Raw genomic sequence first — 55,976 nt, 5'->3', positions numbered from 1 at the left:
CAGGTGCGCGGCCAGGCTGGGCCGCTGGTATTCCCCGTGGTGCGTCACTAAGGCGCGGGTAGCATTTTGATTTGAACACCAGGCAGAGCCGTCAGCACCGATGCTGGCGGCTCTGTTGGCGTGTAGTCACCTCATTATGGGAGGATCATGAGGGGCGCAGCCGGGAGTTTAGTCGGGCCCCGGCGCTTTTTGTAGGCCGGGAAAGCGGGCCGACCGGCCGAAAACTTCCGCTTGCTGCCTGGCGTACTCTGCGTACCCACCATTCTTTTCCTGCTATGTGCGGCCGCTACACCTTCACTACTCCGGTTCCCGTCATTGAGGAGCGCTTCGACGCCCGGTTCTCCGACGCCCTGCCGCCCACTTACAATGCCGCTCCGTCCCAACAGCTGCCCATTATTACCAACACCGAGCCGGGTCAGATTCAGCTGTTTCGGTGGGGGCTGGTGCCGGGCTGGGTCAAGGATGTGAAAGCCGCGCCCAAGCCCATCAATGCCCGCGCCGAAACCCTGCCCGAGAAGCCGTCTTTCCGGCAGCTGCTGCAGCGGCGGCGCTGCCTGGTGCTAGCCGACAGCTTCTACGAGTGGCAGCAAACCGCTCCGGCTGGCAAAGGTCCTAAAACGCCCCACCGGATTCTGCTGCGCAACGAGCAGCCCTTCGCCTTTGCGGGCCTCTGGGACGAGTGGGTCGACCGGACTTCCGGCGAGGTAGTGCCCACGTTCACCATCATTACCACCGAGCCCAATGAGTTGATGAGCCAGCTGCACAACCGCATGCCCGTCATTCTGCCGGACCGGCAGGCCGAGCTAACCTGGCTCGACGACGCGCAATCGACGGCCGCGCACCAAGCGTTGCTGCGGCCTTACGCGTCTAATCTGATGCAGGAGTACGTGGTAAGCACGCTAGTCAACTCGCCGGCCAACAATGACCCGGCGGTGCTGGCGCCGGCGGCTTAGGCCTTCACCGCCCGGCTTTGCCCCGGGCTACCCAGCCGCCGGTAAGCCGGCCGCGACTTTTTGCGCTTCCGGCGCTTGGTAACTTCTTGGCCCAAAGCGTGGGAAGTAGCAGCCGCTACAGTAGCGGGAGCCGCCGTAGCCGTGTGGCGCGGTGCCGCGTCAGCGGCGTCAACTCCCAGAAAAGAAACCAGCAGCAGTAAGCTCAGCGTTTTCATAGGCGTAAGGCAGTAGCATAGGATGAATAAAAGGTAGGATGTAAGGCAATTCTACTGCTTTTTTATCTATTATTAAAATAAAAGTCATAATTATTAAAAAAATAATCCTGCTTTACGTGATTTGTCGGAAAGCAGGATTGAGGTAGGCTTCAACAGTTTTTCAGCGGCTTAGCGGCCAAACGTGCGGTGCTGACGCCGGTTCTGCATTCCCTTCCGCCGCTTCTTGTACTTGTACTTCTTGCGCTTAAATAGGCCCCAGTCCGCGCTGGCATCAGTGGTGGCAGAAACGGCCCCGGATGATGCCGTGAGCAGAGTCGCCGATGAAACATGGGCTTCGGCTTGCAGGCTGGTGAGGATGGCGGCCAGAACGAGGAGGAAAACGGCTTTCATAGCTTTGGTATTTTGGTTAGATGTTTTGTGATTTTGATGTTGCAATATTAGACAATGATATTTGCTTAATGCAATAAAATTTAACCACATAATGATGTGAATGCACAAAGCCCCGCCGGATCTGGATTACTCCAACCCGGCGGGGCTTGTCTTACTGGCTTGATTACGAGCCTGTTTTCCGGCTTACTCGCCGTTGCTCTTATTCTTTTTATCCTTCACGGGCTCGGCCGAAGTGCCGGCGTCCTCAGCCTCACTGTCGTCAGCGTGGTCCATGGAGCGGTTTACGACTACTACGGCCACGGCGGCAAGTGCCGCGATACCCAGGATAAGCTGCGTAGGAGTGAAGCGCTGAGCGGCCTTTTTGAGCAGAGTACCACCGTGTTTCAGCAGGTCGTCGATGTGGTCATGGTCGCCCTTCACCAGCACGTGGTAGGCACTTTCGAACGTGCGCGCCAGATCTTCGGGCATAATTTTCTCCAATTGCTCTTCAATTTGCGATTCCATAGCGGAAGGGTAGGTGTTGGTGGAAAGTCGGTACAGCAATGGTGGGCGGGCCACCGACAAGCCTGTACGCAAAAAGCCCCGGCTAGGCTACGCTTTTTTACGGCCCTTCGCACATTTATTCCTGAGTTGGGAAGACGCCCGCCGAGCTTTCGCCGCCGAAGATTGGGCCAAGACGCATAAGGTGGGATAAGTAGAAAGCTTCTCCGTGCAGCAGAGCCCACTGGGCATAAAAAAAGCCCCGCTGTAGCAGCGGGGCTTTTTTTATGCCCAGTGGGCTCTATTCGTACACTTTCACCACAAATACGTAGTCCTGTAGCTTGCGGATCTGCTGCCGCCGCGACGTGCCGGTCATCTGGCTGGTGCGGGGCACGTTGTAGGGTTGCGTGGTGCCGGCGGCCGAGAGCGAGTCAACCAAGCGCATCAGGTACGACGATTTGGTGGCAAAGGCGGCGCTCTGCATGTCCATCTGCCGGCCGCTGATAATGCCAATCAGGTTGCCGTGGTCGTCCAGCAGCGGTCCGCCGCTGTTGCCGGGGTTTACCGGAATAGAAATCTGGTAGAACGCCGTGTCGCCCTCGAAGCCCGAGCGGGCACTCAGCGAGCCTTCCCCAAACACCACATCCTCGCGCGGGTAGCCCAGCGTGAATACCTTTTCCCCCAGGTCGGCCGTGCCGCGCTTGAAGGAGTAGGGCAGGCGGCCAAAACCGTTGAACTTGCGGTCGGTGATGCGCAGGATAGCCAGGTCGTGGGCAATGTCGGTGAACACGGGCTGGGCGCGGAAGCGCTGCCGGTCCCGGCTCTCGATCAGCAGCGAGTCGGCGCCCTGAATCACGTGGTAGCTGGTTACCAGGTAGCCGTCGGCGGTGAGCGCAAAGCCCGTCCCGCTGAATTTGCCGGGATTCAGCTCGCCCTCGGGCTTGGTGCCGTCAATCTGGTTGATGGCCCGGTTCATGGCCTTCTGCGTTTGCTTGATGCGCTCTACCTCGCGCCGCAGCACGGTGTAGCCATACAGCGAAGGCCGCTGCTGGGCGGTGCGCCACCACTCCAGGCCGAGCAGCGTGGCAAACACGGCCAGCACGGCCACCGAAGCCGCTACCATAGCCGTGGCCCGGTGTGCGCCCCAGAACTCCCGCAGCTTGCGCTCGACGGGCGAAATATATACCTGCGGCATGAGTGGGTTGCCCGTCTCCAGCGTTTCTCCCTCCAGCCGCACGGCCTGCTCGGCATCCATGTCGGCCTGAATAGCGTGCAGCTTGCGGCGGGTCGCCAGCCGCTCGCCGTAGCCGTGCAGCGTATCCGCCAGGGTCGAGAAATCGGCGAAGCTCTGGGCAAAGTCCGGGTCGGCGGCCAGGCGGCGTTCCAGGTCGGCGCGCGCCGCCACCGCTAACTCCCCGTTGCGGTAGGCTTCGAATAAAGCGTAATAGTCGGCTTCCGTTTTCATAAGCTAAGGGCAGAGTGGGTGCTCTGCCGGGATAAGCACGTCTGCTAAAATGATTCTTCCTCCTTGTAATGGGCGAAAAACAACTTCTTCAGGCGCACCAGGCACTTGTATTTCTGATTCTTGGCGTTGTCGGCGTTGGTATAGCCAAACTCCGCCGTAAGCTGCTGCATAGACTTATCCAGCAGGTAAAAACCTTCTAAAAGCGAGCGGCAGGGCTCTCCCACGCGCTCCAGGGCCTCGCTCATCGTCGCGAAGCGCTTGTCGCGCTCCTCGGCCAGAGCCAGGTCGGCCTCGGCGCCGGTTTCGAGGTAGGGCTCGTGGTCGTCGAGGCGGCCGCCGAAGCGGGTTTTCTCGGCGAGCCGCTTAAGCCACAGCCGGCGGCACACGGCGTAGAGATAGGTCTTGATCTGGCAGCTCAGCTCCAGGGAGCCTTCCCGTACCTTTTCATAGAACACCATCACGCCCTCCTGATACACATCCTTGGCCTCGTCTTCCGTTCCACTATTCTGCAGAACATAGTGCGAGACCATGGGAAGGTGCAAGCGGTAGAGCTGCGCCAGCGCCCGGTCGTCGCCGCGGCGGATAGCCGCCACGAACTCCTCATCGGTGTAGGTAGGAATGCCCTTACCCATTCGCTTTGTTGGTTAATACCTTACCGGTGGTTTGGTAACCCATAAATATTTTTTTTCTGCTGCTGGGTTACCTTCTGGAAAAGCCAGTATGAAGGGCGTTTTTCAGACTAAAATTTTCCAAACGTAACACCAAAATGAAGAATCTCCTGAAGGTTTCTGCCCTGGCTCTCGTATTCGCTACCACGCTGGCTTCTTGCGAGTCGAAGACGACCGAAACCACCGAAACCACGACTGTAGAGGCTCCTGCTACGGACGCTGCTGCTACCACGACCACCATGGACTCGACTAGCACCACGACTGTATCGACCGACACGACGGCTGCTGCTCCTGCTGCTACCACCACCGAGGCTTCGACCACGACCACCACGACCGAGCAGAAGTAATTACGTGCCGGCCCTGGCCGGCGGGTATGCTTCGAACGGCCCGACTTTCCGCTTTGGAAGGTCGGGCCGTTCTATTTTACTGCTACTCAGAAAAATATAAATACCAGCGGCGTTAAATATTTAACAACTTTAATGCAATATTTGTAGCTGCATTTTCCCAAGTATTATTTGTTCGCCTTGTCTAGTTATACTACCCACTCTGAGAGCTTAAACGATTTTCCCGCTCTCCCGGAAAACGCCGCCGCCGCTAGTTCTGCCCCTGATCCGAAGACGGGTGCTCCGGACTCGCGGGCGGCAGAAACGTCGGCGGCCATGGTGTATGCCGTGGGCGAGTATGTGGTGGGCGACGCGGACGACACCCTGCTCAACGGCCACCCGGATATTCGCTACTAACCCGGGCTCAGAGCTTTTCCTCCAGCCATAAGAAACCGGCTGCCAGGAGGAAGAGCCCAAAAAAACACGCACTCGGATAGGGCTGGCGCGTGGATGCCGCCCGCTCATCGGTCTTGCTGGCCGGAGCTGCCAGCCAGGGTAGGGCTGCCTGCTGGCGGCTGGCCTGCTCCAGGCTGGCCCACTGCCGGGGCGCAAACACATAGAAAGCCTGAGCCGGTTGGTTGCCCTGGCTAATCAAGTGCCAGCCCGGTCCGCTTGGCCAGAAGCAAGCGGTTTTCCACTCGGGCAGCTGCGCATCCTGCTGCAAAGCCAGCCAGACGGCGGGTGTTGGGGAGGGCCCGGAAACGGTAGGCTGCTCACCAGGAAACGTGCTTGATTCGAGGCGCAGCTGTAGCGGCTCGTGCGGGCGGGGCCAGGCCGCTAAGGGTTGCCAGTGGGCCAGGACTGGAAGGGGCCGGGCAACCGCGCGCAGCACGTGGCTCCAGTAGGCGGCATAGGTATCATCGGCGGCCTGCAACGCCCACGGGAAGGTCTGGGAAAGAGTGACTACCGCGACTACGCCCAGGCCCAGGCGCTGAACTGCCCCGACGGGGCGGCCGGTGCCGATAAAGAACAGGGGCCGGGCCGTGGGCGCGAGCCGCAACGTAGCCGGCACCAACGCCAGAGCCGAATCGGGAGTGCCCAGCCACCGGATGCGCTGGGGACGGTCGGCGGAGGCGGCCAGGGAAGGCTGCACCGTGAAGCTGGCCCGGGCCGGGGCGGTGCGGGGCAGCGGAGCAGGGTCGGCCAGCAGCGTGAAGCCTAAGCCAGTGTTGCGAATGGCGGCGTTCAGGGTTCCGGCTTCCGAAGATGAGAGGGCCGCTGCCGTGCCCGCGTCGGCAATTACCGCATCGTAGCGGGCCAGCAGCGCGGGCGTCAGGCGGCTCAGGTCGTGGGGCGGCTGGTTGAGAAACTCGGTTTGGGTCAGGCCGCGGCTGAGGCCGGTGCGAAGCGCTACGAGGTGGCGCTGGCGGCCCAGGTAATTCTTCAGAAACCTAAACTCGAAGGAGGCCGTGCTGCTCAGCAGCAGGATGCGCAGGGGCTGCGGGGCCGTTACTTCCACCGGAACCGGCTCGGACACCATCAGCTTACCGGCCTGGCGCGCAACCAGTTGGTACAGGGCCCGCCCCGGAGCTTTGGGCAGAAAGCGCAGCCGAAACGAACCATTGCCCGCTGGCAGCCGAACGGAATCGGCGGTGCGGCCCGGGCCCCGCAGACTTACCCACACGGCCCCGGGGGCAGAGCTGGCGGCGGAAAACCGTCCTTCCACCAGCAAGGGCAAGCCCGCTGCCAGGTGGCGGCTCCACCCGATTTGCTGAAAGCCCGGGCGGGGTGCCGACTTGTGCAGCACGAGCCGCAGCGGCCCGAGGTTGGCTAATTCGGCCGGCGGTATTCCGTCGCCGAGTACGTGCAGCCGACGCAGGGCCGGGTACCGCTCGCGCAGCAACAGCAAACTCGGCAGGGTAGGAGTGTCGGAAGGCGCAGCAAAGCCCAGGCGCCACATCGGCGTAGCCGGGCCCAGCTGGCGCACCACCCGCTGCAGGCTGTCGGGGTGGTAGCCCGGGGTCAGAAGAATAGCTTCGATACGGGTGCCGCGGACGGAGTGCTGGGGCGGATAGGCGGTAAACCACAACGCCAGCACCGCCAGCCCGCCCGCCGTCAGCCGCCACCAGCGGCGCTGCTGGTTCGTCCGGCGCAGGGTGGCCAGGGTAAGGCCCAGGGCCAGAAGCAGGCACAGCAGCAACAGGCCGTAGGAAACGGGGGAGTGAGGCATACTACTCGAAAATATCATCGGCTGGCCTCCTGAAAATAGCGGCGCGACAGGCGGCCGGGCGCTACAGCGCGCGTGGGAACCGCCGCTGGAGTGGGCAGCAAATCGGTGAGGGCCGCTTCTACGGTGGCCAGGCAGGAAGCGCACGGGGGCCGGGTGGCGCGAAGCTCCCGGGCGAGCTGCCGGGCATCGCGCACCGCCGACAGGTAGCGGCCGGGGTTGCGCAACGCCGCCTGCGACAAGGCCCCGGCGGCGCGCTCCACGACAGCCGCATCCGCGGATCGGGCCGGGCGGCCTTGGCGCAGCTGCTGCAGCAGGCCCAGCGCCACCTGCACTGCCGACTGTGCCGGTGCCGGAGCCGACGGGGGCCGGAGCTGCGGCGCTGCCGCGCCCGTTAGCTCGCCGGTGAGGCGTGTGGTCGATTCGGGAATAATCGGAGGCTCAAAGCCGGACTTGCGCACGTAGAGGCGGGTTTGCTGCTGCACCTGCTTGAGCAGGCGCAGGGCGCGGTATTCGTAGGGCAACGCTTCGGCGGGCCGGGCGGTGCGCAGCCGCAGCTCAGCCTCCCACATCTGACTCAGCACGCCCCGCAGCTTGGCTTTGACGGCCGGCTCCAGAAAATCGGCGGTTTCGGAGTCGTCGTGGTGGTGCACGTAGGTGTCGAGCAGCTGCGCCGACTCGGCCGTGACGGATGCATCGGCCGGCGGTGGGGTGCCGTGGTCGTGGCCGGCTTCCTCGGCTTCGGAGTGGCTGGCTTCGTCGGCGTGGTCGGCGTCGGGCTCGGCTACCGGGGGGCGGGGGGCGCTTTGGCCGAAGCTTTCCTCGAACTCCTCGCCCAGAAATTTCCCGTAGCGCAGCCGGAGCACTTTCTGGTCGTGGCCCAGGTCGTTGGCGCGGGAGGCAAAGGTGGCGGGGTCGAGCCCACGCTTTTCGGCCAGCAACTTCTCTGTATCAATGATGACCTGGCGCTGGCTGCGGAAATAGGCCGGCACCACGTTTACGCCCATGGCCATATCCGAAGATGCCTCATTCACGGTCGTGTCTTCCCACTGCACCAAGTAAGTATCGGAGCGGGACGAGTGCCGGGCATTATCCCAGGCCTGCACGTAGAAATACACTTCGTCGCCGTAAGTGAGGCCCAGGGCCGGCAGGCGCAGCACGTGCGTGAGCTGGGCCTGCGTGGGCTGGCCGCGCAGGGCCGCGCTCAGGTCGGTGGCTACTTCCCGAAACTTCACGGCCTCGCCCTGGCCCTGGGCCACGGTGGCCACCAGGCGGGCCCGGGTCAGGCCGTAGTCGTCGCTCAGGGTCAGGCGCACGGCCACCTCCGGCCGTTGTCCGAACTCGACCAGCGTGTAGGGCTTGGGCGTTTTGATTTGCACCACCGGGCCCCGGTCGGGCTGCACCTCCACGGCGTAGTCGTCGGAAGCCTGGCCGGCAAACCGGATTCGGTAGAGCGTGGAGGCCGTAAACGTGTAGGCCACGGTGAACTGCCGGGGCGAGCCGGGCACCGGCCGGAACGGCAGGCGCTGCCGCCCGATTTCCAGCTGGGGCGGGCGGGCCGCTTGGGCAACCTGCACCGTCCACTGCACGCGGGAGCCTTGGGGGCACCGGAACGAGGCCTCCGCGGCCGTGAAGGCTGGCCGGCGCGTGTAGGCCGGCGGCGCAATCTGAATGGTCGTTTCGGTAATCCGGTTCGGCGCGGGAACAGGGGGCGAACCGGGCCGGGCCGGAAAGCGCAGGGCCACGTTGGGAGCTGGGCGGGTCAGTAAGGAAGCCGCACTCCGGGGCCATAGCCCGATGCCGACGGCCAGCAGCAAGGCCGCGCCGGCCAGCCAGAGCGCCGGCCCAAAGCGCACGGGCAGCAGCGGCCCGGCCTGGCCCTGGAGCTCCCGCAGGCGGATTGCTACCTGTTGCTGCTGGAGCTGCTCCAGTAGGTTCAGCTCGGTCGTAGGGCGCAGCAATAAGCCGGTGCTATCTTCCAGAGCCGGGTAACGGCGGTCCAGCCGCCGGGCAATGTGGGGTAACGGCTGGCGCCAGATCAGCCCGAGCTGCCAGGCCAGCAGTGCCGTAGCTACTAGCGCGGTGCTACTAGCGGCCAGCTGCCCCTGCGGCCAGCGCCAGGCCGCCACGGCCAACACGGCCGCCACAGCCAGGGCCGGTAGCAGCACCCGCGCCGTGCGCCGCCAGCGGTAAGCCCGCTGCACCTGCCGCAGTACCGGCAGCGCAGAAGACACGGATGAGGTCAGCACGTGCGCGCTCATACGGCCAGGGCTTTAGAGGAAGAAATACGGTTTGTCACCCATCGTTCCAGGCCCCAGAGCACGGCGGCGGCCAGCACAAACCACGTCCGCAGCTCTACGTCGGTGGGCGCGTTAGGAAGCGGTGTAGCAGCCTCCACCGTGCTTTGCCGGCTTACCAGTTGGGCCGCGTCAAGCTGGCGTGGGTCGGATGCGCTGGGTGGGGGGCTGGCAGCGGGCTCCAGCAGGCTGAGCCAGAGCAAAGGCAGGTCAGGACTATCGGCCAGGGCGCTCCAGGCGGGGTGCAGACGGCTGTGAAACCGGTAGATAATGCCCTGGCCGCTGGTTTGGCGCGACAATACGGGCTGCCCGGTGGCGGTCTGCCAGATGCTGGCTCCGGCGGCGGCGGCCGTGTCGAGGCGCGCGAGGGAGTAGCGCGCCGGTTGCGAAGCCACGCCGAAGCTGGTGGCAACGGCTACGCTGGGCCCGCGTCCATCCTGCCACAGCGTGAGGCCCTGCGGCACCCGCTGCTGCCAGGCCGTTGGCACCGAGCTATTCGCCAGCCAGCACAGCCAGTCGAGGCGCTGCCCAACGGGGGGCGGAGTGGCCGACGAGGTGAGTTCCAGCCGCCCGGCCAACCCCAGGGCCGCGGCCCGCAGCGCGGCCTGCAGGTAGCGCGCGTCCAGGGCGTGGTCGGCGTCGTGGTACAGCCACAGGCGCAGGGGCTGGGTGCGCACCGCAACCCGGGGCGAATCGGCCGCCAGCACCCGAATGCTGCTTGGGCCGTTGCTCCGCTCCTCGTAGCGCAGGGGCGGCAAACCGGCGACGCGGGGCAGCAGGCCATTGGCCGAGCGGGGTTTGGCTACGGTTCGGAAGCTGGTTGAGACGTGGTCCTCGGTGCCGTAGCGAAGTACCAGCCGCACACTGTCCGGCGTCGGCAGGCTGGCCGCCGTCAGCCAGGTAGTGGCAGTGGTAGGCAGCGGGACGGTTTGCCAGCTTACATTCGGAGGCAATGTCGGCCGAACGCCCTGAAAATGCCGCAGGGCCGCCGACGAATACACCCGCAACGGTTGGCCGGGAAACGAATCGGTGGCCTGGCGCACCCGGGACCAGAAGCTCTGGGTAGCCAGCGGCCGCAGCACCGAATCGGATAGGGGAGTAGCCTGGCGCCAGGTAGTATCCGAAATGCGGGGAAAGCCCGGGGCCAGCTGCCGCAGCACAAAGCCCCGGCCGCGCAACGAGTCGATGGCCGGGCGCACCGCCGCCACCGATTCGGAACCCAGCAGCTCCGGGCTGACGAACACCTGCCCCCGGCGGGGCGGGGCAGGCTGGCGCCACACCGGGCCAGCCTGCGCCAGTGCCAGCACGGCCAGCAGCAGCCCGCGCAGCAGCAGCAGGGCCAGCTGTTCCAGCTTGAGGTTGCGCAGCCGCCGGTTGGCCGCCGCCGCCAGCCACCGAATGCTGCCCACCGGTACCGTGCGGGCCGGCCGGCGGTTCCAGAGGTGAATAGCCAGGGGAACGGCTATTCCCAGCAGTGCCAGCAACCCGGAAGGAGCAAGAAAGGTGAGCAACGCGGCGAAAGGTTAGAAGAAAAACAAACGGAAACAGCCCCGTGGCCCGGGCGTTGGCGCAAAGACACCGGCCATCAGAGGGAAGTGGCTTGGCGGCGGCGCAAAAATTCGCGCAGGGCCCCATCCAGCGGCTCGGCGGTGCTGAGTTGGTAGTAGTCGAAGCCCTGGCGGCGGGCCGTTTGGGCGGTGGTGCGCAGCCACTGCTGCAACTGCTGCTGGTAGGCGCCGCGCTGCTGCTCGGCATTCAATTGGAGTGTCTGGCCCGACTCCAGATCCTGAAACGTGACGGCCCCGCGGTAGCTGAAGGCCAGCTCGTTGCCGGCCATCAGGTGCAGCACCAGCACGTCGCCGGCCACGGCCCGCAGCTGGGTCAGCAGGGCATTGATTTCACTTTGCTCCTCGTACAGGTCACTCACGCACACGGTCAGGGCGCGCTGGCGGCGGGCCAGCAGCGGGGCCAGCTGCCCGGCGGCCGGAAACCGGCCCGCCCCGGTCGTGTTCTGCAGCGCTTGATAGAGGCGGGGCAGCTGGCGGGCATCACTGCGGGCGGGCAGGTGCAGCAGTCCTTCGGGGTGCAGAATGCTCAGGGCCACCGCGTCGCCCTGCTGCTGGGCAAGGTAGGCCAGCGCCGCCAGCAGCAGCCGGCCGTAGTCGAGCTTGGTCAGACCGTTGTCGTCGCGGTGGTTCATCGAGGCGCTGGCGTCGAGCAGCAGGTGCACCGTCAGGCTGGTATCCACCTCCGATTCGCGAATGTAGTACCGGTCGGAGCGGGCGGCCAGGCGCCAGTCGAGGCGGCGCAGGTCGTCGCCGGGCTGGTAGGGTCGGTACTGGCTGAACTCCATGCCCGTGCCGCGCCGCCGGCTCAGGTGGTGGCCCGCCAGAAAGCCCTCGGCCGCCTGTTTGGCCGCCAGCGGCAGGTTGTGCAGCGCATGCAGAAGTTCGGGAGTCAGCATAAGGTATTTCACGCAGGGTTTCGCAGTGGCAGGCGCAGGGTCTCGCAGTGGCAAAACACAGCGAACCTCTGCGCCTGCCACTGCGAGACCCTGCGTGAAATCTACACCAATACGTCTTTTAATAACGCGGCCACGGCGTCGTCGGGCGTCAGGTTTTCGGCTTCGGCGTTGAAGTTGAGCAGCACGCGGTGGCGCAGCACCGGCGGGGCCAGGGTGCGGATGTCGTCGAGGGTGGCGGCGAAGCGGCCCTGCAGCAGGGCCCGGGCCTTGGCGCACAGAATCAGGGCCTGCCCGGCCCGGGGGCCCGCGCCCCAGCGGCCGTATTCCTGAATAAACTTCACCGAAGACGTAGCGGGCCGCGTGGCGCGCACCAGGCGGTTCACAAAGTCGAGCAACTCGGGGCTTAGGCTCACCTGCCGCACCAACTGCTGCAACTGCCGGATATCCTCGCCGCCCAGCACGGGCTTCACCTCGGCCCGGGCCGTGCCGGTGGTGCCGCTCAGCACGGCCAACTCTTCCTGCTCGGTGGGGTAGCCGATGCGGATGTAGAGCAGAAACCGGTCGAGCTGGGCCTCGGGTAGCGGGTAAGTGCCGCTTTGCTCAATCGGGTTCTGGGTGGCCAGCAGAAAGAAGGGCTTCGGCAGTGCGTGCTCCTGACCGGCGTAGGTCACGTGGCCTTCCTGCATGGCTTCGAGCAGGGCGGCCTGGGTTTTGGGCGGCGTCCGGTTGATTTCGTCGGCCAGCACCAGGCTGGCGAAAATCGGCCCCTGGTTGAACTTGAACGAGCGGTGCCCGGTGCCGTGGTCTTCCTCCAGCACCTCGGTGCCCAGAATGTCGGTCGGCATCAAATCCGGGGTGAACTGGATGCGGCGGAAGGGCAGGTCGGTGGCCGAGGCCAGGGTGCGCACCAGCAGGGTTTTGGCCAGGCCCGGCACGCCTTCGAGCAGGGCGTGGCCGCCCGCCAGCAAGGCTACCAGCACTTCGTCCAGCACCTGCTGCTGGCCCACGATGATTTTGCCGATTTCCTCGCGCAGCGGCGGCAGCTTAGCTAACAGGGTACGAACGTCTTGTTCCGTCATAAAAAACGTGGTAGTGGTAGGGGCGCGTTGCACGCGCCCGGTCGTTGGTAGTCGTTGGGGCTCTTACCCGGCCGCTGCCGTAGCTTCGCCCGCATGCTTGCGAACCAGCCACCGGGCCGGGTTATTTTGAATGTACTCGCGGTAGACTGCCAGTTCGTGGGCGTTGCGAATGACGTGCTCATAGTAGCTGCGCTGCCATAAGCTATCCGTTGAGCCCCGCAAAGGACGAGTAAGCCGGGTGGTAGTTGCTTTCAAGGCTCCAACGACCTGCCCCAGCGTTTTGACCAACTCTCCGGCGGGTGTGGGCAGAAACCCCAAAATACAGTGCAGGTGGTTCGGCATCAGTATCCAGGCATCGGCATGCAGGCGCGGGTAAGCCGCCGTCAGCTCACACCACGCCCGGCATACCTGCTCCCCGATAGCAGAGTAGCCAACCGTAGCATCTTCTCCGATTTGACCAAAAAGCGGACACCGGTCCTTCGCCACAATGGTCACGAAATACCAGCCCGCCTGCCCATAGTCGTACCCCGGCAAACGCACCGAGCGGCGCTGCGGCAAATCCTGCTGCATCGGGCCAGGTAGGGGCGTGTTGCACGCGCCCGGCGGGACGGAGCCGTCCAAGTTCGTCTGCACCGGGCGAGGAGGTAGGGGCGCGTTGCACGCGCCCGGCGGGATGGAGTTGTCAGGAATAGGAGGATGCATCAGGATAGTTGGATGGTAACGGGCAGCCTAAAAGTATTGAAAGCAACGCCATCCATCCGGCCAAGAGACACTATTCCAGCGGGCTTGTTTTGTTATAAGTAGTTGGCGCAGACAAATCCCGGTGGTGCGGTTCCGGCGGGCGCGTGCAACGCGCCCCTACGCCGTGAGGGCATAGAGCAGAATATTGACGCCGAACTTGGTGTTGTCTTCGGCTAGGAAGCGCTTGTTGCGGAAGTCGTAGTCCCACTCGCAGCCGTAGTCCTTGTTGGAGTAGAGCACCCGCAGCCTGCCGTCGATTTCGATGCCTTTCAGGTAGTCGTGCACCAGGTCGTCGCCCCAGCCATTGAGCTCGAACGAGGTGGGCGGCGGGCCTTCCGGAAACTTGAAGAACTGGGAGTAGATGGGGTGGTTCTTGGCAATCTTCTTCAGAGCCCCGGCTCCGAAGCACTGGCGCATCTGCTCCTCGAAGGAGCGAGCAAACAGCCCGTCGATGTCGTGGTTGCAGTCGTCGACGAACACGAAGCCGCCGCCGCGCACGTACTGGATGAAGTTCTTTTTCTCCTGGGCCGAAAACTGCACCAGCCGGTGGCCCGAGAGGTAGCAGAAGGGGTAGTTGAACAACTCGGGGCTGTCCAGGGCCACGGCCTTTTCCTTCTGACTGACGGGCACGGTGGTGTACTGAATCAGGGAATGCAGCAGGTTGGCGGGCATTCTTTCGTCCACGGCATCCCAGTCGCCGGAGCGGTACTGGAGGCGCACGAAGGTAAACGGAACGGGCATGCGGTGGCGAAGAGGCGAAGCGAAAAGGCAAAGTACGGGGCAAAGACACTCCGGCCGCCGCAAGGTGGCTTAGAGCCCGGCCGAAAATACGCAACGGCCCGCCGCCTCACCCCACGCGCGCAAACGGGTCGGCCACCAATACGGCGGCCCAACTTCCCCCTGCCAGCACTCCGCCGGGGCCCAGGTAACAGCTCCAAGCGTAGGCTCGACCGCAGCCTTCCGCAAAAATGCGCGTACGAATAGGGGTAACGTCGCCGTTAGGCCTCTATCAGTCACGTACTCAACCTCTCAACGCTCCTACTGCTATGAAACGACTTGCGGCCTTTCTTCTGCTCACGCTCTTTTTCGGGGCTTCGGCCCACGCCCAGCTTGGCCTCAAGGGGGGGCTGAACGCGGCCGTGCTACAAGGCTCCGTCGGCACCGACGCCACCTACCAGACTTCCTACCACGCCGGTCTGTTCTACGAAATGAAGGTCATCGGCAATATCATTTCCATCCAGCCCGAGCTGCTGTACTCGTTGCAGGGCACCGAGCGGAAGTCGGACTTCGAAAACTACCGCACCAAGCTGCACTACGTGAACGTGCCGCTGCTGGCCAAAGTCACGGTGGGGCCGGTGTACGTGGAGGGCGGGCCCCAGGCCGGGCTGCTGCTCAAGGCCCAGGACGAGGGCGTGCTGGTGCTGTCCGGCGACGACAGCCAAGTTGTTTACGGCGCCGGCACCCGCAACGCGGGCCCCGATTTCAAAAACCTGGACCTGAGCCTGTGCGTGGGCGCGGGCCTGAAGCTGCCCCTGGGCTTTGCCGTGGGCGGCCGCTTCAACGCGGGCCTGAACGACCTGCGCACGGCCAGATCGGTGCGGAGCGTGAATGACCCGGAGCTGAAAAACCGCGTGTTTCAGGCCTACCTCAGCTTCCAGCTGCCCGGCGGCAAGTAGCCGGACCATAAGCTGGCTTAAAACCAACAAGGCCCCGCACTCAGCGCTGAGTGCGGGGCCTTGCGCGTGTAGCGCCTCGCATTACCAGGGGCGGCGGCGCAGGGCGGTTTTGCGGTTGTTCACGTCCGGAGTGGCGCACCACGAGCGGGGCGTTTCCAGGCATGTAACGACGGCACTGGTGGTAGCCGCCGAGCCGGGCGGCACGGTGCCCCCGGGCACGTAGCCTACCAGCAGCGCCTGGCCCTGCGCCTGGTTCCGCTCATACGCTTCCCAGATAGGGCCGCTGGGGGCCAGCAAGGTGCCATCGGGCAATACCAGCGTGGTATGCTCGGTGGCGCACATGGCCGTTTGGCCCAGGCACAGGCGCACGGTAACCAGGGTGCCGCAGGGCACGTCGGTTGGCTCGGGCGCCACCAGTTCTTTTTCGGCGCAGCCAGCCAGGCTCAATCCGGCGAGCAGTGCCAGACCCGAAAGTAGGCGAGTAGGAGTTAACAGCATATGCGGAGAAAATAAAGAGGTAAGAAAATGAACACAGGTATAGTGAGGAGTATCTGGCGGGGCTAATGGTTGCACCCCACGCCCGGGCGTTGTAGCGGCGCCGGCGGGCCGGGGCCGGCGGGCTTAGCGCCCACTGCCCACCGGGCGGCCGACGTAGGCATTGAACTCGGTGATAATGGATATCAGGTTGCGGTAGTGGTAGTTTTTTTCGCCGGCCCGCACCTTGGCCGCCAGTTCGGGGGCGTCTTGCAGGTACTGGCTCATCACCTCCCTGAAGGTGCCCCGGTCTACCTGCATCAGCAGGCCCTTGCGCCGGACAAAAAAGAGGCTGTTGGTATACGGGATGGCCGCGCTCAGAATGGAGCCGGCCACCGGGATGGGCACGGGTACGCTCTGCTCTTCGGCCTGCAGAAAAACCTCAACCGGCCCGTTCACAAACCGCTCGGCCAGTATTTCGGGGTCGTACAGCTCGTCGTCGAGCTCGTCGGGCAGCAGCATGGTTTCCAGGTAGTGCGGCCCGGCCGTGATGCTGTGCACCCGGGTGATTTCCATCTTCTGCCTTTTGGGCCGGGGCTTGCTTTTTGGGTTCGTCAGGTAGTAGCTAAAGTTGCGGCCAATGCCGGGGTACATGGTCGGGATGGACACGTAGCCCTGGACGGTGCCCCCGCCCAGCAGGCGGATGGTGGCGGGCAGCATGACCGCCTGGCTGTAGGAGCGGCGCACCACCGTATCGGGGGCCGCCGGCTGCGCAACGCTGACGAGAGGGAGTAGAAAGGTAGCGGCGTAAAGAAATTGCTTCATGCGGATAGGCTAAACAGAACTAAAAACGGCTTCCCTCAAGGTGAAGGAAGCCGTCAATTTCAGCAATAAACCCGAGCCTTTATACCGCGTCGGAGAGGCTGGTGAAGGTGAAGTCCCGGATTTTCAGCGGGGGCACCATGTTGCCGCCCACGCGCTGGGGCCGGCCAATGGCTTCCAGGTTGTTGAGCATGATGATGGGGCTTTCGTTGAAGCGGAAGTTTTTCACCGGGTGCTTGATCTTGCCGTTCTCGATGTAGAAGGTTCCGTCCCGGGTCAGGCCGGTGTAGAGCAGCGTCTGCGGGTCGACGGGGCGGATGTACCACAGGCGGGTCACCAGAATGCCCTTGGCCGTGCCCTTGATCATGTCCTGCACGCTCTGGGTGCCGCCCTCCATAATCCAGCCGCCGGGCGGCGGAATGTCGGGAATACCAGCTTTCTGGGCCCAGAAGCGCGACGAGTACAGGTTCTTGACCACGCCCTTCTCAATCCAGGTTACTTTCTTCTGCGGCCGGCCGTCATTGGCGAATACCCGGTCGGGAATGTCGGCGCTGGTCGGGTCGGAGTAGATGGTGACCCGCTCGTCGAACAGCTTTTCGCCCTTCTTGTTGCCGCCGCCCTTCTTGCTCAGGAAGCTGCGGCCTTCGTCGGCGGCGCGGGCATCCATGGCGCTCATCAGGGCCTGGAGCAGCGAGGCGTCGGTGTTGGCCACCAGCGCCGCGGGCTCCAGAATCACGGTGTACTTGCCGGGCTCAATGGCCTTGGCATTCACCGAGCCGGCCGCTTTGTCGGCCGCAATCTGGGTCAGGCGGCCCGCGTCGAACTTGGTGATGTCGTTGTAGTCGGCCGTGGCGTAGCCCGAGCCGGTGCCGTCGGGGGTGCGCACCGTCACGGAGTACTCCAGGCCGGTGTAGCGCTGGTACACTTCCAGGCCCTTGTTGTTGAGCTTGGCCAGAAAGCCGGTGCTGTCGTTGAGGAAGCCGGCCGAGGAAAGCTTGCGCTTTTCGCAGAGCTGCAGGCTGGCGGCCGTTTGCTGGGCGCGGTAGTCGGGCGTGATGTTGGCCGTGCTCTGGGCGTAGGCCTTCGAGCCGTCGAGGTACTGCTGGGGGCCCAGCAGGGGCATGTACTCGGGGCTTTCGGGCGCCAGCTTCGCAATTTCCTCGGCCCGCTGCACGCAGCGGCGCAGGGTCGCGTCGTCGAACTCGTTGCAGGTGGCGATGCCGCTGCGCTTGCCAAACCGCGACTCGACGATCAGCTGCACGTTTTCGACGGCCCCGGCGGTGCTGATGGCGTTGCGGGCCGAGCGGACGTTGCCGCCCATCTCGCCGTTCAGCGTGGCCTCGCACTCATTGGCCGTGCTAAAGCTCAGGACCTTCTTCAGGATAGCCTGGGCTTCGTCTTTGGTTAGTATTGCCATGTTTCGGTAATGTGCTAATGTGGGGAAGGTGCTGATGTGCTAATGAATAATATGCTTTTCAGGTGGTGCCGTTACCAGTGCCGGCGGCGTTGGCTTTGCTGCTGCTGATAATCCGCGACAGAAGCCGCTGAATATCTAGTAGCGTGGCAAACAAAGCAGTGGGCGGTTCAGGGTAGGAGGGAGCATGCTTGCAAAGCAGCAGCCAGTACTCCGTTTCGGCGGCTTCCTTGGCGGCTACTTTGCACTTGTGCGTAAAGTCGGCCCGGCTTTCGGCGTGCTGGGCTTCACGCACATTGGCTCCAATGGAAGTGCCGCTACGTAGCAGCTGCTGCGCAATAACGAAGCGCCGAACCTGCTCCAGCTCCTGAACATAGGCCAGTATCTGCAAGGCAAAGTCGAACGAAATGCGGACGATGGGATTATCGGCCGGCGTCAAATCCGACTTCATTGCCCGGCAGTCAAGCTGACCGGAAAAAGCACATTACTCACATTAGCACTTGAGCACATTAAAAATTACCCGATCTTCCGGGCCGTGTTGATGATGTTGACGCCGTTGAAGCGGGTGGTAGCCGAGCCGTGGCTCACGGCCGACACCTGGGGCGGCTGGCCCTTGCCGTCGAAGAAGGAGCCGAACAGGCGGTAGTCCGACTCGTCGCAGATGGCCGAGCAGCTGTTCCAGAATTCCTGGGTGTTGGCCTGGTAGGCTACGTCTTCGAGCATGCCGGCAATTTTGCCCTTCTCAATGGCGTAGAACACCGTGCCGCCGAACTGGAAGTTGTAGCGCTGCTGGTCGATGGAGAACGAGCCGCGGCCGGCAATGTAGATGCCCTTGTCCACGTTCTTAATCATGTCGTCGACGCTCATCTTCTGGGTGCCGGGCTTGAGGCTGATGTTGGCCATGCGCTGGAACTGCACGTCCTGCCACGACTGGGCGTAGCAGCAGCCATCCGACTCATTCTGACCCACCATGGCCGCCTGGTCCCGGATTTTCTGGTAGTCTACCAGCATGCCGTCCTTGATGATGTCCCACTGCTTGGTTTTCACGCCTTCGTCGTCGTAGCCCACCGCGCCCAGCGAGCCGGGCTGGGTTTTGTCGGCAATGATGTTGACCAGCTTTGAGCCGTAGGGCTTGTTCTGCTTTTTCCAGTCCAGGGTGGCAAACGAGGTACCGGCGTAGTTGGCCTCGTAGCCCAGCACGCGGTCCAGCTCGGTGGCGTGCCCGATGCTTTCGTGGATGGTCAGACCCAGGTGGTTGGGGTCGAGCACGATGTCGTACTTGCCCGGCGTCACCGATTTGGCCGTGAGCTTGCCTTTGGCCTGCTGCGCGGCCAGGGCCGCGTCTTCCAGAATGTCGTAGCTGTTTTTGTAGCCGATCAGGCCCGTGCCCGAGGGGCCGGCAATCTTGTCGGCGGCTTTGGGCGTCATGTACTCGTAGCCCATGCCCATGGGCGCGCTCAGGGCCTCGCGGGTCCGGAACTTGCCGGTGGTGCGGTCCACGGCCGTTACGCCGAAGGTCGGCCAGATGCGGTGCACGTCCTGGTCGATGTAGGAGCCGTCGGTGCTGGCAAAGTACTTCTGCTCGTTGATCTGGAACAGGGCCGAGTTGACGAAGTTGGCGCCGTTGTCGAGGGCCTTGGCGTTGGCGGCCAGCATCAGCTCCACTTTCTGGGCAATGGGCACCTCAAAGGCGTTCTGCACGATGGGCGTTTTCCAGCTCACCTCGCCGTAGCCTTTCTGCGGGGCCAGGTTCACCTTTTCCTTCTGCACCTTGGAGTTGGCTTTGGCAATGGCCACGGCCAGCTGCGCGGCTTTGGCCAGGCCCGCTTCCGTCACGGTGTTGGTGGCGGCAAAGCCCCAGGTGCCGTTGGCCAGCACCCGCACGCCCGCGCCGAAACTCTCGCCGCTGGCAATGTTCTGCACCTGCTTTTCGCGGGTGAAGATGCTCTGGTTCAGGTAGCGCCCGATGCGCACGTCGGCGTAGGTGGCCCCGGCCGACTTAGCCGCGTTCAGGGCCGCGTCGGCCAGACGCTTTTTCAGGGCGGGGTCCACGCCTTCCAGCAGCCGCTCCGGATCAACCGGGGTGCCACCGAAACCGGGGAAACTGGGCAGGAACAGGGCGCCGGCCGCTAAGCTGGTCAGCCCGACAAATTCGCGTCGTTTCAAGGGGTAGAAGTTTGGTAAATAGAAGGAGGGAAAGGCAGTTTAAGCAGAAAAGCAGGCAAACTCAACTCCACAGACGTAAACTTTAGGCCGGGGCTGCAAAGGGGGAATGTGGTTTAATGTGCTAATGTGGTTGAATGTGCTGAAGTGCTAATGAGGGGAATGTGAGAAATGTGGGAAATGTGTCATGGCCAGGCGCTTCCTCGCAAGGACACGAGTCGTTGAACGACAACTCACCATTTCACTAACTCACCAACTCACCGAACCAGCGCCAGCAGGTCGTGGGCAATGCCGGGCCAGGGCTGGTTCAGGTCGATGGTGACGACGCGCACAGGGTGGCCGCCGAGGGTGTAGCGGGCGGCTAGCTCGTGGCGGGCGGCGGGGTAGAGCAGGATGCCTTCCAGCTGCTGACCGGGGGCAACGGGCTGGTTCTGCAGGTAGGCGTAGAGCTGGTAGAGGTGGGGCGAAATCAGCTTTTGCTGGTCGTAGCGCGGGCGCAGAGCCTCCTTGTAGTACTTCGTGTCGAGGATGATTTTGCGGTCCGGCGCTTCCAGGGTCGTGTCGGTTATCATCACCGGCAGCAGGGCCAGGTCGGTGGCCTGCTCGGCGTCGGCCTGCCAGGTTATGGTTTCCGACAGCACCCGGAAGCGGCGCTGCTCGTGGCGGTAGAAGTTGCGCACAAAAGCCTCGAAGAGCTGGGCCATCAGCCGCTCGTCGCGCCGGAAATCCCGGAAACGGCTGCGGCCCGCCGCGTCGGGCGCGGGCAGGGCGCTCTGGTGCAGCAGCGTGCAGATGTTCAGCAAAAAGGCCTCCTGCCCGTGGGGTCGCCGCCGGCGCACCTGCCGCAGCGCGTGCGTCGTGCAGGGCGTGGCCGCTACCGAGGCCGGAAAGCGGCGGCACACGGCGCGCACCTCGTGGCGCAGGGCCGGGGCCAGGCGGCGCGTGCGACCCAGCTGCTCCAGCACCCCCAGCAGCAGGCCGTTGAAGGGCGTATTGGCCGTCAGGGCATCGTAGGCGCACACGGCCCGGCCCCGGCGCAGCAGGTCGCGGCTTAGGCTGGGTGCCAGCAGCAGGCGTCCGCGCAGCTCCGGGAGTTCTTCTTCCTGCTCCACGTACGCCTGGCCGAGACCCTGCCGCAGCAGGCGCCGCGTGCCCGAGAGCAGCACCTGAGTAAGCAGCTCCAGCGGCTTGTGAAACGGGGCCGCCTGCACGCTCAGCAGCTCCTCGCGCTCCGGCAACCGGTTCCAGGCGTAGCACAGCAGATAGTACAGGTTCTGAATCGGAATCACGGAGTCGGACGGATTTTTCGGATGGGGTTCCTGGCTCCGGCTGGCAACATTCGCCGCAAGAAACGAGGCCTCACAGTTATTTGCGCAGCAGCTTTTTGCGGTGGGCGGCGGCCTGGGCGGGCTGGTCGAGCCAGTACTCATCCAGCAGCGGGGCAATTTCCTGGGTTAGAATCGAGTCAAGCCAGGCCGGAGCGTCGGCGGCAGCGGTGGGCGGCTGGCAGAAGTAGCTGTGGCCCAGCTGAAAATCCGGGCCCAGCTCTGGGTCGTCGGTTATGGCCTGATTCAGCTCGGTGAGGCGGCTTACCAGGCGGCTGATAACGGCCTGGGGTACGTGGTGGGCGGCCAGAAAATCCTGGAGCGGCGGCCCAAACTCGGGCGTCATCGGCAGGAAGGCAAAGCGGCGGCGCAGGGCGTAGTCCAGCGGGGCCAGCGACCGGTCGGCCATGTTCATCGTGCCAATGACGAACAGGTTGTCGGGCACGAAAAACCGCGGGGCCTCGGCCGGCGAGTAGGGCAGGCGCACGGCGTGCTGGGGCCCGCGCTTATCGGCTTCGAGCAAGAGCAGCAGCTCCCCAAAAATACGGCTGACGTTGCCCCGGTTTATTTCGTCGATCAGCAGGTAATAGGGCTGGCCCGGGTCCTGGGTGGCTTTGCGGCAAATATCAAGCAGCACCCCGGCCGTCAGCCGAAACGAGCCCTGCCCGTCGGGCCGGAAGCCCTGCACGAAATCCTCGTAGCTGTAGCTGGGGTGAAACTGCACCAGCTCCACGCGGCTGGCATCGGTGCGGCCCAGCCCGAGCCAGGCCAGGCGGCGCGCCAGAAACGTTTTGCCGGTGCCGGGCGGCCCCTGCAGAATCAGGTTGCGGCGGCGCTGCAACGCGGCCTGGGCCTGCGCCAGGCTTTCCGCCGACAAAAACAGCTCCCGCAACGCCGTGGCCTGGTCGTAGGGAGTAGCGGGCGGCAGCTCGTAGGGAACAAGCGGCTCGGCGGCTTCCGCCCCGGCCGTTTCCCGCGCTTTGGCGGGCTTGGCAGCCGTTGCGGCCTGGCCGTTGCCGGTGTAGAGCTCCTGCATGGCATCCTGGGCCGCCACGTCGCCGTCGTGGGGCGAGTTGGCCAGAATGGGCCGCTTGGTCGTCACGGTAAAATCGAGGCGCTCCAGCAGCTGGTTGGTGGGGTTGCCGGCCAGGAGGGGCAGGGTGGCTTCGGGCTGCCCGCTGGCCAGCCGAAACGCCAGCTGCAGCACCGGCCGGGGCGGGTAGCGGCGGCCCTTGTACACCAAATCATAGACGGTGCTTGGCGGCAGCGGCCGGCCTTCCCGGTCGATGTGGCGCAGGGCCCGCAGCACATGGTCGCGGGTAAGCTGGGCGGGCGTAAACGGAGCGGTAGAATCGGGCATCAACGGGAAAAGTACACGCAAAACGCTAACAAACCGCCCCGGGTTCGGCCCGGCTGCCTACTCTGTCACCTGGTGTTCGCGCCGGATACCTAGCTTTTTCATGCGGGCTTCCAGGGTTTTGGCGTTGATGTCGAGGATGGCGGCCGCGCCGTTGGGGCCGCTTACCCGGCCGCCGGTCCGTTTCAGCGCCGCCATAATATGGTCGCGCTCCTGCTCCTTCAGCGTTTTCAGCGGCTCGTTGGCCGCCGGGCGGGCGGGCTGCCCGCCCGCCTGGGCGGCCACGGCCGAAAAGCCCGAAAATTCCAGAAACGGCCCCTGGCTCACGATGACGGCCTGTTCGAGCACGTGTTCCAGCTCCCGCACGTTGCCGGGCCAGCCGTAAAGGCGCATCGTGCGCAGGTCCCGCTCGCGCAAGCCGCGCACGGGCTTGCCCATCTGCTTGGTGAAGCGTTCCAGGAAGTGCCGCATCAGCGGCTCGATGTCCTCGGGCCGTTCGCGCAGGGCCGGCAGCTGCACCGGAAACACGTTGAGGCGGTAGTATAAGTCGGCGCGGAAGCGGCCGGCGGCTACCTCGTCTTCCAGCACGCGGTTGGTGGCCGCAATAACCCGCACGTCGGTGTGGATAACGCGCCGGCCCCCGATTCTTTCAAACTCCTTTTCCTGGAGCACCCGCAGCAGCTTGGCCTGCAAATCGAGCGGCAACTCGCCCACCTCATCCAAGAAAATCGTGCCGCCGTCGGCCAGCTCAAACTTGCCGATGCGCCGGTCGTGGGCCCCGGTGAAGGCGCCCTTCTCGTGCCCAAACAGCTCACTTTCGATCAGCTGAGCAGGCAGGGCGGCGCAGTTGAGCTTAATCAGGGCCCGGTCGTGGCGGGGCGAGAGGTTGTGCAGGGCCCGGGCCACCAGCTCTTTGCCGGTCCCGGTTTCGCCGGTAATCAGCACCGTGGTATCGGTGGGGGCCACCTGGGCAATGCGGGTCTGGACCTGCTGCATCACGGCGCTCTGCCCCACGAAATCCTCGAACTTGGCCGTGGTGTTGATTTCGTCGATGAGGTAGGTTTTTTCGCGCTCCAGCTGGGCCCGTAGCGCCTCAATCTGCTCGAAGGCGTACAGGTTTTGCATGGCCAGCGTAATCTGCGGGGCCAAGCTCATCACCAGGTGCAGGTCGTCGGAGGTGAAGGCGTCGGGGCGGTGGCTGGCCAGCACCAGGGCGGCGGCATGCTCGCCCTTGTTCCAGAGCGGCACGCCCAGCATCGAGCGGGTGCCGTTCTTTTCCATGGCGTACTGCAGCATGCGGTAGCGCCGGGCGGCCAACTCAAACTCGGGCCCGGTGAACATCACCGGCTCGGTGAAGGCCCCGATGATTTCGGCCTGCATCTGCTCCCGCTCGGGCACGCCTTCCCAGCGGCTTTCGTCCAGAAGCAGAAACGTGCCGTCGGGCTGCTTGGCGAATTCCACGAAGCCCTGGGTGCCGGTGGCAGGCCGCCGAATCCGGACGCCGAAGTAGTCGATGGCCACAATCCGGTCAATTTCCTCGGCCACGGTCAGAAACAGCGCCGCCCGGTCTTTGCGGCTGAGCAGGGCGTTGTTCACCGTCAACTGCAACGACTTTTCCCGCTCGCGCCGGGCCACTTCCTCGAACGCCAGGGTGTTGCTGACGGCCACGGCAATCAGGCTCCCGATTTTTTCCAGCAGGGCGCGGTCTTCGGCCGTAAAGTCGGGCCGGCGCCGGGCGGCCATCGAGAGCAGGCCAATGAGCTGCCCGCCCGTGCGCAGCGGCACGAAGGTGGTGTAGTAGATGCCGCGCTGCGCCATCAGCACGAAGGGCATGAAGTCGGGGTAGTCGGGCGTCAGCTCCCGGATGTCGACCTGCTGCACCCGCGGGTCGCGGATAAACAGCTCGGTGGGGGAGCCGGCTACCAGCGTGGCCTCCGTCATCTGGGCCGCGCTGTCGGGCACGTCGCCCATGTAGTCGCGCATAAACAGGCGCTTGAACTGGTGCCCGGCGTCGAGGGTAACCACGGCAATCATGTCGAAGGCAAAGACCAGCCGGAGCTTTTCCGTCACAATCTGAAACAGCTTTTCCTTGCTCCGAGTAGTAGCTATGGCCTCGTTCAGATAGAGCAGCAGGGATTCGTCTTGGTTCGGCATCATCGCGGGAGTTTTTTCCTTACATATCAGGAATAGAGTTCAGGATTTCCTGATATGTAAGGATAACCGCGTAGGGCACGCATAGTTTTACGAGGCCGCACTGAAAATAATTTTCCTTGTTTGCGCGCTGCTAAAGCTGCTTTTTGGAAAAATTAATCCGGCTTTAATGGGTTGGCACAAGGTTAGGTAAAGGCCGTTCACCAACAAGTCGTATTCCGATGCTTTCCCGACCAACATTTGCCGCTCCGCTGCTTGCCCTCGGGCTCGTTTCAGGGGCCGGCGCGGCCCACGCGCAGGGGCCGGTTATTTCCGATTCTCTTTCCCTGGATGGCACCATCCGCTCGGTGCTGGATGCCAACCCGGCCATTACCACGCTCGAAGAGGAAGTGAATGCCGCCACCAGCCGCGTTACCCAGAGCCGGGGCGGTTTCCTGCCCCAGGTAACGGGCACGGCCACCTACACCCGCATCGACCCGGTGGTGAAGCTGCAACTCTCGCCCGATGCCCCGGCCTTCCAGCTGGCGCCCAATAACAACTACGACGCGCACGTAACCCTGCAATACGGGCTGCTCGACTTCGGCAAGAAGGAAGCCACCTACAACCTGGCCGAAAGCCGCCGCATTACCGCCGCCGACAACATCAACGTGACGCGCCGCGACTTGGCTTACTCCGCCGCGCAGGTGTACTACAACATCCTGTTCGTGCGGGAGAGCATCAAGGTGCAGGACGCCCAGATTGCCTCCCTGCGCCAGCACCAGCGCGAGATGGAAAAGCGGGTGGAAGGCGGCGTGAGCACCAAGTTTGACGTGACGACCACTCAGGTGCGCATCACCCAGGCCCAGAACACCCGCATCGACCTAGAAAACCAGCTCCAGAACCAGCAGGTGCAGCTGGCCCGCCTGCTCCACAAGCCCGAGTACGTGAGCGTGCCCGTGCGGGGCTCCTTCACCTACTCGCCCCAGGCCGTCGACGTGAATGCGGCCCTGAACCAGGCCGTGGAAAGCCGCCCCGAAGTGAAGCTGGCCCGCGACGCCGAGCAGACGGCTAACCTCAACCTCAAGCTCATCGAGCGCAGCAACATGCCGGTGCTGGGCGTGGGCGGACAAGTAGGCGCTAAAAACGGCTACATCGTGCCGAACCTGGAGCGCATCCGCTTCAACACGGTCGGGGTGGTGCAGTTGAACGTGCCGATTTATGACGGCAACAAAAACAAAAACCAGCGGGTGGAAGCCCTGGCCAACATTCGCGGTGCCCAGTCGCGCATCCAGGACACCCAGGAGCAGATCCGGGCCGACGTGCGGCAGGCGGCCAACAACATGCAGAGCAGCACGGCGCGCTACGAAAATGCCCAGCTGCAGGTAGCCCAGGCCACCGACGCCCTCACCCGGGCCAAAGCCCGCTACCGCTACGACGTCGGTACCAACCTCGACGTGCTGGATGCCGAAACGCAGCTGGCCCAGGCCCGCCTGGCCCGCCTGCAGGCCATCTACAACTACACGCTGGGCCAGTACCAGCTCAAGCGCGCCACCGGCGAGCAGATTTGGTAGCGCGGTGAGATGGTGAGGTGGTGAGAGGTGAGTTTGGTTCATCGGCTCAAAACCGCGCCTCCACAACATCAACTCACCATTTCACCATCTCACAATTTCACCTTGTATGACTCTTTCGCTCATCTTTTGTCCGGTTGACTTTTCGGCGGCTACGGCCTCGCTGGTGGCCTACGCGGCGGTGCTGGCCGCCGGGGCGAAGGCCGAGCTGCGGCTGCTGCACGTGCTGATGCCCCAGCCGGCCCTGGCCACCGCCGAAACCACCACCGACCTGGCCGTGGCCGCCCACATGGCCCACCACCGGGCCGCCGCTGAGCAGGCCGGAGCCCACGTGACCACCACCGTGCTCAGGGGCGACGCGGCCACCGAAATCGTGGAAGCCGCCCGCCGCCACGCCGCCGATTTAATCGTAATAGGAGCGCACGGCCAAACGGCCCTGACCCGCTTTCTGATGGGCAGCACCGCCGAGGCGGTAGTCCGCACGGCCCCGTGCGCCACGCTGCTCGTCAACTCCCAGAGCCCGGGCGAATACCGGAAGTCTGCCTAACGGAACAGCCGCCGCCGCGCGGGCTTTCCAGCGTACACAACAACCCAACGAACAACTACTTACTGACCCATTTTCATGGCAACTCCCGTTCAACCCGATCAGGTCGCTGCACCGCATCACGCTTCGGCTCCCGCTTACGAGCCGGAAGTTGAAGAGCAGGAAGGCCGCTCGAAGCGCCCGATCATCTTTATTATTCTCGCCCTGGTGTTGCTCGTGGGCGGGTATTTCGGCTACCAGCGCTACCAGTTTGGCCAGACGCACGAAGAAACCGACGACGCCCAGGTAGAAGGCGACGTGTACCCGATCTTGCCCCGCGTGGGTGGCCCCGTGCTGGAAGTGAAAGTGCAGGACAACCAGCCCGTGAAAAAAGGCGACGTGCTGGTCACGCTCGACCCCGCCGACTATCAGCAGCGCGTGAATGCCGCTGAGGCGGCCCTGGCCGCGGCCCAGGCCAATGTGGTAGCGGCCCGCGCCGGTGTCGGCACGGCGTCGGCCAACGTGAGCACCGCCCAGGCCACCATCGGCGTGAGCGACGCCAACCGCTCCCGCCTCGAAAAGGATCTGAAGCGCAGCGCCTTCCTGCGCAAAGAAGACATCATCCCGCAGAGCGAGTACGACGCGGTGCAGGCCAACCTGAAGTCGACCAGCGCCCAGCGCGCCACGGCCCAGCAGCAGGTGCAGGTAGCCCGCCAGCAGGTGGCCGCCGCCCAGCAGCAGGTAGCCGTCGCCCAGGCCGTGGTGAAACAGCGCCAGGCCGACCTCGACAATGCCAAGCTGCAGCTGAGCTACGCCAGCATCGTGGCCCCGGCCAACGGGGTGGTGAGCAAGAAAAACGTGCAGCCCGGCCAGGTGGTAAGTCCCGGCCAGCAGCTGATGGGCCTGGTGGCGTCGCAGCAAACCTGGATTATCGCCAACTTCAAGGAAACCCAGCTGGAAAACATGAAAGTAGGCCAGCCCGTGGCCGTGGAAGTTGACGCCTACCCCCACGAGGAGTTTCAGGGCCACATCGAGTCGCTGTCGGCCGCTACCGGGGCCCGCTTCGCCCTGCTGCCCCCCGACAACGCCTCGGGCAACTTCGTGAAAGTAACCCAGCGCGTGCCGGTCAAAATCGTGCTCGACAAAGTAGACCCCGAGCACCCGCTGCGCGCCGGCATGAGCGTGACAGCCACCGTCAAGGTGAAATAAGTGATTTAGTGATTTAGCGACTTAGTGAGTTTTTCGTTCTGCTGGCTCAGATCTGGACAAATGGTGCTGGGAGTACCACAAGAATATCAAACTCACTAAGCCGGTAAGTCATCATCTTAAGCTAGGACTTTGCGTTTTTGCGGGCTTTGGCGAGGATGGATACGATTTCGCGGTATTCCTGCTCCAGGTTTTGCAGTCGCGGCTTTGGGATGATGCTGGCATCACCTAGCAACTCCAACCAGAATAGCGTTTCATCGGCCTCTTCTACACAGATGCATAGCTTGGCGTACCATTCCGCAGCGGAACGGCCCCGACAAGCTGCCCGGTAGTTGGCGGCCACCGAGGTAGCCGACCGTAAAAGCTGTTTGCCCAAGATGGTCGCTTCACTTGAATGGGGTAGCTGCTGAAAGAGATAAATGATTCGCAAAGCTGCTTGCTTAGTCCGTACCCGTAGGGCTTCGTTGAAAGTAGCGCGGTTGGGAGATGATTCTTCCATAAAAAATAAAGGGGGTTGAGATAAGGTCTCCAAATCAACTCACTAAATCACTAAGTCACCAACTCACCTCATGGAAACCGGATTTACCAAGTGGATCATCGTAATTACGGTGGTGCTCTGCTGCTTGCTGGAGCTTATTGATACCAGCATCGTGAACGTGGCCCTGACCCAGATGATGGGCAACCTCTCGGCTACCCAGCAGGAAGTGACCTGGGTAATTGCCTCCTATGGCATTGCCAACGTTATTGTGATTCCGATGACCGGCTTTCTGGCCGAGCAGTTCGGGCGCAAAAACTACTACTTCGTGTCGGTGCTGATCTTCACCGTCGCCTCGATGCTGTGCGGCCAGAGCACCAACATCTGGGAGCTGGTGGCCTTCCGCTTCGTGCAGGGCATCGGCGGCGGCGCCCTGATGGCTACCTCACAGGCCATCCTGATTGACACCTTTCCGCCCAAGCAGCTCCCGCTGGGGCAGGCCCTGTTCGGTATGGGCGTTATTATCGGCCCCACCATCGGCCCCACGCTGGGCGGCTACATCGTGGACAACTACGACTGGCCCTGGATTTTCTACGTGAACGTGCCGGTGGGTATCATGGCGGCCATCTTCACGGCCCTGTTTATCCGCGACCCGGAGCGCATCAAGAACGCCGTGCCGCGGCCCCTGCGCGAAATCGACTGGGCCGGTATTTTCCTGCTAGTCTTGGGCGTGGGCTCGTTGCAGCTGGTGCTGGAGCAGGGCGAAACCGAAGACTGGTTTGAAAGCGCCTACATCAACAGCTTCACGGCCCTGGCCGTCATCGGGCTGGTGGGCTTCGTGTGGCGCGAGCTGACGGCCGCGCAGCCCATCGTGGATCTGCGGGTGCTGGGCAAAAGCCGCAACCTGGCCGTGGGCGCGGTGCTCTCGTTCGTGCTGGGCTTCGGCATGTTTGCCTCGGTGTTCATCTTCCCCATTTTCACCCAGCGCATCCTGGGCTTCACCGCCGCCCAAACCGGCCTGATTCTGCTGCCCGGCGCCCTGGCCTCCGGCTTCATGATGCCCGTCATTGGCAAGATGCTACAGGCCGGCGTGCCCCAGAAGTTCATGATTCCGGTGGGCTTCGGCATCTTCTTCCTCTTCACGTTCTGGATGGCCAACATCATTTCGCCCACCGCCGGCGAGAGTGACTTCTTCTGGCCCCTGATGGTGCGCGGCCTGGGCATGGGCCTGATTTTTCTGCCCATTACCACCATGAGTCTGGCCGGCTTGAAAGGCAAGGACGCGGGCCAGGCCGCCGGCCTCACCGGCATGATCCGCCAGCTCGGCGGCTCGTTCGGGGTGGCCATCGTGGGCACCTACCTGGAGCGCAGCATGGCCCAGAACCGCATCAGCCCGCTGGCTCACATCTCGCTCTACGACACCAATACCGTGCAGCGGATTCAGGCTTTCACCGCCAACTTCATGGCCCGGGGCTTCTCCTTCGAGCAGGCCCAGAAGCAGGCCTACGCGGCCCTGGAAGGCATCCTGATGAAGCAGGTCGCCATCATTACCTACGCCCAGGTGTTCTCCATGATTGGCCTGTTCTTCGTCGTCTGCCTGCCGCTGGTGCTGCTCATCAAGCGCGCCCGGCGCGGCGAGGCCATCGACCTGAACGCCGCGCACTAGCGGTGAATGAGTGACGTGGTGAATGAGTGAGTTGTCGTTGTGGTGGCGCTTGCGTAGGCAAACAAAAAGGCGGCTGTGCTGGACACGGCCGCCTTTTTGTTTGCCTACGGTGGCTCTGGCCTTGCCCAGGAAAGCAGCTCGGGGGCGTGCGGTGCCTGTCGCTGAGGCGACAGGCGCTTTCGGGGTTGTAAAAGCCCGTGTCGCCTAAGCAGGAGGGACTTCACAAACTATAAAAGTGCCTCCCGAGTAGGCCGGACGGGCTACACTTCTTACAAAAGTGCTTCCTGGCTACTCGGGAGGCCCTACAGTACTTGCAAAAGGGCCTCCCGAGTAGGCCGGACGGGCTACACTACTTACAAAAGTGCCCCCTGCCTACTCGGAAGAGGCTACACGAGTTGCAGAAGGGTTTCCCGAGTACTCGGGGGTTCCTGCACCAATTTCAAAAGCCCGTGCTGACCAGCCAGAATACTGAAACGAAAAGCCCCGTCGTGCGACACGACGGGGCTTTTGTATGATAAGCAAGCCACCAAACGACAACTCACTCATTCACCATTTCACTCATTCACCGCTACTGATACTGGATGTACATCGGCTTGGGCGTGAGCTGGGTCAGCACCTCGGTCGGGGTCATCAGGTGGTGGGGCTTGGGCTTGGGGTCGTACTCGTAGAACAGCTTGAAGCCCGTGTACTGCACCGGCTCGGTCTGGATGTAGTCGTGGTACGAGTCCTTTTTCAGGGTTGGCTCGCCGTGGCCGTCCATGTGCATCACGATCTGCACCCGGGGGTCGAGCTTGATGTTTTTGTAGTTGGTAATCATCTTCCGCGTGAAGCGGTGCACGGTCAGCACCTTGGGCGGCAGGTTGTTTTCGCTCACGATGCGGGCCAGGAAGTTCACCGTGAAGTTCACGTCCTTCGCGTCGAGGGTGCCGATGCGCTGGTTGGGGCGCACGCCGGGCATGGTGGAGAGCGAAAACTCGGGGTCGATGCCCAGGTGAATGTCGGGCTGCTTGAGGTACTGCTCCAGCTTGGGCAGCTCGGCTTCGAGGGTGCTGTGGCCGGGCTGCACGTCCAGGAACAGGATGCAGTTGTGCTCCCGGGCCCAGCTGATAACCTCCTCGATGGTGGCTTTCGAGTTCATCAGGCGCCACTTGCCATCCTTGCCGGGCGTGCCCTGGGCCGTGATGGTGACGTTGTGCAGGGCGGCTTGCACCGGAATGCTGGGGTCGGCGGCCTGCCACTCGGCCAGCACTTTCTCAAACTTGCGGAACATCTGCTCCTTGGGCTCCCGGCCCAGAATGCCCATGCCTTTCGAGCGGATGTTGCCGTAGAAAGCCACGATGCGCTTGCCCGGCAGGATGGCGCCTGGCAGCTGCCCGCTCTTTTTCACGATAGAGTCGGCCTTGAGCGAGTCGCGCAGCATGGCCTGCTTTTTCAGCGCCGCGCTGTCGACCACCACCGGCTTGGCGGGAACTTCCGCCGTGGCTTTGGTATCGGCGTTTTCACCTTCGGAGCGGGTGCCGCAGCCCGTGAAAGACAAGGAGAAGATCAGGCCCAGCGCTGGCAGCAGCGGCCGGGAGAAACGGGAAAAGTTGGTACGAGAAGCCACTGAAGAAGGTAACGTTGAAAGCAAAACTGGTCAGCAAGTTACGCCTTTTTGCCGTGGCCGGCGGTGGTGCCGGCCCGATTATGTTTGCCCGGCCCGGTATTCGGCCTCGTTATCGGCGGCGGCTGACACGAAAGCGGGGCCGGAAATTCCCCGGCCCCGCCGGCCTTCATTCCCGCCGGTTTCCTGTCAGGGCGCGGGCGTTTCCGGGGCTACGGGCTCCGCGGGTTTACGCCGGGGCGGCCAGCCGAAGCGGTACTGCACCCCGAAGTTGGTGCTGCGCGTCAGGCCCCAGCGGTTGCCAGTGGCTTCCAGGTTGGTGTAGCGCGAGGTGGCGTGCAGGTTGCGGTTCAGGCTCATATCCCAGACCACATGCCAGTGCTTGCCCAGCCGCACCCGCGCCCCCAGCCCCGCCGTGGCGTAGAGCTGGAGCGGGGCGTGGTCGCCGTAGCTGGTCGAGCTGATGATCTGGCCATCGATTCTCCTGTCGGCATAACTACTGAAGTGGGCTGAGGCCAGTGTAGTACCACCCAATGCATCAAACTGTACCCGGGACTTCGCATTTTTAGTTAATGTGTACCGGGCCAGCACCGGAACCGCCCATGTACGTGACTCGGAACGGTATACACCAGAAGACTGCTGTCCGGTAAGGGTAGTACCGGTGTACGAGGGGTCTTCCACAGTTTTTTGTTGACTGTAGCCATAGCCGACTTGCACCAGCAGACGTGGGGTCAGCTGCACTCCGAGTGTTGCCATCCAAGGCTTGATACCTATAGTGTTAGCACTAGTAGGATAAAAGACGACGTAGCGGTTCAGGGCCGTTTGCACGCCGATAGAGAAGCGCGGGGTGTAAACTAGGGTGGGTTGCGCCTGACAGCGTAAGCCACAGCCCAGCATGCTAGTACACAGTAGCAGGGTGGAGAGAATAGTCTTCATAAGCAGATACGTTATTTACTGGCTTACCAGTAGCGGGAGTAGATGAAGTCGCCACCGGCATCCACGGTTGACAGGTGCTAGCCTAGTGCGTCGGCCGTTGACTAACGGTAGGCTTGAGCCGGAAGCAGTAGCGCACACCCAGGCCGTACGCGTAGGTAAGGTCGATGCTGCGGCCCAGCACCTGCTGGCTAATGGCTGCTGACAGGCGCTCGGTGTTGCGGTTTATCGTCCAGTCTGCTACTGCCTGCCAGTGCTGGCCGAAGCGGTAGCGCACGCCCAGTCCGGCGGTGTAGTACAGGCTGGTTTTGTGGTTTACATCCTGCCGGTCGGTTACTATTTGCCCGCCGACGGTATGCGTGTAACTCGATTCGGCGCGGGTTTTAGTAACCGTAACCCCGGCCAGCACCTCCATGTGCCACGGCCTTGCTGGCCGGGCGCTGAGCGAGTAGCGGGCTACGACAGGCAGGGCCCCGCTCCGGCTTTTCTCCGTCGTGTAGTCTCTGACGGGTTGACCAATGGTAGTGGTGCCCGTAGCCGATCCAGCCGAAGACTCCGCACGGTACATGCCGCTTACTTCCAGCCCCAGGCGGGGCGTAAACTGGTAGCCGGCCGCCACGCGCCACGGCGAGAGAGGAATGGCGGTGGCGAAGCCCGAAGGCTTGTATATGACCGTGTAGTGCGCTGAAGCCAGACACAAACTTGCATAGAGGCTCGGAGTAGTATGCTCTGGCTTCTGGGCGGCACATTCAGCGGCGGAGCAGAGTGCTACCCAGGCAACGTGTCTTTTGCTGATGATCATGCGCTAACTTCTCCGTGGAGCAGGAAAAATCAAAGCCTGGCCAGCCGCCGGAAGGCAAGCGGACCGCAGGCATTACGAAGCGCAATAGGGTGTAGGAGCGGAGCGGGAGCCGCCCGATAAATGGACGACGATAAAACAAACCTAGGCTGAAAACAGCGCAGGAGCAATAGAACGGCGAAAGAACGATGTAAGTATCGGCCGCCAAAAAAATTGGCTGCCCGCCCCGGCCGCGTCCCGGAGAAATACCAGGCCCCCGGAATGCTGTAAATCAGCGGGCCTTGCCGAAATCTTTTCCCGGCCACGGTGTTAAGAGGAAGCAACTCAACTTATTCCTTCCCGCGTGATTCGTAGAAAAATCAACTTCAGCCTGGCCCGCCTCACCTTCCTGCTGTGGGCCGGTATCAGCACAGCTTCGGGCATCAGCTGCACCAAAGATGCCGCCGCGCCGCAAGCGGCTACCGAAACGCTCACGAGTCCGGCCGAAACCCACCTGGTCAGCAGCACGCTCATCGGGGAGTACTCGACCAGCCAGCTGGCCGGCCGCGTATCCGACATTCCGATTGCCGGGGCCCTGGTCCGCTACCCGATTCGGGTGTACCGGCTTACCTACACCACCCGCAACACCGACGGCAAGAACATTATTGCTTCCGGGGCGCTGCTGGTGCCCACCGTGGGCGGCCAGCCGCTGCCGCTGCTGAGCTACCAACACGGCACCATCCGGCCCGACGACGAAAGTCGGGCACCGTCGTACTACAGCCCCAATAGCGAGGTGTACTCGGCCGTGTCGGTGCTGGCTTCGACCGGATATATGGTGGCCGCTCCCGACTATATCGGGTACGGGGCTTCCAAAAACCTGCCCCACCCTTACGAGCACGCCGCGTCGTTGGCCTCCGCCTCGTTGGATATGCTGCGGGCCGCCCGCGAGTTCGGGGCCAAGGAGCAGGTAGCCGTGGGCAAGAAAAACTTTCTACTGGGCTACTCCGAAGGCGGTTTTGCCACCCTGGCCCTGCACAAGCTGATGGAGGAGCAGGCCAGCAGCGAGTTTACCGTCACGGCCAGCGCGCCGGGGGCGGGGGCCTACCACAAGTCCGCCTTTGCCGACTACATTCTCAAGTCGGACCAGCCGCTGAGCTTCCTGAGCACCTACGTGTGGGTGCTCGACACCTACAACCGCGTCTACGGCATCAACCGACCCATCACGTACTACGTGAATCAGCCCTGGGCCGCGCAGCTGCAAACCAACCTCTACGGGGAGGTGCCCAGCCAGGCCAAAGAGCTGTTTACGCCCACGTTCCGGCAGGGTATTCTGGATAAAACCGATGCCCAGCTGCTGGCCGCCTTCCGCGACAACGACATCCACGACTGGCAGCCCAAGGCCCCATTGGCCCTCTTCCACGGTACCGCCGACGACTACGTGCCCTTCTTCAACTCCCAGGATGCCTACAACGCCATGAAGGCCCGGGGCGCGACCAGCGTAGAGCTGCGCCCGATTCCGGGCGGCAACCACTTCTCCTCGGCCGCCAGCTACACCTTGCAGGCCTACGCGTTTATCTCGCAGTACTAGCCCGGAGGGAATAGGCAAAACCAGGCGACTGAAACGCAAAACAGCGCCACTTCCCGGCCGGGAAGTGGCGCTGTTTTGCGTTTAGAAAAAGGCTGCGGGTAAAAGTCTAGGCGGCCGTGGTCTGGGTGTGGGGCTGCTTAACCGGCGAGGTCGGAGCCGGGGCCACGGCCTGCCGTAGCCAGGCGCCGGCCAGCGCCGCCAGGCCGCCCGCCAGGCCGCCCAGCACGGCCGTCAGCAGCACCAGGGCCCAACCGTTGCCACCCAGGGGCAGCAGCTGGGCCACGCGGTGTGCCAGCAGGCCGTCGTTCTGCACGGTCCACCATGCGGCCAGCAGCAGCCAGCCCAGCCCGACGCCCGCAAAGCCCGCCAGAAACGCCCGGCCGCCGTGCCGGGCCAGCACGAAGGCCACGCCCAGGCTCACGGGCACCAGGCTCCACCAGGGCAGAAATACCTGCGCCAAGGCACTCAAAACGAAGATCAGCAGGAAAAGACGCATCGGAATGGCAGGAAAGCAGGAGGGAAGGTTAGGGTCGGGCTTGCAGCGTCCAGGCGGCGGGCACGCGCGGGTGTTTTTCGTCGGGGTGGCGCAGGAAAATCAGCTCGTGCAGCTGCCCGGCGCTCCAGGTATCCAGCAGGTTTTCGTAGTAGGCCGAGCCGGGGTTGCCCGACTGCCCGCCGGGGTATACGCCGTAGGCTTTCACCTGCGGCCCCAGGGCCACCACCATGCGCCACGAAGGCCCATTGCGCTCCGAGGTAGCATTCACGATGCCCGCACCGCCGCCCACGTTCAGATCCATGCGGCCGAAGCCGGGCAGCTGGGCCAAGTGCAGAATATCGGTGCTTTTCTGGTTGGCCCAGCGCCACTCGGGGCTCAGCGGCCCAAACTTGCGCGTGAGCGAGTCGGCGGCAAACTGCAGCGACTGCCGGGCCAGGGTTTCCAGAGTTTCCTTTTCGGGGGTGCGCCGATCGTCGATCCAGCGGGAGGCGGGCTCCTGTAGTAGCAGGGTGTTGGTTCGGTCCCGGGTGGGGGCGCGCATCTCCAGGCCGGTGGCTTGCAGGCCGAAATCATCGTCCCAGAGGCGCTTGACCAGGTTGTTGTACCACAGCTCAAAGATGCTGGGCCCGATGGCGTCGGCTTCGTAGAAGTAATTCCAGCGGCTCAGCTCGTCGTAGGCTTTGCGCGCGTCGGCCTTCAGCGGCGCGCGGCCCACCAAGCTTAGCATCCGCGGCAGCATCAGCTGGGCGTTGAGGTTGAGGTTGTCGGTTTGCAGCAGGCGCAGGCTGTCGGGCGTCACGCGGGTCATGCGGGCCAGCCGCTCATTGATGCGGTGGCCCCGCTCGTAGCTGGCGTAGTTCCAGTGCAGGTAATAGGGGTAGTCGGGGCCGGCCGAAAACTGGTTGGCCGAGCTGACGAAGCCCCGGGCCGGGTTTTTTACGTGGGGGTTCTGGGCCTGCGGAATCCAGCCCTGCCAGTCGTAGGCCGGGTCGGTGCCGTCGAGGATAAACTTGCCTTGGTCGCGCCACTTCAGCGGGAAGCGCCCGTTGGGCCAGATGGCAATGTCGTTCTGGCTGCTGGCAAAAATGAAGTTCTGAGCCGGCGAGCCGTAGGTGGCCAGGGCCGCCGTGTAATCCTGGTAGTTTTTGGCCCGGTTCAGGTTGTAAAAGGCCAGCACCTCGTTGTCGGCGTCGTGGGCCGTCCAGCGCATGGCGTGCCGGATGGGCGTCTGGCTCATGAAGGGCTTCTCGTCCTGGTCGTACACGATGGGGCCGTGGTGGGTGTAGAGCACCGTGTCGTAGCGGTCGGGCTGGCCGCGCACCACGATATGCTCCACCACCCGGCGCACCGGCTTCCAGCGCCCGTCGTGCCAGTACTCGCGCCGGGAGGCGTCCCGGAACTTGAGCTGGTAGAAGTCCAGCACGTCGGCGGCCACGTTGGTCACGCCCCAGGCCACCTGGTCGTTGAAGCCGATAATAACCGTGGGCGCGCCCGGAATCGTGACGCCGTACACGTTCACGCCCGGGGCCGAAAGCTGCACCTGGTACCAGATGCTGGGCAGGTTGAGCTGCAAGTGCGGGTCGTTGGCCAGAATCGGGTAGCCCGAGGCGGACTTCTTGCCATCCACGGCGAAGTTGTTGGAGCCCAGCTCCGGGTCGGGCTCGTGCTGCGGCACCTTCTCCGACAGCGAAGCCGTGAACGAAGGCGGCGTGGCCGGCACCGGCAGCGGCTTGAAGTCCAGCGGCGTGCCGACGGGCACAATCGGGTCTTCGCGCCGGGGGTAGTCCGGAAACAGGTCGTTGATGACGGCCGCGCCATACTTGCCCAACGCATTCGACATGCGCAGGTCGTCGGAGCGCCCACTCAGGTCGAAGGCCATGTACTTGAGCAGCAACGATGACTTGAGCGGCTCCCAGGGCTCGGGCGCATAGTCGAGCAGCTTGTACTCGAAGGGGTAGTCGCGGGGCGAAAGGCTGCTGATGTAGGCGTTGATGCCGTCGGAGTAGGAGGTCAGCACCGTGCGGGTGGTGGGGTTGGCCAGCATGGCCCGCACCGACTTCTCAGCCCCGTACTTCAGCCCCATGCGGCGGAAAAACCGGTCGGTTTCGAGCCGCGCCGGCCCCACGATTTCCGACAGCCGCCCGGCCGCCACGTGGGTCACGAAATCCATCTGCCAGAGCCGGTCGCGGGCCGTGAGGTAGCCTTGGGCGAAGTACAGGTCGTGGTCGTTCTGGGCAAAGATGTGGGGCACGTGCTTGTCGTCGAAGCGCACCTGCACCGGCTGCCGCAGGCCGGGAATGGTCAGCGTCTGGGCCGCGGGGAAAGCATCGGTGGCTTCGGCGTTGCGCCAGAAGCCTTGGAATGGGCTCAGAAACTTGCCAAACGGCGGAATGTCGCCCTGCCGGGCGTTCAGCACCCAGGTCAGCGACAGGGAAAGAGCAGTAGCCAGCAGGGCTTTAATCCACTTCATGGGCGGGGTAGGCGGGCAGGTTGGGAAAAGGAAATTCGCCGCGCAGGCCGCCCGGCGAATTGGTTACGCGCAGAAACCGGATCTACTCTGCGGCAGCGGCCCCGCCTTTTGGCAGGAAAATCTGGAAGCCCACCGACAGGCCCAGGCTGTTCCGCGGGCTGGTTGCCAGCGTCCCCCGGTTGTTCCAGTCGAAATACGGCTGTACTTCCAGGGCTACCGTTGGCACAACGAAGTAGCTGTAGCCCAGGCTGGCCCGGCCGCCGCCAAACGAACCCGTGGTGGTCCGATTCGAATTATATCCATCGTTGACGCTGTAGGTATTCGTAAAGCCCGTAATGCCGTAGGAGGCTTGCCCAAAAAACTTGTGCTTGGACGCATCCGAAAAGTAATACCGCACAAATGGGGCAATGCCATACTCAAAGTAGTTGGACTTGGAGTTGAAGCCGGCCGACGTAATTTTTCGCGACTGATACCCCAGCCCGAGTTGGGCGCCTAATGCCAGACGGTCAGCAACGAAGACGCCCACGTTGGGGGCCAGAGCGCCCGAGAAGTACTTGGTATCCCCGCCCTGCGACTTCGAGAAGGACAGTTCGGAAAGACTGGAGCCCAGCATTACGCTGCCTTTCTCGGTTTGGGCCGAGGCCCCCGAGGCGGTAGCAGCAAGCAGAAAGCCCAGAAGCAATGGTTTTTTCATAAAAGGGGTACTGTTGGCAATAAAGTGGATAATAGAAAAGCGAAGAACACTAAAAAAGGCCACATATAGCGGCCTTTTTTAGTGTTCTATGAGCAAGGCGCAACGGGTTGCGAAGTGGCGAAGCTGTCTTACAGGTTTTCGGCTTGGCGCACCATGCCGACTACGCCCAGCTGCTTGAGCCGCAGCTTCACGGCCTCGGCCTCGGCTTTGTCGGCAAACTGCCCCACGATAACGCGGGCGAGCGGCTTGCCATTCTGGCTGCTCTCGGCGATGGTCACGGTCAGGCTCTGGTCGAGGGCCTGAATCTTGGTTTGCAGGCTCTGGGCGTTGCGCGGGTCGCCGAAGGTGCCGGCCTGCACGACGAAGCTCGGGGCCGGGGCCGGAATCACGACGACGTCGGCAGCTTCGGTTTCACCGGCTACGATGTCGGTCAGGGTGGTGCCGGCCAGTACCGTGGCCACGGAGTCGGAGGTGAGGGCGGCCAGGTTTTCCGGCGCCTCGGTCGGGCCCAGGGGCGTGGTGCTGGGCACCACTTCGGCCACCACCGATACGGCGCCGCGGCGCACGATGTCGAGCGGGCGGGCCGCTACTTCCGACAAATCCAGAATCCGCTCGTGGCGGAACGGGCCCCGGTCGCTGACGCGCACAACGACCGATTTGCCGTTGTTGGGGTTGGTAACGCGTAATTTGGTGCCGAAGGGCAGGGTTTTATGAGCGCAGGTATATTTAAAGCGGTCAAACCGTTCGCCGTTGCTGGTCCGGTGCCCCTGATGCTCGCGTCCGTACCAGGAGGCCCGGCCCCGCATCACCACGGAGCGGGAAGCGGTAGCAGTACCTGGTTTTTCTTCTTCGAAACGCGTAGCCCGGGCTGCTTGCGGGAGGGCCGTGAACAATGCAAAAAGCAGGGCCATCAGCAAGCCGGAAACATGCAGTCGTGTCGGTGTCAACTTCATTCGTTTACTGGTTGGTGAGCAGAACAAATCTATAAGCCCTTTCCAAACCACCTAACCGATTCCAACCCCGTTAGCTAAGCTGTACCGCCTTAAATTGACCTTTTTCAATAAAATTTGCATTTAATTAATCAATAGGTTCGCGGCAAAATGGTTGATTGTGTTTCATCAAGGCTGATTTTGCACTCTGAATAGACGCCTTGCGAACGGCATTGGAAATAAGACTATGCGCCGTTAAAAAAATTTTGGCATTGACGGTCGAGCTATCTTCGGAGCCAGGTTGCAAAAGTCCCGGAATTTTACTATAGGCTTTCCCCGGCCAAACGGGCGGTTTTGCCGTACTTTGCCCAATGGATTTTGGCCGCCTTTCCGATCTGCGCTACGTTGACTTTCGCCTCCCGCCCGACCACCCCGATACGGCGGCGGCGCTGGCCCGCGCTTCGGCCCCGGCTGCGGCCACTCCATCCATATATATAGGCTGCCCCATCTGGACGAATAAGGCCTGGCTGGGCTCCTATTTTCCGGCCGGTATCAAGGATGCGGACTACCTGCACCACTACGCCCGGCAGTTCAACAGCATCGAGCTGAATACCACGCACTACCGCATTCCGGACGCGCCCACGGTGCGCAAGTGGCGCGACGCGGTGCCCAGTCATTTCCGGTTTTGCCCCAAAATGCCCCAGAGCATCAGCCACGACCGGGAGCTGTACAACGCCGATGAGCTGACGACCACCTTCTGCCGGTCCATCAGCGGGCTGGATGAGCGGCTGGGCCACGCCTTTCTGCAGCTGCCGCCCACGTTCGGGCCCGAGCACCTGCCGCGGCTGGAGCGCTACCTGCTCGATTTTCCCGACTACGTGCCCATGGCCGTGGAGCTGCGCCACCCCGCCTGGTTTGCCGATGTCCGCCTGCGCGACTCGGTGTTTGCCATGCTCGAAGCGCTGGGCAAAACCCTGGTGCTGACCGACGTGGCCGGCCGCCGCGACGTGCTGCACCAGCGCCTGACGACGCCCGTGGCCTTTATCCGCTTCAACGGCCACGGCCTGATTGCCAGCGACTATGCCCGCGCCACGGCCTGGGCCGAGCGAATTGCCGGCTGGCTACAGGCCGGGCTGCACACCGTGTACTTCTTTATTCACCAGAAGGACATCATGCACTCCCCGGTGTGGGCGCAGTTTTTCCTGGAAAAGCTGCACGCGCTTACCGGCCTGGAAGTCGCGCCGCCGCGCATCATTCCCCAGCCGGTGCAGGGCAGCCTGTTTTAAGGCCGGCCGCCGCACGGCAGGCCCCGAATTAACCGGAAGCGTCCCGCCCAGACTGCCCGAATTAACGTACCTTGGGTTTCTGTCTGTGTCGCCGCTTGCTGCTGATTTATGAAGCTTAGGAGTACTCTGTGCCGGTTTGCCGCCGGCTTGTTCTTATTAACCGGGCTGGCCCCGGCACCCGGCGCGGCCCAAAACGCGGAACCCGATACGCACTGCCTGCTGGTGCCCCTGGCCGCCGCCGAGCGGGCCCGGCAGTCGGGGGTGGTGGTAGAAGGCGAGGTGCTGGATGCCCGCAGCTTCTGGGACGCCGACCACCGCCGTATCTACACCGCCCACCAGATTCGGGTGTTCAGCGTGCTCAAAGGCACGGCGCCCAGTCAGCTCACTATTCTCACCGAAGGCGGGCAGGTTGACCTTACCTCGCAGGTGCTGACCAACACGCTGCGCCTGCAAGCCGGCGAACAGGGTGTCTTTTTCCTGGCTCCCGCGGCTTTCACCGGCGTATCGGGCGAAGCGGCCTGGACTCCCTACGCCAGTGAGCAGGGCTTTATTCGCTATGAGCTGAGCGACGCGTCGGCCACCGAGCCTTTCCGCCGCTATCCGCTGATTGGCCCGGAGTTTTACGCCGAGCTGAGCCGCACGCTGGGCCAGGCGCGCCGCGAGGTGCAGCCCAACGCCCGGCTGCTGACGGCCCAGCAACGCCGGCAGCAGCCCATAGTAGCCGCCAAAGGTCAGGCCCCGGTCATCAGTGTGCTGAGCCCGGCGACGGTGGCCGCCGGCACTGGGGCGGTGCTGACCATCAGCGGCTCGGGCTTTGGCAATGAGCGGGGCACGGGCCTGGTCGAGTTTCGCAATGCCGATGACGGCGGGGCCACTTTCGTGCAGGCTCAGCCTTCCGACTACGTGGGCTGGACCGACACCCAGATCCGGGTGAAGGTGCCTTCGTACAGTACCAGTGGCAGCCCGGCCGGCACGGGCACAGTGCGCGTGACGACTGCCGGCGCGCTGCAAGCCAGCAGTGCTTCCTTGCTTACGGTGCCGTTTGCCGCCAGCAACGTGCTGGCGCAGGGTACGCAAACCATCGTGCGGCCCAACCACGTCAACCAGAACGGTGAGGGAGGCTACACGTTCCGGTTTGAGCGGGACTTCGCCACCAATACGGCGGCAGCAGAGGCATTTCAACGCGCCCTGCGGACGGGCTGGCGGTGCCAGACGGGCGTCAACTGGATTATCGGCGCTATCCGCACGACCACCACGACCGGCCTGGACGGCGAAAACTCCGTGGGCTTCGACAGTGGCGCCGAGCTGCCGGCCAACGTGCTGGGCCGCACTACCAGCTCCTATTCGGGCTGCACCAGTCCCGATGGCCGCATTACGTTCCACGTCAAGGAAATCGACATGCAGTTTGACGACGCGACTAGCTGGCAGTTCGGCCCGGGGCTTCCCAGCACGCTACAGTTCGATTTCGAGTCGGTGGTGCTGCACGAGCTGGGCCACGCGCAGCAGCTGGGGCACGTCAATACGCTTACGGCGGCGCTGTTTTATGGGGTAGGGCGGGGCCGCTCGAACCGGGCGTTGAGTGCCAATGACCGGGCCGGGGGCCGTTTCGTGGTGCGCAACCGCAGCTTCGTGCCGGCGGGCTGCGGGCCGGGCCCCATGCTGCCCGCGCCGCTGGTGCGCCTAGCGGCCGCCTACCTGGGCAGCGCCGGGGCCGAAGTCACCTGGACGACGCAAGACGAATGCCTGCTCAGCAATTTCCTGGTGGAGCGGGCCGCCGACACTACGGCCTGGCAGCCGGTAGCCACGGTAGCCGCCGGCGCTGCCGCCAACACTTACCGTGTAGTCGACTCGCAGCCGCTGGCGGGCGTGAGCTACTACCGCCTGCGCCTGCGCCGGCCCGATGGCGTCATCGACAACGCCGCGCCCCTGCTGGTGAAAGACAATACCGTGGGCGACCAGGTCGTGCAGATCTACCCCAACCCCGTTGATGGTAGTCAGCTGCGCTTTCTCTACACCGGCGCTACCAACGGCAACCTGTCGGTGTTTGTGTATGATGCGCTGGGCCGGGGCTGCAAGGCCATCGGCATCGACACGCGCGCGGGATTCAACGTGCGCAGCATCGACGTAAGCCAGCTGCACCCCGGCTGGTACGTGCTGCGCTGGCGCGACCCGGCGGGCCGGATGGGCACGGTGCCCTTCGTAAAAGTGAATTAAGCTGCGCCGGGCTACCGCTCCAGCAGCATGGCCCCGTAGGAGTAGCCGCCGCCAAACACGGTAATAACCACCCGCTCGCCCGGCTTGATCTGGTCGAGCTGGTCGGCCAGGGCAATGGCGGCTCCGGCGCAGCCCGTGTTGCCCAGCCGCTCGATGTTGGATACGGCCCGCTCCTCGGGTAAGTCCAGAGCCTGGAGCACGTTGCGGGTAATGCGCAGGTTGGCCTGGTGCGGAATCAGCCAATCCAGATCGGTAACGGCCAGCTGGTTGCGCTCCAGGATTTTGCGCGTCACGTTGGCCATGTACTGGCAGGCGTTCAGGAACACGTCTTTGCCGAAGGGCATTACGATGCCTTTTTCCACCGGCTTCAGCGTCACGGCCACGTCGGCCTTGCCCACGCCGCCGGCTCCGGCCGTAATCAGATCCACCATGCGCAGGTCGGTGGGGGCAAGGCGGTCTTTGCTGATGAGCAGGGCCGCCGCGCCGTCGCCCCAGAGGTGGCCGGCCACGGTGTCGTGCTCGTTGTTATAAGCCGTGTTGTGCTCCGACACCACCACCAGCGCCCGGCGGGCCTTGCCCATGGCGAAGTAGCCCTCCACGATTTCAATGGCGTTCAGCAGCGACGAGCAGGCCGACGAGATGCTGACCACCGGAATGTCGGGAACGCCGATGGCGCGCTGCACGGCGTGGGCGAGGGTATAAATCGTGTCGTGGGGCGTGTAGGTGGCGCCCACAATCAGGTCGACGTCGGTGGCGGGAAACTGCGGGGCCGCGGCCAGCACCCGCTCGGTGGCGTCGATGGCCATCGTGTTGGTATTTTCGCCTTTGGCCGCCTTGCGTCGCTCCCGGATGCCGGTGCGCTCAATGATCCACTCGTGCGACAGACCGTTCAGGTGGGTAAAGTGCTTGTTGGTAATGACGTGGGCGGGCAGATAAGCCGCCACCTGATGAATATACACGGGTGGAAATGTAAGCGGAGGAACTCGGGTGAACAGGCGGCAAGGTACGCCAATGCCCGGCAAATAATGGGCTGTTTCCGCATCCCGCCCGTACTTTGCAGCGCATCCTTGCGTTCAAACGCTGTTTGCCCCACTTAGTTCAAGCTCCTCCCGATAAAGATTATGGCTTTTCCCGCTGCTTTTCCCCGGCTGCTTTCCGGCGCGGCCCTGCTCTCCGCGCTGACGTTGCTGGCTTCTCCGGCCCAGGCCCAGAAATACCGCACGGCCGTGGGGGGCCGCCTCGGGGCCGGCAACTACGGCCTCACCATTCAGCAGAAGATTCTGGACAAAACCACCCTGGAAGGCATCGGCATCGTGGGCACCCGGGAGGTGAGCGGCACGGTGCTGGCCGAGCGCCACTTCGGCATTCTGGGGCCCAGCCTGAACTACTACCTGGGCGCGGGCGGCCACCTGGGCAACCACAAGGACGACGGCGTGTTCGGGGGCTTCGACGGCATCATCGGGGCCGAGTACAAGGTGGCCTTTATTCCCCTGGTGCTGTCCTTCGACTTCAAGCCCAGCCTGGAGCTGAGCTCGGCCGACTGGGCGCGCTTCCCCACGGCCTTCTCAATTCGCTACGTGCTGATAAAGGAGAAAAAAACCGGCCTGTTCGATAAAATCCTGGGCGGCGGCGACAACGACCGGAAGGAGAAGAAGCCCAAGGAGAAAAAGCAGGAGAAGCCCGCCGGGCGCCGGGGCCTGTTCGACTTCTAGCCGCCCGGAAAGCGGCTACAGCGTGAGGGCACTGACCAGCAACGACAGCACGATGCTCATGGCAAAGACGCCCGCGTAGGCCACCATCATCAGCAGCACTTTGCTCAGGGTTTTCAGCCACGACTGCCCGAAGTTGTTGCGCAGGGCCAGAAAAAAGTAGATGGCCGGGACAAACACCAGCACCGCGTCGAACCAGTCGTTGCTGCCGAGCCAGGCCAGCAGCAGGTTCACGATGAAGAGCACGAACACGAAGCAGTGGAAGTGAATCGAGAAGATGAGGTGGGCCAGGTAGTACTGCCGCTGCCGCAGATACAGGGCCTTGAGCAGCAGGGCAAACAGGGGCATGAGCACGAACATCAGGATGGGCAGGCTCTTCATCCACTTGTGCATCAGCTCGTCGGGGGAGGTGTCCAGGGAGCGGACCGTCTGGCGCAGGAACATGCGCCGCAGCAGCGTCGGCTCCTGCTTGTGGCTGCGCAGGGCCGAGTCGAGGCGGGCGGCCGACGGGTCTTCGCTGAGGGCCAGCAGCTCCTCCTGGCTGAAGTCGAGCCCCGACAGCATCGCCGACGGCAGCTTGTCTTTGGCGTCGATGCGAATAACGCCGGACTGAGGCGCATTCACCCGGATGGAGTCGGCGACGGCCTGCAGGTTGGCGTCGCGCAGCAGCTCCCGCGTGGGCCGGTCGGAGGAGGGCTTGATGCTGAGGGAAAGCAGAAAGAAGAAGACGAAGCTGATGAACACGTACAGCCGGATGGGCGGCACGAAGGGCATGCGGTGGCCCAGCAAAAACTGCCTGGTCAGCTCGCCGGGCTTTAGCAGCAGCAGCCGGGCGGTGCGGAATACCTTGCTGTCGAAGTGAAAGATGCCTTCCAGAAACTCCTCCATGATGTGACCCAGCGAGAGGCTTACCTCCTGGTTCTGCTGCCCGCAGCGAGGGCAGAAGTCATCGGGCTGCCCGGTCGGGAACTGGTAGTCGCAGTTGGCGCACGCCGGGAGCTTAGGATGAGAGTGGGCCATACGGTACAGAAAATAGCAAGGAAAGAGACGACACGGGTACACAAATAAACATAGTGCCGGCTCAATACACCAGCGGAATCTGCGCATTTGCTTCCAGCCGGAAAGAGGCCGCCGAGCTGCCGGAAATTCTTCACCTTTAGGCTCCGCAACAAACCTCCCCGGCATGCACCCGCACGAAGAGCTTCTCCACCGCTTCTACCAAAGCTTCCAGCGCCGCGACCATGCCGCCATGGCCGCTTGCTACCACCCCGACGCCACCTTCGACGACGCCGCTTTTTCCCTGCGCGGCCCCGATATCGGGCTGATGTGGCGCATGCTCATCGAGCGGGGCAAAGACATGCAGCTGACCTATAACCACATCCGGGCCGATGACAGCCAGGGCCAGGCCGTGTGGGACGCGCGCTACACCTTTTCCAAAACCCGGCGGCCGGTCCACAACCACATCAACGCCCGCTTCACCTTCCGGGACGGCAAAATCCTGACCCACCACGACCAGTTCAGCTTCTGGCGCTGGAGCCGGCAGGCGCTGGGGCCCATTGGCTGGCTGCTGGGCTGGTCGGCCTTCCTGCGGCAAAAGGTGCGCAAGACGGCCGCCGAAGGATTGGAGCAGTTCAAAGCCCAGCGCGGCCTGTAAACCGTGTCATGGCGAGAAGGGACGACATTCCGCGCCTCAAGCGGCGTCAATCCGTCCGCTGAAATGTGTTGAGCTTCCCTAAGTGAAAAGCCCTAACGCCTGCTCAGGCGTTAGGGCTTTCTGGGAAAAGGTCATTGCGTAATTCGCAGCGGATGGATGGCTTCGCGCTGCTCGCAATGACAGGTGGTTGGGCTGGCGGAGGCTACCAGATTTTCACCCGGGCACTGTCGGGGCGCCAGAGCTTCTGGCCTTGTCTCACCTGGAAGGCTTCGTAGAACTCGGGCACGTCGGCAAAGGGGCCGTTCACGCGGTACATGGCCGGGGAGTGCACGTCGGTGAGGATGCGCTGGGCCAGCACTTCGTTGCGCTGGTGGTTTTGCCAGCCCAGGGCGTAGCCCAGGAAATAGCGCTGAGTGGGGGTGAGGCCCCCGATTTTTTCACCCTTCTTGTACTGCTCGGTTTTCTTAAAGGCGTCGAAGGCAATAACGATGCCGCCCAGGTCGGCAATGTTCTCGCCGGCCGTGGCCTTGCCGTTGATGTGCAAGGAATCCAGCACGGTGTAGCCGTTGAACTGGCGCACGATGCCATTCACGCGCTGCTGGAAGGCAGCCCGGTCCTTCTTGCTCCACCAGTTGCGCAGGTTGCCTTTCTCATCGAACTGGCTGCCTTCGTCGTCGAAGCCGTGGGTGAGCTCGTGGCCGATGGTGCTGGCCCCGGCGTAGCCGTAGATGATGGCGTCGTCGGCGTTTTTATCCTCCAGGCCGGGAATGGCGAAGATGGCGGCCGGCAAGACGATTTCGTTGTTGGAGGGGTTGTAGTAGGCGTTGTAGGTCTGGGGCGTCATGTCCCACTCGGTGCGGTCCACGGGCTTGCCCAGCTTGTAGATGTTGTAGCGGTACTGCCACTCATTGGCGCGCATCACGTTTTGCAGGTACGAGTCGCGCTTGATTTCCAGAGTAGAATAGTCGCGCCACTTGTCGGGGTAGCCCACCTTCGGGGTGATTTTGGCCAGCTTCACCAGGGCCTTCTGCTTGGTCGAGTCGCTCATCCAGTCCAGGGCCTGAATATGCTCCCGGAAGGAGGCCACCACGTTTTCGGTCAGCTTGGCGTAGCGGTCCTTGGTTTCGGGGGCGAAGTACTCCTTCACGAACAGCTGGCCCAGGATTTCGCCCATGCTGCTTTCTTCCTCGTCCAGCACCCGCTTCCAGCGGGCCCGCTGCTGCTTGCTGCCCTGCAAGATGGTGCCGTAGAAGCGGAAATGCTCGTTGTCGAGGGGGCGGCTGAGCTGGGCGGCAAAGGCATTCACCAGGTGCCACCGCAGGTAGGCCTGCCACTGGTCGAGCGGCACGGTCTTCAGCAACTGCCCGGCCTTCTGGTAAAACTCGGGCTGCCCCACGATAACCGTGTCGGTCTTCAGCTCCATCTGGGCCAGCCAGGGCGTCCAGTCGAAGCCGGGGGTGAGCTTACCCAGATCGGCCACGCTGCGCTTGTTGTAGTTGGCGTAGGGGTCGCGCAGGTCTTCGAGCTTGCGCGAGGCGCTGGCCAGCTGCGTTTCCAGGCTCATAATCTGGCCGGCGTGGCGCTGGGCCGTCACCGAATCCTGACCCAACAGCTGCAACATGCGGCCCACGTGGCGCACGTACTCCTTCCGAATGCCGGCCGTGCGGGTGTCCTTGTTGAAGTAGTAGTCCCGGTTGGGCAGGCCCAGCCCCGCCTGGTAGAGGTGCAGGGCCATTTTGTCGCTGTTCTTGGCATCCTGCCCCACGTACAGGCCAATGAGCGAGTTGACGCCCAATACCTTGTGGCGGGCCACCACGCTCTGCACGTCGGCCACCGACTTAATGGCGGCAATGCGGTCCAGCTCGGGCTTCAGCGGGGCAATGCCCTGCTTGTCGATGACAACCGAATCGAGGCCGGAAGCCCAGAAGTCGCCGATTTTCTGCTGACTGGTGCCGGCCGCGGCGTGGGCTTTGGCGGCTTCCTCGTTCAGGGCGCGCAGGCGGGCGTACACCTCGTTCTGCACCTCTTTACCGATGCCCCACGAGCTTTCGGAGGCCGGAATGGGGTGCTGCTTCAGCCAGCCGCCGTTGGCGTAGGTAAAGAAGTCGTCGCCGGGCTGAACGGTGGTGTCGAGGTTGGCTTGCAGCAGGTCGGGCTGACCGCCGCCGCCGGCTTTGTTGCCGGAGTTGCAGCCGGCCAGGCCCGCGGTGGTCACGGCGCAGGCCAGCAGCCACTTGCCAAGCGTAGAAACGTTGTGCATAAGAAGGAAAATGAAAGAATAGGGAAGGAAGGTCGAAGGTAAAGATTCTGTCAGCACATAGGACAAAGTCTATACACCAGCGTTGCAGCCCAGCCAGGGCTTCGGTGACGAATAAAGTAAAGGGCCGTCATTCCGAGCGGAGCCGAGGAATCTCGCGTGCAGTCGTTGTTGTAAGCCGAACGCTAAAAGAAGACCGTCATGCTGAGCGCAGCGAAGCATCTTGCGTGCCATGGTATTCTAATTACCATGGCACGCGAGATGTCTCCCGTAGGTCGACATGACGGTCTGGCTTCAGCCCGCCAGCTTCCCCTACTTCGCTTCGCCTGCCGTTCTTTGCTCCTCGTCAACCCCTTGCCCGCCTATGCTGCTCCGTCTGCTACTCCTCAACTTTGCCCTCACGGCCTACCTCACCGGGGTTATCTGGATGGTGCAGCTCGTGCACTACCCGGCTTTCGCGCAGGTGCCGGCGGCGGGCTTCGCCGCGTTTCACCGGGCCCACCTGCGGCGCATGGGCTGGGTGGTCGGGGCCCCGATGGTAGCCGAATTGCTGCTGGCCCTGGGGCTGGCGTGGGTGGGCCGGGAGCTGGGCGCGGCCGTGTGGTGGGCCCTGGCGCTGGTGGCGGGCATCTGGGCGGCTACGTTCTTCATTGCGGTGCCTTTTCACAACCGCCTGACCGCGCACGGCTACGACTACATCACCATCGACGGGCTGGTGCGCACCAACTGGCTCCGCACCCTGGCCTGGACGCTACGCCTCGGGCTGCTGGGCGCGCTCCTGTGGGCGCACCTGTAGCCGCCGGTGCTATTCCCGTAACTTTGGCCCGTTCCTCCCCGTTTTGCCCCTCATGCTTCCTCCCGCCGACGCCTTTCTACCCGAACTCCAGTTTCAAACCAGCCGCAGCAGCGGCCCCGGCGGTCAGAACGTGAATAAGGTCGAGTCGCGGGTTGAGCTGCGCTTCCACATCGGCAATTCCCAGCTGCTGAGCGACGAGCAAAAGCAGACCCTGCTCGCCAAGCTAGCCTCCAAGCTGACTACCGAAGGCGAGCTGCTGCTCACGGCCCAGGAAGACCGCAGCCAGCTGCGCAACCGGGAAACAGTAGTGCAGAAGTTCTACGACACGCTCCGCAAGGCCCTGCACAAGCCCAAGGCCCGCAAAGCCACCAAACCCAGCAAAGGTGCCGTGCGCCAGCGCCTCGAATCCAAGAAAAAGCACGGCGAGAAGAAAGCCAGCCGCGGCAAGCTGGACTTTTAGCGGGTCATTGAGCTAGACAGCAGATGAGGCGGCAAAGCATAGTAACGGGCGGCTTGCTGCTGCTGGCGCTGGTGATACTAGGGTTCCTGTGGCTGGGACCGGCCTTCGGTTTCTTGTTGGGGTGGCTGCTGATCGGGTTGGTATGGGCGCTGGCAATGGCCGCTATTGGAGCATTCTGGCTGAGTATCCCGCTTCTCCTTTACTACGTCCTGCTTGAAATATCTTGCCTGCGCTCTGCTCCCAATCAGGTAGCGCTGCGCTGGGGGGTAATCAGCGCCTACATCGGTATGGCGTTGGTAGCGGCCAGCCTTATAGCCACGAAGCGTACGGGATATGCCCAGAACTTGCTGATGGATTACCATATTCAACTGTGGCTACCGCTGCTGGCCGCCGCCGTGGTGCCGGCCTGGATAGGGCGGCGGCGCTGGCTAAGGAACCATCCGCCGGTATAGGACTCAGGAAGCGGTACCAGCCTGCGAAACGCCTCTTTTAATTCAGATCGAGCCCAAACAGTACGCCAAACCACTGCTTGCGCTGGTAAAGCCAGTGGCGGCCATCGGGACCGAGCAACTGGTCGAAGCCCACAGCCAAACCCAGGTTAAAGATGCGCGCATCGTAAATAGTAGCTGCGCCGGCGTGCACAACGAAGCCCTCATACGCGCCGCCGGTACCGGGCTGGCGCAGTACGTCGGGGCTAATGGCCGTGGAACCCAACCCCGTAAACAAGCCGTAGCCCAGGCCTACTGTTCGGATTTGGGGCGCGTGGTGCCCATCAAGTAGCTGCCGACCATTAACGTGGTAGAAGTCAAGCCGCCGCCCAAAGTACAGGGCCGCGTTGAAATTGGTATTGAGCTGCACCGGCACCGGCCCTTGGGGTGGGCGAGCTTTGAAGGGAATGGTGAATACGTCGAGGTCGAAGTTGCGCTGCAGCAGAATAACGTGCTGCCCGTGGTGTAAGCCGTAGCTGAGGCGCTGCGGAGACCCGGCCGGTGGGCTGGGCAGCAGGAGCCGTAGCGTATCCTGGGCCTGTTCTACATACACGGTGCGGCGGCCGATGGTGGTAGTCAGGGCCGGGTCGTTACTGCCCACAACCTGGTAGTCGCCGGGTTCCAGCGCGGGTAAATGGCCGACGGCAGCGCAGCCGGAGAGGAGTGCTATCAAAGCTACCCCAAAAGCTAGTTGACGCATAGGCTACGCGAGGCCGCTACCGGTTTAGAGCAGCGTTCCTTTCAGAAAGATGGTTGCCACCGAAAAATAGATCACCAAGCCCGTTACATCAACCAGCGTAGCGACAAAGGGTGCCGACGACGTAGCGGGGTCGAAGCCCAGGCGGCGTAGCAGCAGCGGCAGCATGGACCCCGCTAACGAGCCCCACAGCACGATGCCCACCAAGGAGAAGCCGACCGTGAGGCCAATCAAAACCCAGTGGGGGCCGTAGTAGCCTGGCTTTATCATCTCCCACAGCAAAATCCGCAGGAACCCTACCGAGCCCAGAATGGAACCCAGTGACAAGCCAGAAATAATTTCACGGCGCATCACCTTCCACCATTCGCCCAACGTAAACTCGCCCAGCGACATGGCCCGGATAATCAGCGAAGTGGCTTGTGAGCCAGCATTGCCGCCGCTGGAAATAATCAGGGGGACAAACAGGGCTAGCACCACCGCTTTCTCAATCTCACCCTCAAAGAAGCCCATTGCCGTGGCCGTAAGCATCTCGCCCAAAAACAGCACCACCAGCCAGCCCGCGCGCTTCTGAATCATCTTGGGCAGCGCAATAGTCAGGTAGGGCTCGTCCAGGGCTTCCGAGCCCCCGAGTTTCTGAATGTCCTCGGTGTCTTCCTCTTCCCGGATGTCGAGAATGTCGTCGATGGTCACGATGCCGAACAGCACGCCCTCGTCGTTGACGACGGGCAGGGCCACCCGGTTGTTCTTGCGAAACACGTCGATGGCCGCCTCCTGGTCCTGCATGGCGTTCAGGCTCACGTAGCGCCGGTCCATCAGCTCACTCACGCGCTTGTCAGGGTCGGCCAAGAGGAACTCCCGGATACGAATGTCGTCGATGAGCACGCCCCGGTTGTCGGTCACATACAGCATGCTCAGGGTTTCGGACTGCCCGCCGTGCCGCCGGATGTAGTCGAGCACCTGCTGCACCGTCCAGCTCTCCCGGATGGCAATGTAGTCGGGTGTCATCAGGCGGCCCACCGAGTACTCGGGGTAGCCCAGCAGCTCCAGCGTCACGCGGCGCTCCGGCTCCGAAAGGGTCTGAATCAGCTCTTTTACGAAGTCGTCGGGCAGAAACTCCAGCAGCGCCGTCCGGTCGTCGGGCGACATCTCGTTGAGAATGTCCGAAATCTTGTCCTGGCTCAGGTTGGCCAGAAAGTGGCGCTGAATGTCCAGGTCCAGGTACTCGAATACCTCGGTAGCCAGCTGCAGGGGCAGCAGCCGGAAGATGATCAGCTGCTCGCGCTCCTCCTCGTTATCGATCAGCTCGACCAGCTCCGACGGTTCGAATGACTTAAGAACCTCTTTTAATTTAAAAAACTCGCCCTCCTGAATCAGGGACGTAATTTGGTCAGTGGTCGGGTGCTGATTCATGGAATAAGTCAGGAGGGAGGTGCTTCGCTAGGCAGCAGATTGAGTGAGTATTCGGCGCGCAAAAGTAGGCCAAAAAAATGGCCCGGCCGCGCTGCATTCCGTCATTTTTCCTAACGCCAAACCGGGCGCCGCAATTCCCGCCGCCCGTCACAATTCTTGCACTTATCGGCGTTGGCCGCCGTGGGCGCAGCTGAACCGTGGCGGGTAGCCCGCCGAAAAAGAGTGTCAACCAAACCCGCGGCCCACTCGTCAAACCAACCCAGGCGCGGGCCTTTTCCCTTGATTTCAAGAACCCGTGTACATTTGACTCCTGCTTACTTTGTTTTCTTCTTATGTCTGAGCCGTCCGTGCCCCCGCTAGGAACCCTCGTTGCCCTCGGCGGCGGCGATGATGATGCCCTGCTGGCCCTGCTCTGCGACCTGCTGCCCGGCCCCGACGCCAGCATCCTGATTCTGGCCATGGCCGCCAGCGACGCCACGGCCACGGCCAACAACTACGCCAAGGCCCTGCGCGAGCTGGGCTGTGCCAACGTCAGCCACGTCAAAATCGACGAGCGCCACTCGGCCGACAAGCCCGCTTCCCTGCGCCGCCTGCGCGAGGCCCGGCTCGTCTTCTTCACCGGCGGCGACCAGGAAATGATAACCGAATTTCTGCACGGCACCGAGTTTCTGCGCGAGCTTACGCGCCTCTACCACACCGAGCCCGAGTTTATCATCGCCGGCACCAGCGCCGGCGCGTCGGTCTTGCCCGAGCACATGCTGGTGGCCGGCTACGGCTGGCGGGCCCTGCGCAAGGGCGGCATCCGCACCGACCACGGCCTGGGCCTGCTGCCCCACGTGCTCATCGACCAGCACTTCGTGGAGCGGGGCCGCTTCGGGCGGCTGGCCCACGCCCTGTTGGCGCATTCGCAGTGCCTGGGGCTGGGTTTGGCCGAAGAAACGGGCATTATCATCCGCCGGGGCCAGGAAGCCGAGGTGTTCGGCGACGGCGTGGTGATGGTCGTCGATGGGCAGCAGCTGCACGGCAACAACCTGGGCCGCATCGGCCGCGGGGAGCCCATCGCCGCCCAGGATTTCCGGGTGCACCTGCTCGTCAGCGGGCAGCGCCTCGACCTTCAGACCCGGCGCGTGATACAGGAGGAAGAATGAGTAGCTTTTTCCACGCGTTGGCAGCGGCAAAAAACACCGCACAATTAGTCGGCACGCCTACTAACTAATTCCTTTTTCTGCCTACATTTAGTCCCAACAACCTACATTCTCACCCTTTTCTTCTTTTTATGAATCTAAAAACTCTACTCCTCGCGGGTGGTGCGCTACTCTCGGGTACGGCAGCTTCGGCGGGTGGCTTCCAAGTGTCGCTGGCCGGGATAAAGAACAACGGTATGGGCGGCGTAGGGGTAGGCCTCTCCCTCGACCAGGCAGCCATGTTTTACAACCCCGGTGCTTTGGCGATGGTGCGGGAGCGGGGCGTGCAGATTGGGGGCAACGCAACCTTTGCGCGCAGCGCCTTCCGTTCGCAGTTTGGTGGTGAGCAGCGCGAGCTGCGCAACTCGGTTGTAACTCCGTTCAGCGTATTTGCCGGCTTCGGCTCCAGCGACAATAAGTTTGCCGCCGGTATTGCCATCTACACGCCCTTCGGCAGCAAGCTGCAGTACGCCAACGGCTGGGAAGGCCGTTTCTCCCTGACCGACATCGACCTGAAGTCCATCTTCGTGCAGCCCACGGTAAGCTACGCCATTACCGACAAGCTGAGCGTCGGCGGCGGCCTGGTTATTCTGGCCTACGGCGCGGTGAACCTGCAGAAGGACATTCCGATTGAAGGCCAGCCCGGCGTGCCCGGCCACGTAACCCTGGACGGCAAGGCCCTGACCAAAATCGGCTTCAACGGCGGTATTTACTACAAGCCCACCGAGAAGCTGAGCATCGGCGCCAGCTACCGCTCCCGCATCGACGCTACCGTGGACGCGGGCGAGGTGACGTTCAACAACGTGCCGGCTTCGGTGGGTGCGCGCTTCACGGCTACCGAGTTCGACGTGACGCTGCCCCTGCCCGCTACCACCAGCCTGGGCGTGGGCTTCATGCCCATGGAAAAGCTGACCGTGGCCGTGGACGTGAACTACGTGCAGTGGAGCGCCTACAAGTCGCTCGATTTCAAATTCCGGGGCAACAACGGCGCCGGTGGTTTGGTAGCGCCTTCGGGCCAGGTGGGCGGCGTCAACTTCAGCAACTCGAAGCGCGAGTATGAGGATGCCTTCACCTTCCGCGTGGGCGGCCAGTACCAGGTAACCGACGCCTTCACGGTGCGGGCCGGTGGCTCCTATGACATGTCGCCGGTGAAAGACGGCTTCGTAACGCCCGAAACGCCCGACGCCGACCGCCTGGGCCTCACGGCCGGTATTTCCTACAAGGTGAGTGACCATTTCGGCGTGGACGTGTCGACGCAGTTCATCAACCTGAAGGAGCGCACCCAGACCCAGGACGAGCTGATAGCCGCCGGTACCGCCGACCGGATTGCGGGCACCTACAAAACGCGGATCGTTATTCCGGGTATTGGCTTCAACTACACTTTCTAACGCGTCTTCCCACCAACTCATATGAACTCATTTTTGCTCAAAAAAGGGACGCCGGCGCTAGCGCTGCTGGGTTTGGCCCTGGCGGGGTGCCAACCCGAAATTGATGCCCCCGGCATCGACAAAGGCTCGGCCGACTTTACCAAATACGTTGCCGTGGGCAACTCCCTGACGGCTGGATTCAGCGACGGTGGTTTGTACCGCGAAGGGCAGCTGAACTCGTACCCCAGCATTCTGGCCAGCCAGTTTAAGGCCGCCGGCGGGGGCGACTTCACCCAGCCCTTGTTTTCGGAAGCCCAGCTGAACGGCTCGGGCTACCTGCGTCTGACGGGCTTCACGGCCACCGGCTCCCCGGTTACGGCCAGCGTAACCGACAAGACGGCCATTACCGGCGGCGTGCAGACCCGGGCGGGCGTGCAGTTCACCTACGCCAAATACCTGGACCCTATCAACAATCTGGGCGTGCCCGGTATCCGCATGTCGGATATTGAGACGCCCAACTTTGGCAATACGGCCCTGAATGGTGGTACGCTGTTGGCTCCGACGCCCATTTTTAATTCGTATTTCGAGCGGATTACGCCCAACGGCAGCAACCAGACCTACCGGCAGCGGGTAGCGGCTTCGGCCCCCACCTTCTTCACGTTCTGGTTGGGCAACAACGACGTGCTGGGTTATGCTACCGCCGGGGCCGCGGCCAGCTCCCTGACGTCGGTCGACGACTTTACACGCCTGGCCAATGGCATTCTGGACGACCTGACCGCCAACGGTGCCAAGGGCGTCGTGGCCACGATTCCGGACGTGACCAACGTTCCGTTCTTCACCACGGTAGGCCCGAGCTTCCGGG

At 63.1% G+C, this 55,976-nt stretch carries 53 protein-coding genes (2 of these 53 cut by a window edge); 20 read left to right on the top strand and 33 right to left on the bottom strand.

Annotation, left to right across the window (positions count from 1 at the left end):
* Together E5K00_RS21285 and E5K00_RS21280 are read left to right on the top strand one after the other, a co-directional pair.
* Positions 1–51 carry the end of a T9SS type A sorting domain-containing protein gene (locus E5K00_RS21285; protein ID WP_135465329.1) on the top strand. Its footprint begins 2,133 nt before the window's first position, so the window shows 51 of its 2,184 coding nt (coding positions 2,134–2,184); its start codon lies off the left edge, out of view; it ends in the stop codon at positions 49–51.
* A gap of 224 nt (positions 52–275) precedes the next feature.
* Positions 276–953: an SOS response-associated peptidase gene (locus E5K00_RS21280; RefSeq protein WP_135465328.1), complete on the top strand. Its 678-nt coding sequence runs from the start codon at positions 276–278 to the stop codon at positions 951–953.
* On the opposite strand, the gene E5K00_RS21275 is transcribed toward E5K00_RS21280, so the two are convergent.
* The 5 genes from E5K00_RS21275 to E5K00_RS21255 form a co-directional block, all read right to left on the bottom strand.
* On the bottom strand, positions 950–1,168 hold the full coding sequence (locus E5K00_RS21275; protein WP_135465327.1) for a hypothetical protein: 219 nt from the start codon (positions 1,166–1,168) through the stop codon (positions 950–952). The genes E5K00_RS21280 and E5K00_RS21275 overlap by 4 nt on opposite strands.
* A 168-nt stretch (positions 1,169–1,336) precedes the next feature.
* Positions 1,337–1,558 carry a hypothetical protein gene (locus tag E5K00_RS21270; protein WP_135465326.1) on the bottom strand — a complete coding sequence of 74 codons (222 nt, stop codon included), beginning with the start codon at positions 1,556–1,558 and terminating at the stop codon, positions 1,337–1,339.
* Positions 1,559–1,741: 183 nt separating this feature from the next.
* A complete protein-coding gene (locus E5K00_RS21265) occupies positions 1,742–2,062 on the bottom strand; it encodes a hypothetical protein (RefSeq protein WP_135465325.1) in 321 nt (106 codons plus the stop codon).
* Positions 2,063–2,339: 277 nt separating this feature from the next.
* Positions 2,340–3,503, bottom strand: coding sequence for a S1C family serine protease (locus E5K00_RS21260; RefSeq protein WP_135465324.1), 1,164 nt, complete (start codon positions 3,501–3,503; stop codon positions 2,340–2,342).
* 44 nt (positions 3,504–3,547) lie between these two features.
* Positions 3,548–4,135: an RNA polymerase sigma factor gene (locus E5K00_RS21255; protein ID WP_135465323.1), complete on the bottom strand. Its 588-nt coding sequence runs from the start codon at positions 4,133–4,135 to the stop codon at positions 3,548–3,550.
* A 134-nt stretch (positions 4,136–4,269) separates the two neighbouring features.
* Between E5K00_RS21255 and E5K00_RS21250 the strand changes: the two genes are divergently transcribed.
* Positions 4,270–4,518 carry a hypothetical protein gene (locus E5K00_RS21250; protein ID WP_135465322.1) on the top strand — a complete coding sequence of 83 codons (249 nt, stop codon included), beginning with the start codon at positions 4,270–4,272 and terminating at the stop codon, positions 4,516–4,518.
* A 177-nt stretch (positions 4,519–4,695) separates the two neighbouring features.
* A complete protein-coding gene (locus tag E5K00_RS21245; protein WP_135465321.1) occupies positions 4,696–4,911 on the top strand; it encodes a hypothetical protein in 216 nt (71 codons plus the stop codon).
* Between the two features lie 7 nt (positions 4,912–4,918).
* Here the strand turns inward: E5K00_RS21245 and E5K00_RS21240 are convergent, their stop codons facing one another.
* From E5K00_RS21240 to E5K00_RS21210, 7 genes are all read right to left on the bottom strand, one after another.
* Positions 4,919–6,724: a hypothetical protein gene (locus E5K00_RS21240; RefSeq protein WP_135465320.1), complete on the bottom strand. Its 1,806-nt coding sequence runs from the start codon at positions 6,722–6,724 to the stop codon at positions 4,919–4,921.
* A gap of 14 nt (positions 6,725–6,738) precedes the next feature.
* Positions 6,739–8,982, bottom strand: a complete 2,244-nt coding sequence (locus E5K00_RS21235; RefSeq protein WP_135465319.1) for a DUF4175 family protein — start codon at positions 8,980–8,982, stop codon at positions 6,739–6,741.
* Positions 8,979–10,529, bottom strand: a complete 1,551-nt coding sequence (locus tag E5K00_RS21230) for a BatA domain-containing protein (RefSeq protein ID WP_135465318.1) — start codon at positions 10,527–10,529, stop codon at positions 8,979–8,981. Before E5K00_RS21230 ends, E5K00_RS21235 begins: the two co-directional genes overlap by 4 nt.
* 74 nt (positions 10,530–10,603) lie before the next feature.
* Complete coding sequence (locus E5K00_RS21225) at positions 10,604–11,482, bottom strand: DUF58 domain-containing protein (protein ID WP_135465317.1); 879 nt, start codon at positions 11,480–11,482, stop codon at positions 10,604–10,606.
* Positions 11,483–11,583: 101 nt separating this feature from the next.
* Positions 11,584–12,561: an AAA family ATPase gene (locus tag E5K00_RS21220; RefSeq protein ID WP_135465316.1), complete on the bottom strand. Its 978-nt coding sequence runs from the start codon at positions 12,559–12,561 to the stop codon at positions 11,584–11,586.
* Positions 12,562–12,624: 63 nt separating this feature from the next.
* Complete coding sequence (locus tag E5K00_RS21215; RefSeq protein ID WP_167856989.1) at positions 12,625–13,131, bottom strand: transposase; 507 nt, start codon at positions 13,129–13,131, stop codon at positions 12,625–12,627.
* Positions 13,132–13,419: 288 nt separating this feature from the next.
* Positions 13,420–14,043, bottom strand: coding sequence for a DUF4159 domain-containing protein (locus E5K00_RS21210; RefSeq protein ID WP_135465314.1), 624 nt, complete (start codon positions 14,041–14,043; stop codon positions 13,420–13,422).
* A gap of 305 nt (positions 14,044–14,348) precedes the next feature.
* On the opposite strand from E5K00_RS21210, the gene E5K00_RS21205 reads away from it, so the two are divergent.
* Positions 14,349–14,978, top strand: coding sequence for a porin family protein (locus tag E5K00_RS21205; protein ID WP_167856988.1), 630 nt, complete (start codon positions 14,349–14,351; stop codon positions 14,976–14,978).
* An 81-nt stretch (positions 14,979–15,059) separates the two neighbouring features.
* Here the strand turns inward: E5K00_RS21205 and E5K00_RS21200 are convergent, their stop codons facing one another.
* The 8 genes from E5K00_RS21200 to E5K00_RS21165 form a co-directional block, all read right to left on the bottom strand.
* Positions 15,060–15,476: a hypothetical protein gene (locus E5K00_RS21200; RefSeq protein ID WP_135465312.1), complete on the bottom strand. Its 417-nt coding sequence runs from the start codon at positions 15,474–15,476 to the stop codon at positions 15,060–15,062.
* Positions 15,477–15,599: 123 nt separating this feature from the next.
* Positions 15,600–16,277: a hypothetical protein gene (locus E5K00_RS21195; RefSeq protein WP_135465311.1), complete on the bottom strand. Its 678-nt coding sequence runs from the start codon at positions 16,275–16,277 to the stop codon at positions 15,600–15,602.
* 79 nt (positions 16,278–16,356) lie between these two features.
* On the bottom strand, positions 16,357–17,691 hold the full coding sequence (locus E5K00_RS21190; protein WP_135465310.1) for a TldD/PmbA family protein: 1,335 nt from the start codon (positions 17,689–17,691) through the stop codon (positions 16,357–16,359).
* Between the two features lie 58 nt (positions 17,692–17,749).
* Positions 17,750–18,139 (bottom strand): four helix bundle protein, encoded by a 390-nt coding sequence (locus tag E5K00_RS21185; protein WP_135465309.1) that lies wholly within the window; start codon positions 18,137–18,139, stop codon positions 17,750–17,752.
* A 65-nt stretch (positions 18,140–18,204) separates the two neighbouring features.
* Positions 18,205–19,854, bottom strand: a complete 1,650-nt coding sequence (locus E5K00_RS21180) for a TldD/PmbA family protein (RefSeq protein WP_135465308.1) — start codon at positions 19,852–19,854, stop codon at positions 18,205–18,207.
* Between the two features lie 254 nt (positions 19,855–20,108).
* Positions 20,109–21,140 carry a 5-methylcytosine restriction system specificity protein McrC gene (locus E5K00_RS21175; protein ID WP_167856987.1) on the bottom strand — a complete coding sequence of 344 codons (1,032 nt, stop codon included), beginning with the start codon at positions 21,138–21,140 and terminating at the stop codon, positions 20,109–20,111.
* Between the two features lie 76 nt (positions 21,141–21,216).
* Complete coding sequence (locus E5K00_RS22910; protein WP_167856986.1) at positions 21,217–22,536, bottom strand: AAA family ATPase; 1,320 nt, start codon at positions 22,534–22,536, stop codon at positions 21,217–21,219.
* 57 nt (positions 22,537–22,593) lie between these two features.
* Positions 22,594–24,690: a sigma-54-dependent Fis family transcriptional regulator gene (locus E5K00_RS21165; RefSeq protein WP_135465306.1), complete on the bottom strand. Its 2,097-nt coding sequence runs from the start codon at positions 24,688–24,690 to the stop codon at positions 22,594–22,596.
* A gap of 215 nt (positions 24,691–24,905) precedes the next feature.
* Here E5K00_RS21165 and E5K00_RS21160 point away from each other — a divergent pair, with 215 nt between their 5' ends.
* From E5K00_RS21160 to E5K00_RS21150, 3 genes are all read left to right on the top strand, one after another.
* Positions 24,906–26,234, top strand: a complete 1,329-nt coding sequence (locus E5K00_RS21160) for a TolC family protein (RefSeq protein WP_135465305.1) — start codon at positions 24,906–24,908, stop codon at positions 26,232–26,234.
* 106 nt (positions 26,235–26,340) lie between these two features.
* Positions 26,341–26,778, top strand: a complete 438-nt coding sequence (locus tag E5K00_RS21155; RefSeq protein ID WP_135465304.1) for a universal stress protein — start codon at positions 26,341–26,343, stop codon at positions 26,776–26,778.
* Positions 26,779–26,853: 75 nt separating this feature from the next.
* Entirely contained in the window at positions 26,854–27,963 is a 1,110-nt protein-coding gene (locus E5K00_RS21150) for an HlyD family secretion protein (RefSeq protein WP_135465303.1), read from the top strand.
* A 121-nt stretch (positions 27,964–28,084) separates the two neighbouring features.
* Here the strand turns inward: E5K00_RS21150 and E5K00_RS21145 are convergent, their stop codons facing one another.
* On the bottom strand, positions 28,085–28,492 hold the full coding sequence (locus E5K00_RS21145) for a four helix bundle protein (RefSeq protein ID WP_245328385.1): 408 nt from the start codon (positions 28,490–28,492) through the stop codon (positions 28,085–28,087).
* 37 nt (positions 28,493–28,529) lie between these two features.
* On the opposite strand from E5K00_RS21145, the gene E5K00_RS21140 reads away from it, so the two are divergent.
* Complete coding sequence (locus E5K00_RS21140; protein WP_135465301.1) at positions 28,530–30,101, top strand: DHA2 family efflux MFS transporter permease subunit; 1,572 nt, start codon at positions 28,530–28,532, stop codon at positions 30,099–30,101.
* A gap of 568 nt (positions 30,102–30,669) precedes the next feature.
* On the opposite strand, the gene E5K00_RS21135 is transcribed toward E5K00_RS21140, so the two are convergent.
* From E5K00_RS21135 to E5K00_RS21125, 3 genes are all read right to left on the bottom strand, one after another.
* A complete protein-coding gene (locus E5K00_RS21135) occupies positions 30,670–31,707 on the bottom strand; it encodes a hypothetical protein (protein ID WP_245328384.1) in 1,038 nt (345 codons plus the stop codon).
* A gap of 186 nt (positions 31,708–31,893) precedes the next feature.
* A complete protein-coding gene (locus tag E5K00_RS23170; protein ID WP_245328383.1) occupies positions 31,894–32,238 on the bottom strand; it encodes a hypothetical protein in 345 nt (114 codons plus the stop codon).
* Between the two features lie 484 nt (positions 32,239–32,722).
* A complete protein-coding gene (locus E5K00_RS21125; protein WP_135465299.1) occupies positions 32,723–33,439 on the bottom strand; it encodes an outer membrane beta-barrel protein in 717 nt (238 codons plus the stop codon).
* Positions 33,440–33,779: 340 nt separating this feature from the next.
* On the opposite strand from E5K00_RS21125, the gene E5K00_RS21120 reads away from it, so the two are divergent.
* Entirely contained in the window at positions 33,780–35,003 is a 1,224-nt protein-coding gene (locus E5K00_RS21120; RefSeq protein ID WP_245328382.1) for an alpha/beta hydrolase family protein, read from the top strand.
* Between the two features lie 106 nt (positions 35,004–35,109).
* Here E5K00_RS21120 and E5K00_RS21115 read toward each other — a convergent pair whose 3' ends face one another.
* From E5K00_RS21115 to E5K00_RS21100, 4 genes are all read right to left on the bottom strand, one after another.
* Entirely contained in the window at positions 35,110–35,499 is a 390-nt protein-coding gene (locus tag E5K00_RS21115) for a hypothetical protein (RefSeq protein ID WP_135465297.1), read from the bottom strand.
* Between the two features lie 28 nt (positions 35,500–35,527).
* A complete protein-coding gene (locus E5K00_RS21110) occupies positions 35,528–37,969 on the bottom strand; it encodes a penicillin acylase family protein (RefSeq protein ID WP_135465296.1) in 2,442 nt (813 codons plus the stop codon).
* Between the two features lie 82 nt (positions 37,970–38,051).
* Positions 38,052–38,663: a DUF3575 domain-containing protein gene (locus tag E5K00_RS21105; RefSeq protein ID WP_135465295.1), complete on the bottom strand. Its 612-nt coding sequence runs from the start codon at positions 38,661–38,663 to the stop codon at positions 38,052–38,054.
* A gap of 128 nt (positions 38,664–38,791) precedes the next feature.
* The gene (locus E5K00_RS21100; protein ID WP_167856984.1) at positions 38,792–39,574 is read right to left on the bottom strand and encodes a septal ring lytic transglycosylase RlpA family protein; all 783 of its coding nucleotides are present in this window, start codon (positions 39,572–39,574) and stop codon (positions 38,792–38,794) included.
* 389 nt (positions 39,575–39,963) lie between these two features.
* Between E5K00_RS21100 and E5K00_RS21095 the strand changes: the two genes are divergently transcribed.
* Both E5K00_RS21095 and E5K00_RS21090 read left to right on the top strand, forming a co-directional pair.
* On the top strand, positions 39,964–40,878 hold the full coding sequence (locus E5K00_RS21095) for a DUF72 domain-containing protein (protein WP_135465293.1): 915 nt from the start codon (positions 39,964–39,966) through the stop codon (positions 40,876–40,878).
* Between the two features lie 147 nt (positions 40,879–41,025).
* The gene (locus E5K00_RS21090; RefSeq protein WP_167856983.1) at positions 41,026–43,092 is read left to right on the top strand and encodes an IPT/TIG domain-containing protein; all 2,067 of its coding nucleotides are present in this window, start codon (positions 41,026–41,028) and stop codon (positions 43,090–43,092) included.
* Positions 43,093–43,103: 11 nt separating this feature from the next.
* Here E5K00_RS21090 and E5K00_RS21085 read toward each other — a convergent pair whose 3' ends face one another.
* On the bottom strand, positions 43,104–44,051 hold the full coding sequence (locus tag E5K00_RS21085) for a 3-oxoacyl-ACP synthase III family protein (RefSeq protein ID WP_135465291.1): 948 nt from the start codon (positions 44,049–44,051) through the stop codon (positions 43,104–43,106).
* Positions 44,052–44,213: 162 nt separating this feature from the next.
* Between E5K00_RS21085 and E5K00_RS21080 the strand changes: the two genes are divergently transcribed.
* Positions 44,214–44,804 carry a hypothetical protein gene (locus tag E5K00_RS21080; protein WP_210114351.1) on the top strand — a complete coding sequence of 197 codons (591 nt, stop codon included), beginning with the start codon at positions 44,214–44,216 and terminating at the stop codon, positions 44,802–44,804.
* A gap of 15 nt (positions 44,805–44,819) precedes the next feature.
* Here the strand turns inward: E5K00_RS21080 and E5K00_RS21075 are convergent, their stop codons facing one another.
* A complete protein-coding gene (locus tag E5K00_RS21075; RefSeq protein WP_167856982.1) occupies positions 44,820–45,821 on the bottom strand; it encodes a DUF3667 domain-containing protein in 1,002 nt (333 codons plus the stop codon).
* 163 nt (positions 45,822–45,984) lie between these two features.
* Between E5K00_RS21075 and E5K00_RS21070 the strand changes: the two genes are divergently transcribed.
* Positions 45,985–46,455, top strand: a complete 471-nt coding sequence (locus E5K00_RS21070) for a nuclear transport factor 2 family protein (RefSeq protein ID WP_135465289.1) — start codon at positions 45,985–45,987, stop codon at positions 46,453–46,455.
* A 202-nt stretch (positions 46,456–46,657) separates the two neighbouring features.
* Here the strand turns inward: E5K00_RS21070 and E5K00_RS21065 are convergent, their stop codons facing one another.
* Positions 46,658–48,715 carry a M13 family metallopeptidase gene (locus tag E5K00_RS21065; protein ID WP_135465288.1) on the bottom strand — a complete coding sequence of 686 codons (2,058 nt, stop codon included), beginning with the start codon at positions 48,713–48,715 and terminating at the stop codon, positions 46,658–46,660.
* Between the two features lie 361 nt (positions 48,716–49,076).
* Here E5K00_RS21065 and E5K00_RS21060 point away from each other — a divergent pair, with 361 nt between their 5' ends.
* From E5K00_RS21060 to E5K00_RS21050, 3 genes are read left to right on the top strand one after another with little or no spacing between them, the layout of a single operon-like run.
* Positions 49,077–49,508, top strand: a complete 432-nt coding sequence (locus E5K00_RS21060) for a hypothetical protein (protein WP_135465287.1) — start codon at positions 49,077–49,079, stop codon at positions 49,506–49,508.
* Between the two features lie 52 nt (positions 49,509–49,560).
* The gene (arfB, locus tag E5K00_RS21055; RefSeq protein ID WP_135465286.1) at positions 49,561–49,968 is read left to right on the top strand and encodes an alternative ribosome rescue aminoacyl-tRNA hydrolase ArfB; all 408 of its coding nucleotides are present in this window, start codon (positions 49,561–49,563) and stop codon (positions 49,966–49,968) included.
* 53 nt (positions 49,969–50,021) lie between these two features.
* Positions 50,022–50,420, top strand: coding sequence for a hypothetical protein (locus E5K00_RS21050; RefSeq protein ID WP_135465285.1), 399 nt, complete (start codon positions 50,022–50,024; stop codon positions 50,418–50,420).
* Between the two features lie 37 nt (positions 50,421–50,457).
* Here E5K00_RS21050 and E5K00_RS21045 read toward each other — a convergent pair whose 3' ends face one another.
* Together E5K00_RS21045 and mgtE are read right to left on the bottom strand one after the other, a co-directional pair.
* Positions 50,458–51,129: a hypothetical protein gene (locus E5K00_RS21045; RefSeq protein ID WP_135465284.1), complete on the bottom strand. Its 672-nt coding sequence runs from the start codon at positions 51,127–51,129 to the stop codon at positions 50,458–50,460.
* Between the two features lie 51 nt (positions 51,130–51,180).
* Complete coding sequence (mgtE, locus tag E5K00_RS21040; RefSeq protein ID WP_135465283.1) at positions 51,181–52,563, bottom strand: magnesium transporter; 1,383 nt, start codon at positions 52,561–52,563, stop codon at positions 51,181–51,183.
* Positions 52,564–52,895: 332 nt separating this feature from the next.
* Here mgtE and E5K00_RS21035 point away from each other — a divergent pair, with 332 nt between their 5' ends.
* The 3 genes from E5K00_RS21035 to E5K00_RS21025 form a co-directional block, all read left to right on the top strand.
* Positions 52,896–53,711 carry a cyanophycinase gene (locus E5K00_RS21035; protein ID WP_135465282.1) on the top strand — a complete coding sequence of 272 codons (816 nt, stop codon included), beginning with the start codon at positions 52,896–52,898 and terminating at the stop codon, positions 53,709–53,711.
* A gap of 128 nt (positions 53,712–53,839) precedes the next feature.
* Positions 53,840–55,135 (top strand): OmpP1/FadL family transporter, encoded by a 1,296-nt coding sequence (locus E5K00_RS21030; RefSeq protein WP_135465281.1) that lies wholly within the window; start codon positions 53,840–53,842, stop codon positions 55,133–55,135.
* Between the two features lie 21 nt (positions 55,136–55,156).
* Positions 55,157–55,976 carry the 5' portion of an SGNH/GDSL hydrolase family protein gene (locus E5K00_RS21025; protein WP_135465280.1) on the top strand. The gene runs 650 nt beyond the window's last position, so the window shows 820 of its 1,470 coding nt (coding positions 1–820); its start codon is at positions 55,157–55,159; its stop codon lies beyond the right edge, outside the window.

This window comes from Hymenobacter aquaticus (assembly GCF_004765605.1).
Taxonomy (GTDB): domain Bacteria; phylum Bacteroidota; class Bacteroidia; order Cytophagales; family Hymenobacteraceae; genus Hymenobacter; species Hymenobacter aquaticus.
This window is presented reverse-complemented; position numbering and strand designations above follow the sequence as displayed.

What these genes read in the sequence shown, in the direction of transcription:
- E5K00_RS21280 (WP_135465328.1), top strand. Translation starts at nt 276, where the DNA reads ATGTGCGGCCGCTACACCTTCACTACTCCGGTTCCCGTCATTGAGGAG.
- E5K00_RS21275 (WP_135465327.1), bottom strand. Translation starts at nt 1,168, where the DNA reads ATGAAAACGCTGAGCTTACTGCTGCTGGTTTCTTTTCTGGGAGTTGAC.
- E5K00_RS21270 (WP_135465326.1), bottom strand. Translation starts at nt 1,558, where the DNA reads ATGAAAGCCGTTTTCCTCCTCGTTCTGGCCGCCATCCTCACCAGCCTG.
- E5K00_RS21265 (WP_135465325.1), bottom strand. Translation starts at nt 2,062, where the DNA reads ATGGAATCGCAAATTGAAGAGCAATTGGAGAAAATTATGCCCGAAGAT.
- E5K00_RS21260 (WP_135465324.1), bottom strand. Translation starts at nt 3,503, where the DNA reads ATGAAAACGGAAGCCGACTATTACGCTTTATTCGAAGCCTACCGCAAC.
- E5K00_RS21255 (WP_135465323.1), bottom strand. Translation starts at nt 4,135, where the DNA reads ATGGGTAAGGGCATTCCTACCTACACCGATGAGGAGTTCGTGGCGGCT.
- E5K00_RS21250 (WP_135465322.1), top strand. Translation starts at nt 4,270, where the DNA reads ATGAAGAATCTCCTGAAGGTTTCTGCCCTGGCTCTCGTATTCGCTACC.
- E5K00_RS21240 (WP_135465320.1), bottom strand. Translation starts at nt 6,724, where the DNA reads ATGCCTCACTCCCCCGTTTCCTACGGCCTGTTGCTGCTGTGCCTGCTT.
- E5K00_RS21235 (WP_135465319.1), bottom strand. Translation starts at nt 8,982, where the DNA reads ATGAGCGCGCACGTGCTGACCTCATCCGTGTCTTCTGCGCTGCCGGTA.
- E5K00_RS21225 (WP_135465317.1), bottom strand. Translation starts at nt 11,482, where the DNA reads ATGCTGACTCCCGAACTTCTGCATGCGCTGCACAACCTGCCGCTGGCG.
- E5K00_RS21220 (WP_135465316.1), bottom strand. Translation starts at nt 12,561, where the DNA reads ATGACGGAACAAGACGTTCGTACCCTGTTAGCTAAGCTGCCGCCGCTG.
- E5K00_RS21215 (WP_167856989.1), bottom strand. Translation starts at nt 13,131, where the DNA reads ATGCAGCAGGATTTGCCGCAGCGCCGCTCGGTGCGTTTGCCGGGGTAC.
- E5K00_RS21210 (WP_135465314.1), bottom strand. Translation starts at nt 14,043, where the DNA reads ATGCCCGTTCCGTTTACCTTCGTGCGCCTCCAGTACCGCTCCGGCGAC.
- E5K00_RS21205 (WP_167856988.1), top strand. Translation starts at nt 14,349, where the DNA reads ATGAAACGACTTGCGGCCTTTCTTCTGCTCACGCTCTTTTTCGGGGCT.
- E5K00_RS21200 (WP_135465312.1), bottom strand. Translation starts at nt 15,476, where the DNA reads ATGCTGTTAACTCCTACTCGCCTACTTTCGGGTCTGGCACTGCTCGCC.
- E5K00_RS21195 (WP_135465311.1), bottom strand. Translation starts at nt 16,277, where the DNA reads ATGAAGCAATTTCTTTACGCCGCTACCTTTCTACTCCCTCTCGTCAGC.
- E5K00_RS21190 (WP_135465310.1), bottom strand. Translation starts at nt 17,691, where the DNA reads ATGGCAATACTAACCAAAGACGAAGCCCAGGCTATCCTGAAGAAGGTC.
- E5K00_RS21185 (WP_135465309.1), bottom strand. Translation starts at nt 18,139, where the DNA reads ATGAAGTCGGATTTGACGCCGGCCGATAATCCCATCGTCCGCATTTCG.
- E5K00_RS22910 (WP_167856986.1), bottom strand. Translation starts at nt 22,536, where the DNA reads ATGCCCGATTCTACCGCTCCGTTTACGCCCGCCCAGCTTACCCGCGAC.
- E5K00_RS21165 (WP_135465306.1), bottom strand. Translation starts at nt 24,690, where the DNA reads ATGATGCCGAACCAAGACGAATCCCTGCTGCTCTATCTGAACGAGGCC.
- E5K00_RS21160 (WP_135465305.1), top strand. Translation starts at nt 24,906, where the DNA reads ATGCTTTCCCGACCAACATTTGCCGCTCCGCTGCTTGCCCTCGGGCTC.
- E5K00_RS21155 (WP_135465304.1), top strand. Translation starts at nt 26,341, where the DNA reads ATGACTCTTTCGCTCATCTTTTGTCCGGTTGACTTTTCGGCGGCTACG.
- E5K00_RS21150 (WP_135465303.1), top strand. Translation starts at nt 26,854, where the DNA reads ATGGCAACTCCCGTTCAACCCGATCAGGTCGCTGCACCGCATCACGCT.
- E5K00_RS21140 (WP_135465301.1), top strand. Translation starts at nt 28,530, where the DNA reads ATGGAAACCGGATTTACCAAGTGGATCATCGTAATTACGGTGGTGCTC.
- E5K00_RS21125 (WP_135465299.1), bottom strand. Translation starts at nt 33,439, where the DNA reads ATGATCATCAGCAAAAGACACGTTGCCTGGGTAGCACTCTGCTCCGCC.
- E5K00_RS21115 (WP_135465297.1), bottom strand. Translation starts at nt 35,499, where the DNA reads ATGCGTCTTTTCCTGCTGATCTTCGTTTTGAGTGCCTTGGCGCAGGTA.
- E5K00_RS21110 (WP_135465296.1), bottom strand. Translation starts at nt 37,969, where the DNA reads ATGAAGTGGATTAAAGCCCTGCTGGCTACTGCTCTTTCCCTGTCGCTG.
- E5K00_RS21105 (WP_135465295.1), bottom strand. Translation starts at nt 38,663, where the DNA reads ATGAAAAAACCATTGCTTCTGGGCTTTCTGCTTGCTGCTACCGCCTCG.
- E5K00_RS21100 (WP_167856984.1), bottom strand. Translation starts at nt 39,574, where the DNA reads ATGGCCCTGCTTTTTGCATTGTTCACGGCCCTCCCGCAAGCAGCCCGG.
- E5K00_RS21095 (WP_135465293.1), top strand. Translation starts at nt 39,964, where the DNA reads ATGGATTTTGGCCGCCTTTCCGATCTGCGCTACGTTGACTTTCGCCTC.
- E5K00_RS21080 (WP_210114351.1), top strand. Translation starts at nt 44,214, where the DNA reads ATGGCTTTTCCCGCTGCTTTTCCCCGGCTGCTTTCCGGCGCGGCCCTG.
- E5K00_RS21075 (WP_167856982.1), bottom strand. Translation starts at nt 45,821, where the DNA reads ATGGCCCACTCTCATCCTAAGCTCCCGGCGTGCGCCAACTGCGACTAC.
- E5K00_RS21070 (WP_135465289.1), top strand. Translation starts at nt 45,985, where the DNA reads ATGCACCCGCACGAAGAGCTTCTCCACCGCTTCTACCAAAGCTTCCAG.
- E5K00_RS21065 (WP_135465288.1), bottom strand. Translation starts at nt 48,715, where the DNA reads ATGCACAACGTTTCTACGCTTGGCAAGTGGCTGCTGGCCTGCGCCGTG.
- E5K00_RS21060 (WP_135465287.1), top strand. Translation starts at nt 49,077, where the DNA reads ATGCTGCTCCGTCTGCTACTCCTCAACTTTGCCCTCACGGCCTACCTC.
- arfB (WP_135465286.1), top strand. Translation starts at nt 49,561, where the DNA reads ATGCTTCCTCCCGCCGACGCCTTTCTACCCGAACTCCAGTTTCAAACC.
- mgtE (WP_135465283.1), bottom strand. Translation starts at nt 52,563, where the DNA reads ATGAATCAGCACCCGACCACTGACCAAATTACGTCCCTGATTCAGGAG.
- E5K00_RS21035 (WP_135465282.1), top strand. Translation starts at nt 52,896, where the DNA reads ATGTCTGAGCCGTCCGTGCCCCCGCTAGGAACCCTCGTTGCCCTCGGC.
- E5K00_RS21030 (WP_135465281.1), top strand. Translation starts at nt 53,840, where the DNA reads ATGAATCTAAAAACTCTACTCCTCGCGGGTGGTGCGCTACTCTCGGGT.